The 57,671-nt window shown below is 75.0% G+C and carries 32 protein-coding genes (2 of these 32 cut by a window edge); 15 read left to right on the top strand and 17 right to left on the bottom strand.

What is annotated here, in order from left to right:
- From ACZ7FF_RS26370 to ACZ7FF_RS26360, 3 genes are all read right to left on the bottom strand, one after another.
- Positions 1-2,348, bottom strand: the 5' portion of a protein-coding gene (locus ACZ7FF_RS26370) for a SpoIIE family protein phosphatase (RefSeq protein ID WP_470814851.1). Its footprint begins 34 nt before the window's first position; only the first 2,348 of its 2,382 coding nucleotides appear in the window; the start codon lies at positions 2,346-2,348; its stop codon lies beyond the left edge, outside the window.
- Positions 2,349-2,678: 330 nt separating this feature from the next.
- The gene (locus tag ACZ7FF_RS26365; RefSeq protein WP_470814850.1) at positions 2,679-3,401 is read right to left on the bottom strand and encodes a 2OG-Fe(II) oxygenase; all 723 of its coding nucleotides are present in this window, start codon (positions 3,399-3,401) and stop codon (positions 2,679-2,681) included.
- Positions 3,402-3,424: 23 nt separating this feature from the next.
- Positions 3,425-3,934, bottom strand: coding sequence for a methylated-DNA--[protein]-cysteine S-methyltransferase (locus ACZ7FF_RS26360; protein WP_470814849.1), 510 nt, complete (start codon positions 3,932-3,934; stop codon positions 3,425-3,427).
- Positions 3,935-4,097: 163 nt separating this feature from the next.
- Between ACZ7FF_RS26360 and ACZ7FF_RS26355 the strand changes: the two genes are divergently transcribed.
- From ACZ7FF_RS26355 to ACZ7FF_RS26345, 3 genes are all read left to right on the top strand, one after another.
- Positions 4,098-4,340 (top strand): hypothetical protein, encoded by a 243-nt coding sequence (locus ACZ7FF_RS26355; protein ID WP_470814847.1) that lies wholly within the window; start codon positions 4,098-4,100, stop codon positions 4,338-4,340.
- A 3-nt stretch (positions 4,341-4,343) separates the two neighbouring features.
- A complete protein-coding gene (locus ACZ7FF_RS26350; protein ID WP_470814846.1) occupies positions 4,344-4,721 on the top strand; it encodes a toxin Doc in 378 nt (125 codons plus the stop codon).
- 488 nt (positions 4,722-5,209) lie between these two features.
- Entirely contained in the window at positions 5,210-6,979 is a 1,770-nt protein-coding gene (locus ACZ7FF_RS26345; protein WP_470814844.1) for an RICIN domain-containing protein, read from the top strand.
- Between the two features lie 188 nt (positions 6,980-7,167).
- Here the strand turns inward: ACZ7FF_RS26345 and ACZ7FF_RS26340 are convergent, their stop codons facing one another.
- Positions 7,168-8,337 carry a lactate 2-monooxygenase gene (locus ACZ7FF_RS26340; protein WP_470814842.1) on the bottom strand — a complete coding sequence of 390 codons (1,170 nt, stop codon included), beginning with the start codon at positions 8,335-8,337 and terminating at the stop codon, positions 7,168-7,170.
- Between the two features lie 410 nt (positions 8,338-8,747).
- Here ACZ7FF_RS26340 and ACZ7FF_RS26335 point away from each other — a divergent pair, with 410 nt between their 5' ends.
- Complete coding sequence (locus ACZ7FF_RS26335; protein WP_470814841.1) at positions 8,748-9,182, top strand: subtilase-type protease inhibitor; 435 nt, start codon at positions 8,748-8,750, stop codon at positions 9,180-9,182.
- Positions 9,183-9,396: 214 nt separating this feature from the next.
- On the opposite strand, the gene ACZ7FF_RS26330 is transcribed toward ACZ7FF_RS26335, so the two are convergent.
- The 5 genes from ACZ7FF_RS26330 to ACZ7FF_RS26310 form a co-directional block, all read right to left on the bottom strand.
- Positions 9,397-9,594 carry a CDGSH iron-sulfur domain-containing protein gene (locus ACZ7FF_RS26330; RefSeq protein ID WP_470814839.1) on the bottom strand — a complete coding sequence of 66 codons (198 nt, stop codon included), beginning with the start codon at positions 9,592-9,594 and terminating at the stop codon, positions 9,397-9,399.
- Entirely contained in the window at positions 9,575-10,249 is a 675-nt protein-coding gene (locus tag ACZ7FF_RS26325; protein WP_470814837.1) for a HemK2/MTQ2 family protein methyltransferase, read from the bottom strand. The genes ACZ7FF_RS26330 and ACZ7FF_RS26325 overlap by 20 nt, the downstream gene beginning before the upstream one ends.
- Positions 10,250-10,273: 24 nt before the next feature.
- Complete coding sequence (locus tag ACZ7FF_RS26320) at positions 10,274-11,263, bottom strand: iron-containing redox enzyme family protein (RefSeq protein ID WP_470814835.1); 990 nt, start codon at positions 11,261-11,263, stop codon at positions 10,274-10,276.
- Positions 11,264-11,312: 49 nt separating this feature from the next.
- Positions 11,313-11,480, bottom strand: coding sequence for a hypothetical protein (locus ACZ7FF_RS26315; protein WP_470814833.1), 168 nt, complete (start codon positions 11,478-11,480; stop codon positions 11,313-11,315).
- Positions 11,481-11,702: 222 nt separating this feature from the next.
- Complete coding sequence (locus ACZ7FF_RS26310) at positions 11,703-11,834, bottom strand: hypothetical protein (RefSeq protein ID WP_470814832.1); 132 nt, start codon at positions 11,832-11,834, stop codon at positions 11,703-11,705.
- A 132-nt stretch (positions 11,835-11,966) separates the two neighbouring features.
- On the opposite strand from ACZ7FF_RS26310, the gene ACZ7FF_RS26305 reads away from it, so the two are divergent.
- Both ACZ7FF_RS26305 and ACZ7FF_RS26300 read left to right on the top strand, forming a co-directional pair.
- Entirely contained in the window at positions 11,967-12,287 is a 321-nt protein-coding gene (locus tag ACZ7FF_RS26305; RefSeq protein ID WP_470814830.1) for an ArsR/SmtB family transcription factor, read from the top strand.
- A gap of 29 nt (positions 12,288-12,316) precedes the next feature.
- Positions 12,317-12,844, top strand: coding sequence for an SRPBCC family protein (locus ACZ7FF_RS26300; RefSeq protein ID WP_470814828.1), 528 nt, complete (start codon positions 12,317-12,319; stop codon positions 12,842-12,844).
- 4 nt (positions 12,845-12,848) lie between these two features.
- On the opposite strand, the gene ACZ7FF_RS26295 is transcribed toward ACZ7FF_RS26300, so the two are convergent.
- The gene (locus ACZ7FF_RS26295; protein WP_470814827.1) at positions 12,849-14,468 is read right to left on the bottom strand and encodes an FAD-dependent monooxygenase; all 1,620 of its coding nucleotides are present in this window, start codon (positions 14,466-14,468) and stop codon (positions 12,849-12,851) included.
- 210 nt (positions 14,469-14,678) lie between these two features.
- On the opposite strand from ACZ7FF_RS26295, the gene ACZ7FF_RS26290 reads away from it, so the two are divergent.
- Genes ACZ7FF_RS26290 through ACZ7FF_RS26280 form a run of 3 tightly spaced genes read left to right on the top strand, consistent with a single transcriptional unit; the run spans position 14,679 to position 17,231 of the window.
- Positions 14,679-15,533, top strand: a complete 855-nt coding sequence (locus ACZ7FF_RS26290; protein WP_470814825.1) for an SDR family NAD(P)-dependent oxidoreductase — start codon at positions 14,679-14,681, stop codon at positions 15,531-15,533.
- 6 nt (positions 15,534-15,539) lie between these two features.
- The gene (locus ACZ7FF_RS26285) at positions 15,540-16,469 is read left to right on the top strand and encodes a DMT family transporter (protein ID WP_470814824.1); all 930 of its coding nucleotides are present in this window, start codon (positions 15,540-15,542) and stop codon (positions 16,467-16,469) included.
- 12 nt (positions 16,470-16,481) lie between these two features.
- Positions 16,482-17,231 carry a polysaccharide deacetylase family protein gene (locus ACZ7FF_RS26280; protein WP_470814823.1) on the top strand — a complete coding sequence of 250 codons (750 nt, stop codon included), beginning with the start codon at positions 16,482-16,484 and terminating at the stop codon, positions 17,229-17,231.
- 31 nt (positions 17,232-17,262) lie between these two features.
- Here the strand turns inward: ACZ7FF_RS26280 and ACZ7FF_RS26275 are convergent, their stop codons facing one another.
- Entirely contained in the window at positions 17,263-18,375 is a 1,113-nt protein-coding gene (locus ACZ7FF_RS26275; RefSeq protein ID WP_470815069.1) for an MGDG synthase family glycosyltransferase, read from the bottom strand.
- A 245-nt stretch (positions 18,376-18,620) separates the two neighbouring features.
- Between ACZ7FF_RS26275 and ACZ7FF_RS26270 the strand changes: the two genes are divergently transcribed.
- Positions 18,621-19,439: a ribonuclease BN gene (locus ACZ7FF_RS26270; protein ID WP_470814822.1), complete on the top strand. Its 819-nt coding sequence runs from the start codon at positions 18,621-18,623 to the stop codon at positions 19,437-19,439.
- On the opposite strand, the gene ACZ7FF_RS26265 is transcribed toward ACZ7FF_RS26270, so the two are convergent.
- The 5 genes from ACZ7FF_RS26265 to ACZ7FF_RS26245 form a co-directional block, all read right to left on the bottom strand.
- Positions 19,436-22,252 (bottom strand): NHLP bacteriocin export ABC transporter permease/ATPase subunit, encoded by a 2,817-nt coding sequence (locus tag ACZ7FF_RS26265; protein ID WP_470814820.1) that lies wholly within the window; start codon positions 22,250-22,252, stop codon positions 19,436-19,438. The genes ACZ7FF_RS26270 and ACZ7FF_RS26265 overlap by 4 nt on opposite strands.
- 1 nt (position 22,253) lies before the next feature.
- Positions 22,254-24,488 (bottom strand): NHLP family bacteriocin export ABC transporter peptidase/permease/ATPase subunit, encoded by a 2,235-nt coding sequence (locus ACZ7FF_RS26260; RefSeq protein ID WP_470814818.1) that lies wholly within the window; start codon positions 24,486-24,488, stop codon positions 22,254-22,256.
- On the bottom strand, positions 24,485-25,291 hold the full coding sequence (locus tag ACZ7FF_RS26255; RefSeq protein ID WP_470814817.1) for a hypothetical protein: 807 nt from the start codon (positions 25,289-25,291) through the stop codon (positions 24,485-24,487). Before ACZ7FF_RS26255 ends, ACZ7FF_RS26260 begins: the two co-directional genes overlap by 4 nt.
- Before the next feature lie 101 nt (positions 25,292-25,392).
- The gene (locus ACZ7FF_RS26250) at positions 25,393-25,608 is read right to left on the bottom strand and encodes a type A2 lantipeptide (RefSeq protein WP_470814815.1); all 216 of its coding nucleotides are present in this window, start codon (positions 25,606-25,608) and stop codon (positions 25,393-25,395) included.
- A gap of 449 nt (positions 25,609-26,057) precedes the next feature.
- Positions 26,058-26,471, bottom strand: coding sequence for a PaaI family thioesterase (locus ACZ7FF_RS26245; protein WP_470814814.1), 414 nt, complete (start codon positions 26,469-26,471; stop codon positions 26,058-26,060).
- Between the two features lie 199 nt (positions 26,472-26,670).
- Here ACZ7FF_RS26245 and ACZ7FF_RS26240 point away from each other — a divergent pair, with 199 nt between their 5' ends.
- The gene (locus ACZ7FF_RS26240; protein WP_470815068.1) at positions 26,671-28,104 is read left to right on the top strand and encodes a S1 family peptidase; all 1,434 of its coding nucleotides are present in this window, start codon (positions 26,671-26,673) and stop codon (positions 28,102-28,104) included.
- Between the two features lie 96 nt (positions 28,105-28,200).
- Here the strand turns inward: ACZ7FF_RS26240 and ACZ7FF_RS26235 are convergent, their stop codons facing one another.
- Positions 28,201-30,348, bottom strand: a complete 2,148-nt coding sequence (locus ACZ7FF_RS26235; protein ID WP_470814812.1) for a SpoIIE family protein phosphatase — start codon at positions 30,346-30,348, stop codon at positions 28,201-28,203.
- Positions 30,349-31,474: 1,126 nt separating this feature from the next.
- On the opposite strand from ACZ7FF_RS26235, the gene ACZ7FF_RS26230 reads away from it, so the two are divergent.
- From ACZ7FF_RS26230 to ACZ7FF_RS26215, 4 genes are all read left to right on the top strand, one after another.
- A complete protein-coding gene (locus tag ACZ7FF_RS26230) occupies positions 31,475-32,683 on the top strand; it encodes a cytochrome P450 (protein WP_470814810.1) in 1,209 nt (402 codons plus the stop codon).
- 97 nt (positions 32,684-32,780) lie between these two features.
- Positions 32,781-34,130 carry a serine hydrolase domain-containing protein gene (locus ACZ7FF_RS26225; RefSeq protein ID WP_470814808.1) on the top strand — a complete coding sequence of 450 codons (1,350 nt, stop codon included), beginning with the start codon at positions 32,781-32,783 and terminating at the stop codon, positions 34,128-34,130.
- A gap of 193 nt (positions 34,131-34,323) precedes the next feature.
- The gene (locus tag ACZ7FF_RS26220) at positions 34,324-52,851 is read left to right on the top strand and encodes a non-ribosomal peptide synthetase (protein ID WP_470814807.1); all 18,528 of its coding nucleotides are present in this window, start codon (positions 34,324-34,326) and stop codon (positions 52,849-52,851) included.
- Positions 52,852-52,864: 13 nt separating this feature from the next.
- Positions 52,865-57,671, top strand: the start of a protein-coding gene (locus ACZ7FF_RS26215; RefSeq protein ID WP_470814806.1) for a non-ribosomal peptide synthase/polyketide synthase. Its footprint extends 15,332 nt past the window's final position; 4,807 of the gene's 20,139 nt are visible here — the first part of the coding sequence; its start codon is at positions 52,865-52,867; its stop codon lies off the right edge, out of view.

Here is a 57,671-nt window from a genome sequence, read left to right as displayed (position 1 = left end):
CAGATCGTCTTGCCCTCCGCGGTGTGGCGGCTGCCCCAGCGCTGGGTGAGCTGGGCGACCAGCAGCAGGCCCCGGCCGCCCTCGTCGAAGGTCTTGGCGCGGCGCAGGTGCGGCGCGGTGTGGTTGGTGTCGGACACCTCGCAGATCAGCGTGGTCGCGTCGTGGATCAGCCGCAGCCGGATCGGGCGGGCGCCGTACCGGATGGCGTTGGTGACCAGTTCGCTGACCACCAGCTCGGCCGTGAAGGCGGCCTCGCTCAGCCCCCAGGCGTCCAGCTGCTCCACGACCTGCTTGCGGATCGGCGCGACCAGCGCCGGGTCGGCGGGGATGTCCCAGGTCGCCACCTGCGAGGCGGGCAGGCCCTGGGTGCGGGCGAGCAGCAGGGCCACGTCGTCGGCGGCACCGCCCGGCGGCAGCAGGGTGTGCAGGATGCGGTCGCAGGACTTCTCCAGCGACTCCGGGTGCGCGCCGAGCGCCTGGAACAGCAGCTGCCGGCCGGTGTCCCCCTCCCGCTCCCGGGACTTCACCAGCCCGTCCGTGTACAGGGCGAGCACGCTGCCTTCGGCCAGGTCCACCTCGGTGGACTCGAAGGGCAGCCCGCCCAGGCCCAGCGGGGGACCGGCGGGCAGGTCGAGCTGGTGGGGCCGGCCGCCCGGCGGCAGCAGCACCGGTGGCGGATGCCCGGCGCGGGCCAGCGTGCAGCGCCGCGACACCGGGTCGTACACGGCGTACAGGCAGGTCGCCCCGACCTCGCCGGTGGTGCCGTCGCCTCCGGACTCCTCCGAGAGCCGGACCACCAGGTCGTCCAGGTGGGTGAGCAGCTCGTCCGGGGCCAGGTCGATGTCCGCGAGGGTGCGTACGGCGGTGCGCAGCCGGCCCATGGTGGCCGAGGCCTGGACGCCGTGCCCGACGACGTCCCCGACGACCATGGCGACCCGCAGCCCGGACAGCGGGATCACGTCGAACCAGTCGCCGCCCACCCCGGCCCGGGCGGCCGGCAGATACCGGGACGTGGCCTGCAGTGCGGCCGTGCGCGGCAGCGAGCGGGGCAGCAGGCTGCGCTGCAGGGCGAGCGCGGTCTCCCGCTCGCGCGAGTAGCGCCGGGCGTTGTCGATGCAGACGGCGGCACGGGTGGTGATCTCCTCGGCCAGCAGCCGGTCGTCGGGGGTGAAGCCGTCCGGGCGGCGGTGCCGGGTGAAGACCGCCACGCCGAGGGTGAGCCCGCGGGCCTGGATCGGCACCGACATCGTGGAGTGGATGCCGAACCTGCGCACCTGCTCGCCGCGCGCGGTGTTCCAGCTCAGCCAGGCCTCCATGTCGCCCCCGGCGACCGAGGTGATGATCGTGTGGCCCGCGGTCAGCGAGTCCGCCTGGGGGGAGCCGGCCGGGTACTCCTCGTTCTGCCCGGGCTCCCTCACCGCCTCCGGCACGCCGCTGTGCACCGAGACGTGGGCCGCCCGGCGCAGGGTGACCGGGGCCGTGACACGGGCCGGGGGCTCGGCGCCGTACTCCCGCGGGTCCAGCAGGTCGATGGTGACGAAGTCGGCGAGGGCGGGGACGCACACGTCCGCCAGTTCCTGTGCCGTGCGGGTGATGTCGAGGGTGGAGCCGATGCGCATGCTGGCCTCGTTGACCAGTTGCAGCCGCTCCCTGGCCCGGTGGCTGTCGGTGACGTCGAGCGCGGCCATGCTCACGCCCAGCACCCGGCCGTCGTGGCCGGTGACCGGCGCGAGGCGGGCGAGCCAGGCGTGCGCCCGGTCCTCGTCGCCCCTGCGCACGAAGGCCTGCATGTCCATCGGCCGCCCGGTGGTCAGCACGCGGAGCATGCCCTGTTCGAGCTCCTCGCTCTGCGGCCTGCCCTCGATCTCCGCGACCCTGAGCCCCCGCACGCGCTTCTCGGGCAGGCCGACCACCTCGGCCATGGCGTCGTTCATCCGGCACAGCCGCAGCCGGTCGTCGTAGACGGAGAGCGCGCACGGCGACTGGACCAGGCCCGCTTCGCCCAGGGGGTCCGCGTCGACGGCCGGCTCCGGGCCGGTCAGCGGGGTGATGACGAGCCAGCCCCCGGGGCGGCCCTCGTGCGCCGGACGGCGGTGGGCGAGGACCCACACCGACACCGTGCCGCCGTCCCGGTGGCGCAGGGTCACCGTGCCGTCCCAGCGGGTGCCCGTGGGTGTGACCGGAAGCGTGCCCCCGGCCAGCAGTTCTGTCACGGGACGGCCCACGACGGCGTCCGCGGGGTGGCCGAGCAGGCGTCGCGCGCCCTCGTTCCACTCCACCAGTGTTCCGTCGTCATCGATGACAGCCCGGGCCGTCGCCGCGTCGTCGAACGGATAGACCCGGCTCATCGTCGCCGCTCCCAAGCGCACACTCACAGTGAACAGGTGGCACCTCTCGTATACCAGCGTAGTGCTTCGTGCCCGGCCGTGGACCACGGCCCCCGGCTGGACGGCCGGTCGGTCGAACGCGGTCAAGGGAGAATTCCGGCCGATCTTGGATCGGAGGGAGTCGCGCCGTTCCGGACCCTTGACGATCGCGTGTATCAGCCCGTCAGTATCTGTTCGCCCACGATCAGTTGTGAGTGTTTCTGGGCCCTGGAGAAGGTGAGCCGGCACGACGGTGACCCGCCGGCCCTCCCAGGATCAGCGGGCTGGACTTCCGGGACCGCTCGCGCCGCGTCACGACGCCTCGTGGAACACCAGCCCCAGGGTGCGCCGCCGTCCGGACCGTACGGTGCTCACCCCGTGCCGCATCGCCCCGGCCGACCAGCCGCGGCGGGTGCGCACGGGGTGGTCCCGGGTCGTGAACACCAGCCCGTGGCCCTGCCGGAGCGCGGTCGCCGTGCCCCGGGACTGGGCGCGCGGCCGCTGCTCGACCATGAGGAACTCGCCGCCCGAGTAGTCGTCGCCGTACGCGTCCAGGGCGATCACCACCTGCAGCGGGAAGACGAGTTCGCCGAACACGTCCCGATGCAGGGCGTTCCAGTCGCCCAGGCCGTAGCTGAGCAGGATCTGCGACGACCGGTCCTGGCCCGCGGCGTGGCAGCGCGCCACCCACTCCTCGAGCGTGTCGGGCCAGGGCGCCGGGCGGTCCAGCCGGGCCGCCCAGTCCCGGGCGACCGGCAGCAGCCGCGGGTAGAGCGCGGCGCGCAGCGCGGCCACCGGGGCGGGCAGGTCGTGCGTGAAGTAGCGGTACTCGCCCGAGCCGAACCGGTGCCGGGCCAGATCGACCGTGGTCCGGAACAGCTCCGGCTCGTCGTACAGGGCGGCCAGGCCGGCGCACTCGGCGGGCGTCAGCAGCGCTCCGGTGGACGCACAGCCGTGTTCGTCCAGCTCGGCCGCGAGCGCGGCCCAGTCCGTGCCGGCCACCCGGCGGCGGGCCTCGGCCCGGGTGAGCTCCATGACTCCTCCTCCGGGTCCCGTTCTCAGACCAGCGTCGGCTGCAGTGCGCCCTCGTGCGTGAGCAGCCACACCTTGCGCTCGACCCCGCCCGCGTACCCGCGCATCGACCCGTCCGCACCGACCACCCGGTGGCAGGGCCGCACGAGCAGCAGCGGGTTGGCGCCGAGCGCCCCGCCCACCGAGCGGATCTCGGCCCGGGGCACGCCCAGCCGCGCGGCCAGTTCGCCGTAGGTGGCCGTCGCGCCGTACGGGATGTGCTCCAGGGCCTGCCAGACCGTCCGCTGGAACGGTGTGCCCGTGGTGGCGAGCGGGAGGTCGAAGCGGGTCCGGCGGCCCGCGAAGTACGCGTCCAGTTGGCGGTGCGCCTCGGTGAACGGCCGGTCGTCGCGGTCCTCCGGGCGGACCTCGGGCGTGCCGCGCCGGCCCGGCGGGGACAGCGAGGTGAGGGTGAGGCCCCCGGGCGAGACCGACCCGGTCAGCAACAGGTCGCCGAGCGGGCTCGGGTGGACGGTGTGGACGGTTTCGCTGTTCATGGCTTCTCCTCCGGTTCGTTTCCGCGCTGTCGAGTCTGCTGCGCGGCGCGCCGTGGGACCGGCGGGAATCGGACATGGCCCTCGGGGTGCTCAGGTACCGCACTTGATGTGCTCTGACCTGTGGATATTTACGGTTGAGTACCCTCGCGGTACCGTGGGGTGCATGCCAGCTCTCAACGTGGAGTTCAGCGATCGGGAACTCGAGGACCTGCGGCAGATCGCCAAGGAGCGCGGTACGTCGATGAAGGCCCTCGTGCGCGAGGCCGCCGCCGCGGACATAGCCCGGCACCGGGCACTGCAGGAAGGCGCCGAGGCGTTCCGCAGCTTCTTCACCGCCCACGCCGAGGAGTTCGCGGCCGCCTTCCCCGAGGACGAGCCGCCCATCGCCAAGGGCGAGGCCGCCTGAGCGATGTCCTCAGTCATTCACATCGACGTCCCGTGGCTGCTGCAGCGGCACGAGGAGGTCCTGCCCGACCAGCCCGCGGTCGACGACTTCTCGTCGCTGGTCGCCGCCGTCGCCCGGCACCGGGTGGACCCGCCCCGGCTCGGCGTGGACTCCGACCCCGCCTGGCGGGCCGCCGCCCTGCTGCACACCCTCGCGCTGCTCAAGCCGCTGCCCGCGGCCAACGCCCGCTTCGCCTGCGCCACCGCCGTGGCCTACATGTTCGTCAGCGGTGTCGGCATCGACCCGCCCTACGGCGCCCTCGTCGACCTCGCCCGCGACCTGATGTCCGGCAAGGCCGACGTCTACGGCGCGGCCGACCGGCTCCGCTCCTGGCAGATCTGAACCCACCGAGGCCGACGGGGGTTCGTCCTGACCCACCCGGCCGGCGGGGGAAGCCGCCGGGGCCGCCGGCCGAGGGCGGGAGGAACAGGGCCGGCGGCCGGTCGCGCGTGGGAGTGCCGCCGTCCCACGCGGGGCCTTCCGAGAGGGCCGATGCAAGTCCACTACCGGGCCCGGGGGTTCCGGGAGCGTGCGCGGCCGGCCGGCGTGTGCGCACGCTTCACACGGGGCGCCCGGAAAACCGAAAGCCGCGGCACGCGACCTGGCTCTCGCCGCTATTTCTGACTTTCTTTCAAAGCTCTTGTTGTCGTACGGGCGTCTTGTTGCCCGTGTGGAAGTTGTGCCAGGGTTGAAACGCCCGTGCGGGGGGTAAATTCCGAGGCTTTTGCGACAGTTGCGACGCCGGGACCGACCGGGCGCAGGTGCATTCCCGCTCCCCGTGCGCGCCCAGAGGTACGCACCGACGCACCACGTATCGAAGGAATCCGCTCGTGCCCACCCCCCACCCCCCTCGTCCCCCCTTTCCGCCGCCCGGCGGGGAGCCGGGGGAATCCGACGAGTCGCTCGCCGGCCCGCTGCGCGCCGGCTCCGACACCGAGGCCTCCCGGTCCGCCGCCCTCCTGATGACCCGCCACTGGCATCCGGCCCAGGACTACGCGGTCATCTGCCTGGCCGGATCAGGGACCCTCGCCCACATGGTCACCGCCACCGCCTTCCACCAGGTCCTCGGCCGGCTCGCCCTCGGCGAACCCGCGGACGCGCTCCGGCCACGCCTGCTGGCGGCCGTCCGGGACACGGTGCTGAACTGGTCCGGCACGGATCGGATCACCGCTGTCCTGCCCGCACTCGGGAAACCCGCCGGGGGCCGCGGAATGCGGGCCGCGAAGTCCCTGATACCCGAGAACCGCGTCCTCTCCGAGCGCTCTTTCCACGGCCTTCCGCGGCTGGAACAGGCGCTGTTGTGGCACACCGAGGTCGAGGCGGAAGCGATGGACGTCCCCGCCGGGCTGCTCGGTATGGACATCCGGAGTGCGACGGCCGCCCTGGAACAGGCTCGGGAGAAATTCCGGGAGGGCCTGGTGCGCGCCCACCGGGAACTCGCGCCGGGCAAGGACTGCCGCTATTACAACCGCCTGCTGGACGTGCCGATCCGCCGCGGCGGCGCGCTGCTGCCCGACGTCCAGGAACACCTGGCCGGGTGCGTGTACTGCCGGCACGCGGCCGAGCAACTGGGCAACGCCGACGCGGCGTCGGGCGTGCTGCTCGCCGAGGCCGTGCTCGGCTGGGGCGCGCGCCGCTACCTCGACTCCCGCCCCGGCCGCCGCGGTCCGGGTCCCGCCGCCCGCACCCGTGACACCTCCCGGCGCTCCGGCGGGCACCGGCGCGGCGGCGGGTCCGGGCTGTTCGCCCGTGTGGTGCTGCCCGGTGCCCGGCGGAGCACCGAAGACGAACCCGGCGGCCACCGGATATCCGACACCGGATCCGGGGCGCCGGCCCGCATCTTCCTGCCCGGGCACCGCGAGGGCGGGCCGGCCGAGTCGCTCGCGGCGACCGGCCGCCGCGCGCCCGGCACCGCCTGGTCCTCGCGGACGCTGCTCACCGGCGTCGGCGTGGCCTCGGCGGGACTGCTCGCCACCGTCCTCGCGATCAGCGTCTGGCCCCACGGCGGCGACGGCACCGACCCGGTGGCCTCCACCAGCGCCGCCCCGGGCACCGACAGTTCGTCGCCGCCCGCCTCCGCCTCCGCCACCGCACCCGGCACCGCGGCCCTGCCCGCGGCGGGCCGCCCCGCGCGGCTGCGCAACGCGGGCGCCGGCCTGTGCCTGGACATCAAGGGCACCCCCAGGGCCGGCGCGGGCGCGGTCCTGGCCGTGTGCTCCTCGGCGGCCACCCAGCGGTGGACGTACGACCCCGACGGACTGCTGCGCAGCGCCGCCGACTCGGGGCTGTGCCTGGACTCGCACGCCGACGCGGGGGTGGTGATCCTCGGCACCTGCGCCGACGCGGGGTCCGGGCGCGGCGACGACGTGCGCTACGACCTCACCGTGCAGGGGGAGTTGCTGCCCCGCTGGGACCGCACCCTCGCCGTCGCCACCGCGGGCGAGGCCGCCGGTGCCGACCTGGCCGTCAAGGTCCGGGACGGATCCGCCGGCCAGCGCTGGCTGTCCGACACGCCGTCGGCCGGCTCCGGTTCGCTGTCGATCGCCGGTACCGGCGGGGCGTCGGCGCGCCCGGCGCGGCTGTCCCGCGGGACCAGCTAGGGCCTGTCTGACCATTCGCGTCGTCGCCCGAAGGGCGGCCGCGCGGCGAGAGTGCGTGCATGGCGTCGCGCGGCAGACGGGAATCGTCAGACAGGCCCTAGTGCCGCGACCGGAAGGGTTCGACGGGTCCAGGCCCTTCCGGGGGACCTTTCCGGTCTCGGCACCGGCCGGGACCGGCCCGGCGGCGCTCAGACGGGGTCCTCGACGAGGTCGGCCGCCGTGACCGTCGCCGGGCCGGTGTGCCCGGACAGGGCGAGCGTCAGGTCGAGTTCCGCGAGCACGCAGCGGACGACGTGCTCCACGCCCGCCTGCCCGTCCAGGCCCAGCCCGTAGACGTAGGGCCGTCCCAGGAGCACCGCCCGCGCGCCGAGCGCGAGTGCCTTGAACACGTCGTCGCCGGTGCGCACTCCGCTGTCGAACAGCACCGTGAGCCGGTCGCCGACCGCGGCCGCGACCCGGGGCAGCGCGTCGGCCGCCGCGACCGAACCCGCCACCTGCCGGCCGCCGTGGTTGGACACCACCACGCCGTCCATCCCGGCGTCGGCGGCGAACCGGGCGTCGTCCGGGTGCAGGACGCCCTTGAGGACGATCGGGCCGTCCCAGTGCTCGCGCAGGAAACCGAGGTCCGGCCAGGTGTGTCCGGGATCCCCGAACATGCCGAGAAAGTGCAGCACGGCCGCGTTCGGGTCCTCGTGCGGCGGCTTGGCGAGACCTGCCCGGAACGCCGGGTCGGTGAAGTAGTTGGCGGTGCCCACCCCGTGCAGGAACGGCAGGTACGCCTGGTCCAGATCGCGCGGCCGCCACGCCAGCAGCGGCGTGTCCAGCGTGACCACCAGCACCGAGAACCCGGCCGCCCGCGCCCGGCCGAGGAAACTCCGGGTCACCTCGCGGTCCTTGCCCCAGTACAGCTGGAACCAGCGCTCGGCGTCCCCCATCGCCTCCGCCACCTGCTCCATCGGCGTGCTGGACGCCGACGACAGGACGTACGGCACGCCCTGGGCGGCGGCGGCCCGCGCGGCGGCGGACTCCGCGTCCGGGTGCATGATCGACAGCACGCCGACCGGGGCCAGGGCGAGCGGCGCCGGCAGCGGCCGCCCGAGCACCTCGGTGGACAGGTCGCGCTCACCGACGTCCCGCAGCATGCGCGGCACGATCCGGCGCCGGGCGAGGGCCGCCCGGTTGGCGAGCGCGGTGCTGCCGTCACCCGCGCTGCCCGCCACATAGCCGACCGGGCCGGGACCGAGCCGGTGCTCGGCCAGCTCCTCCAGCCGGGTCAGGTCGGTCGGGAGCCGGGGCACGGCGCCCGTCATCCCGTTCAGATAGATCTCGTACTGGAAGTCCGCCCAGTGCTTCGCCATCCGTCGCTCCCGCCTTCGTCGCCGAGTCCGCGTGCAGCGCCGACGATACTGACGGGTAGGCGGCGGCCCCGGCGGTGGGTGGCGGAGCCCGCCCCGAGTGATCATCCGGTGAACACGGGGAGTCATGGGCGGGCCGGGCGGTGGCTGAGCCGGAATGTTTCAGGACGATTAACGAAGCGCTGATTTTCGGCCATCCGGCCGGTCCCGGGGCCCGTACACCGCTCAGTTCCTGGGTAACGGCGTTCGATTTCCGTGACTTCACGCCACTGATTCAACACGAAAGGTTACTGAAACCCATGGGTTCGATGTGAGTTTCGGCGGTGGACTCGGCAGAGTGGCGCTCGCCGCTCCGGTGCCCGACCGGATCCGGAGCCGGCAACTCTGTCTGTACAAGCGGAAGGATGCACACAATGCGGAACACCGCGCGCTGGGCAGCGGCCATCGGCCTGACGGCCGCCGCCGTTTGCGGACCCCTGACCGGGGCCGCCGTCGCTGCACCGGGCGCCGCCCCGTCGTCGCTGTACGCCCCCTCGGCGCTGGTGATGACCACCGGCCACGGCAACGACGCGGCCACGGCGACCCCGGAGCGCGCCGTCACCCTCAGCTGCGCCCCCGCGGCCTCCGGCACCCACCCTGCCGCGGAGCAGGCCTGTGCCGAGATGCGCGGCATCGGCGGCGACCTGACCGCGCTGAAGCCGAGCCAGGACGTGTGGTGCAACAAGCTGTACGACCCCGTCGTGGTCACCGTCCAGGGTGTCTGGCAGGGCAAGCGCGTCTCCTTTGAGCAAACCTTCGGTAACGCGTGCATGAGGGACGCCGTCGGCGGAACCCTGTTCGCGTTCTAAAAGGACCGGGATCGCACGGATCTCCGTGAACGCCGGATCAGGCCTGCAACTGGGGAGTGCGGCCCCCTGGGAGCGGGGAACCTGCGATCTCGCACCGGGACCGGACGGGCGGAGTGGGGCCGCCCGCCGGCTTCCGGGCACACAGCCGCTCCCCGGATCGGCCCGTGGGGGGCCGTCCGGGGAGCGGCGAGAAACAACCGGTTTCAACCGGTGCTCAAGCCCTTCGCCGATGGCTCGTGTCACACCACGGGTAACGGCGACTGCGGCGGCACATGCACAGAGCGACACGGAACCGGTCCGACGAGACCGTCGTACCGTCCTCCAGTTCGATCTCCACGGGGCCCTCCACGAGCAGCGGCCCCCGTCGCGGCATCGTGATCCTGCGGGCCCGGTCAGCGGACTCGTTCGGCACGGATGACCACCAACTCCTCCTTGTCGTCGGACGGTCCGAGCAGCCCGCGCCGGCGCAGCCACTCCTGACGGGAGCGCAGCACCGGCCCGAAGGCGATCCACCGCCGCCGGACCACCGTGGCCTTCAGCCCCGCCCCCCGCAGCAGCTCCAGGGTGCGCTCGGGTCCGCTCAGCGCGGACTGCACGAGCAGCAGCACCCCTCCGGACCGCAGCAGCGTGGGTGCGCCCCGGCAGATCCGGTCCAGCAGGAGCCGCCCGTCGTGCCCCGCGTCCCAGGCCCGGGACCGGCCGCGCGGACCGCGCCCGGCGTGCGGGGCCGGCACATAGGGTGGGTTCGCCAGGATCACGTCGTACGCGCGTCCGTCGGCCGGGCCGAAGAGGTTGCCACGCCGGATGCGCACCGGCAGCCGGGTCAGCCACGCGTTCAGCCGGGCCGTCCACACCGCGCGCCGGGACACGTCCACCGCCGTCACCTCGGCGCCCCGCCGGGCCGCGGCCAGCGCGAGCGCCCCGCTCCCGGTGCCCACGTCCAGTACCCGCGCCCGGGGCCGGGGAGCCTCCTCGTGGAGGACCTCGGTCAGCAGCGCGGTGTCGTCCTGCGGGGCGTACACGCCCGGAAGTACCAAGAAGATCACGGGTACCGAGTACCCGGGCATTCAGGATGTATGGGAAATTTCGTCTTACATGGGCGTCCGGAGGGACGATCGCCCGGCGCGCCAGTCGGCGAGCACCCGCCGGGCCAGCCGGTCCTCCAGGTACTCCGTCGCGTCGATGCCGAAGGCGACGTCCGCCGCCAACTCCGGCTCCTCGTCGAGCAGTCCACCGATCACGTCGTGCCGGACCACCTGCTCGTGCACGGCGTCCGCCTCGACGTGCTCGTCGTAGAAGTACTCCGCGGCGGCTCCCGCGCCGGTGCGGCGCATCGCCTCGGCGAGCCGGCGCGAGCCGGGCGACGAGGTGATCTCCACCTCGGCGAAGTGGCCCACGAGGGCGCCGCGCAGCCCGCGGTGCAGCCCGAACAGGGACATCAGGTTGACCACGGCCAGCATCTGCGCGGGGGCGGCGCCGAGATAGCGGCCGTACGCGGTGTCGAGGCCCAGGTCCCGCATCAGGTCGGCGAACAGGCGGGCGTGGACGCGTTCGGCCCGGCCGCCGCCGAACTCGTCGTACTCCACGGCCGCCATCGCCGCCTTGGCCCGGCCCCACAGCCGCGGCAGCACCCAGGCGTGCGGGTCGGCCTCCTTCAGGTGGTACAGGGAGCGCTGGGCCGCGTACTCGCGCAGCTGCCACAACTCGCCCTCGGCGCACAGGAAGTGCGTGACTCCCGTGCCCTCGGCCGGTTCGACCAGGAGCGCGGCCAGCGCGTCGTCCAGGCTGTCGTGGGCCGGCGTGTCGGCGCGCAGCGCGGAAAGGAAACGCCGCTCCAGGGCGGCCCGCACGCGCAGCAGCCCGGGGTCCCACTCGGTCTCGGCGCCGACGCCCGCGAAGCCGCGGTAGTGCAGCTCGTAACACAGGTACAGGGCGAGTTGCAGATCGTCGCCGTACGGGTCGGCGCCTTCGGTGTCCGCGGGGCGGGGGAGCGGGCCCGTGCCGCGCAGATACGCGATGAGCGCGGTGGACAGGGGTCCCCGGGCGGGCGGCAGCTGGGGTCCTCGGGGCTGGTGGTTCATGGGGTCCGGGTACCCGCGCCCCCGCGGGTCAGTGCTGCCGCCCGGCCGGTCAGTCGCCCTCCGCCTGCGCCTGCGCGTCGGTGTTCGGGGTGATGGCGTCCCCGGCCTCGCCGCCGCCCCGCCCTTCGTCGTCGCGCTTCCCGGCCTCCTCCACCTCGCGCAGCACCTCTTCCAGGGCCGTCTCGGGCGGTTTCCCGTGGTCGTCCGCTCCGGTCATGACGTCTCCTTCCCGCGCCGTCCTCCTGATCCGCTACGAGTTGCCCGGCGAAGCCGTCCCAAGCGTCCCGGCGGACGCGCCGGGACGTCGCGACCGGTGGTCCGCGCCGGGCCGGCATCCCGGCCCGTGTGCCCGTGTGCCCGTGGGAGTGGATGAACGGCCTGGTCGGACGCGGGTCTGTCGACGGCGGCCCCCCCGGGCTGCTGGTGCCGTGCGCGGCGCTCACATGTGGACGACCGGCGCGGCGCCCGCGTCCTGCCGCGGCGCGCCGGGCCGGTAGCACAGGAAGGCGATCACCGCGCCCGCGCGCGTGAGGGTGCGCGCGTGAGGGTCGAGCGCGCGTGGAGGGTGCACGTAAACGAAACTGTTTCGTACTTATTGAGGTCATGCCACCTCAAGCGAAACGGCAACGTTTCGCTGGGGTTGATGGCGATGCGCGGTGCATATTCCTTGACGGGCATATAACCCCGAAGGCATATTGGCTGCATGTCCGACGACGCGCTCTGGGCCGCCCTCGCCGATCCCCACCGGCGGGCCATCGTCGCCCTCCTGCTGGAGCGCCCCCGGCCCGTCGGGGAGATCGTGGAGGCCTGCGGGCTGAGCCAGCCGAGCACGTCCAAGCACCTGAAGGTGCTCCGGGAGGCGGGCCTGGTCCGGGTCAGGCAGGATGCGCAGCGCCGCGTCTACGCCCTGGACCCGGCGCCCATCGCCGCCCTGGACGCCTGGCTCGAGCCCTACCGCACCCGCTGGAACCGCAGCCTCGACGCCCTGGGCCGCCGTCTCGACGAGACGTCGGACGACAGCTGAAGACCCCCATCGCGAAGGACCGGAGCGCCATGTCCGTCGATCTCACCGGCATCTACCTCACCCTCGACGACGGCCGCCCCGCCGTCCGCTTCAGCCGCACCTACGACCACCCCGTCGACCGCGTCTGGCACTTCGTGACCGACCCCGGAGAACTCGCCCGCTGGTTCCCCTCCCGCGCCGAGATGGACCTGCGCCCCGGCGGGACCATCCGCTTCAGCGGCGATCCGAACATGCCCGAGTCCACGGGCCGCGTGCTCGCCGTCGACCCGCCACGGCACCTGTCCTTCGCGTGGGGCGGCGACGAACTCCACTTCGACCTGGAACCCGCCGGCGAGGGCCGCACGCGCTTCACACTCACCGACGTCCTGGACGCCGCGGACACCGCCGCCCGCAACGGCGCGGGCTGGGAGGTGTGCCTGGCCGCCCTCGACGCCCGGGCGCGCGGCGAGGACTTCGAGGGCCCGCACGCCGGGGCCCACGCGCCCTGGAAGGAGTTCTACGACGGCTACGTCGGCGCCGGTGTGCCCTCGGGCGCTCCCGTGCCCGGCCTGGACTGACCGGTCAGCCGGCGAACACGCGGGCCAGGGCCGCCGACAGGGACGCGGGCCCGGCCGCGGCCACCCGCGCCCCGAGGTACCCGTCCGGGCGCACCAGGTACGCCGTGCCGCCCTCGCTCGCGTACCGCGCGCGGAACTCGCCGCGCCCGTCCACGAGCACCGGCAGGGGCAGCGGGCCCGGGTCCACGCCGTCCGGCAGCACGCAGTACACGGCGAGCCTGCCGTGGGCCCCGCGCCGTGCCGACTCGGCCAGTTCGGCGAAGCCCCGGGTGCCGTCGGCGGAGTCCGCGTGGAGCAGCAGGGCGTGGTCGTGTGCGCGCAGCACCTCGTGCAGGCGGAGGGGGAACGCGGCGATCGCGTCGCGCAGGCCGCCGCAGTCGGGGGCACGGTCGCCCGCCGCCGGGGCGGGTCCGAAGGCGCCGGTCCCGACCAGGGGGCTGTCCGGGTAGGCGATCAGCAGCTGCGCCTCGCGCAGCAGGGCGGTGCCGGGATCGTCGGGGTCGGCCCGCACGCCCTGGGACGCGTGCCGCAGGGTGCGGCCCACCACCTCCTCGCCGACCGGGCGGCGCTCCGCGTCGTAGCTCTCCAGCAGCTGGGGCCGACCGTGGCCGGCCACCGCGAGCACCAGCTTCCAGGCGAGGTTGGAGGCGTCCTGGACGCCGGTGTTCATGCCCTGGGCGCCGGTCGGCGGATGGATGTGCGCGGCGTCGCCGGCGACGAAGACCCGGCCCTCGCCGTAGCGGTCCACGATGCGGTGGCTGATGCGGAACACCGACGACCAGCGCGGCGCCGACGCCGTGGCCGGCCGTGGCGCCAGCCGGTCCAGCACCGCCTGCACGTGCTCCAGGCGCGGGGCGCGCTCCGGCTCCAGGCCGTGGGCCACCGGGTCACCGGCGCCGGACCGCGTCCCCCGCGACAGCTCGGGCGGTACCCGCATGGACAGGCGGTAGCGGCTCCTGCCCGGTAGCGGGATGCACACCAGCAGGTCGTCGACCTCGCCCTCGTCCGTGACGTGCATGGACCGCACGGCGTATCCGGCCGGCATGTCCCAGTCGACCTCGACGTCGGCGAGCATGTACTCCTCGGGCAGCGCCCCGCCCTCGAAGGACAGCCCCAGCCCCTTGCGCACCAGGCTGTGCGCGCCGTCGCACCCGACCAGGTACCGGGAGCGGATCTCCAGCTCCTCCCCGGAGCCGGTGCGCAGCCCGCTGGTGACGCCGTCGGCGTCCTGGGCGAAGGAGACCAGTTCCGTGCCGCGTTCGACGCGTCCGCCGAAGTCGGCCAGGCGCTCCTCGAGGATCCGCTCGGTGTCGTACTGCGGCAGGCACGCGAAGCCGTACGGCACCTCCGCCGGCAGCGTCAGGTCGATCCGCGCCTGCTCGGCACCGTTGACGTGGACCAGCTGGCCGCGCAGGGGCACCGCCGCGTCCGCCGCCGCGCGGGCCACGCCCATCCGCTCCCACAGCTCGAACGTCCTCGGCTGGATGCCGACGGCCTTGGCGTACGGCAACCGCTCCGGCAGCCGGTCGACCAGCCGGCAGCCGACGCCACGCCGGCGCAGTTCCAGTGCGGCGGTCAGGCCGACCGGGCCCGCCCCGGCGATCAGTACGTCGGTGTGCCGCATGCGCTCCTCCGGCCCGTCGCCCCACGGTCCCCTCATGATCGCCCCGGACGGCCCGCCGGGCGACTCGGGGCGCAGCGGCCCGTCCGCGGAGCGGCCCGGCGGGCCGCTCCGCGTGCGCGGTGTTTCAGCCTGTGGCGCCCTGGATACACCGCGAGGGTTCGGACCCGGAGTTCGCGAGCCCGCGCACACCGTCGCTGTGAGGTCGCCACCATGTCCCATGCCCCGTCCCCCGCAGGACCCTCGAACCGCGCACGGCCGGTGGCGAGTTCCGTCCCGGAGGCGGGCCCCGGCCCCCGGCCCGGCGACGACCGGGCGACGCGCGGCGGCACGGCCCTGGTGACGGGTGCCTCCTCCGGCATCGGCGCGGCCGTGGCCCGCCGGCTGGCCGCCGACGGCGGCTGGCGGATGGTGCTGAACGGCCGCGACGCCACCCGTTTGGAGCATGTGGCCGCCGAGATGTCGGCCGTGGCCGTGCCCGCGGACCTGACCCGGCCCGGCGCCGACGTCCGGCTGACCGAGGCGGTGCTCGAACACCTGGGCCGCGTCGACCTGATCGTGGCGGCAGCCGGGGTCGGCTGGGCCGGTGACTTCACCGGCATGCCCCGGGCCCGCATCGAGGAACTGGTCGGCATCGACCTGCTGGCCACCCTGCACCTGGTGCGCGGACTGCTGCCGCACATGGTCGCCGCCGGCTCCGGGCGCATCGTGCTGCTCGGCTCCGTCGCGGGCAGCGTGGGCGTGCGCGGGGAAGCGGTGTACTCCGCCACCAAGGCCGCCGTGGCCGCGTTCGCCGACGCGCTGCGCTACGAGCTGCGGGGCACCGGCGTGGGCGTCACCCATGTGGTCCCCGGCGTGGTCGACACGCCCTTCTTCGACCGGCGAGGCGTCCCGTACCGGCGGTCCTGGCCCAGGCCCGTGCCGCCCGAGCGGGTGGCGGACGCCGTGCTCGACGCGGTCCGGCGCGGCAAGGACGAGGTCTACGTCCCCGGCTGGCTCCGGTTCCCCGCCCGGGTGCGGGGGGCCGCGCCGGGGCTCTACCGGCGACTCGCCGCGCATTTCGGGTGAGCGGCCGTGATCACCCTGACGGTCGTGCTGGCGCTGTGCGCGGCGCTGTCGAACGCGTCCGCCTCGGTGCTGCAACGCAGGGCCGCCGCCGTGGTCGAGCCGGACCGGCACGAGGGCCGAGGACAGGCGGCGCCCCGATTCGGACGGCTGCTGCGGCGCCCGGACTGGCTCGTGGGCGTGGGCCTGCTCATGCTGTCCGCCGTGCTCCAGGGCTGGGCGCTGGCCGTGGGCAGCCTCTCCCTCGTCCAGCCCCTGCTCGCCGCGGAGCTGCTGTTCACGCTGGTGGTGGGCAGCCTCGTCTTCCGGCGCCGGCCCGACCGCCGCACCTGGCTGGCGTTCGGCGCCCTCGCCGTGGGGCTGGCGGTCTTCCTCGTGGCCGCCTCGCCGAAGCCGGGCCGCAGCGACGCGCCGGTCGGCGCCTGGCTCATGGCGGGCGGCGCCGCGTTCGGCGCGGTGGTGCTGCTCGTGCTGGCCGCCCGTCCGGCACGGGGCGCCTCCCGGGCCGCGCTGCTCGGCTTCGCCTCCGCGGTGTCCTTCGCCACCACCGCCTCCTTCCTCAAGGAGGCCGTCGGCCGGCTCGGACAGGGGCCGGACGTGATGTTCACGCACTGGTCGCCGTACGCCACCGCCGTCGCCGGGCTCGTCGCCTTCCTGCTGCTGCAGAGTGCGTTCCGTGCCGGTTCGCTGGCCGCCTCCCAGCCCGCGCTCACCCTCGGCGACGCGCTCACCAGCATCGCGCTCGGGTGGGCGCTGTTCGGGGAGTCCATCCAGCTGGGGCTGCGGGTGATCCCGGAGCTCGTGGGCGTCGCGCTGATCGGGGCCGGCAGCATCGGCCTGGCGAACGTCTCGTCCCTCGGCGGGGAGTGGGACACCCCGGCCGAGGAGGGTCCGGAGAACGGGAACGGCGCACAGCTACCGATGCGCCACGAACACTGAGGCAGGTCACCGATGTCAGCCACCTCCGCCCGCGTCCGGCGCGCCGCGGCCGTCCTGCTGCCCCTGGCCGTCGCCGGGGCCCACATCGGGCCGGCCGCCACCTGGCTCCCCGGCGTGCGACTGCCGTTGTTCCCCCGGCTCGCCGGCACCGGCCCCCGCCACCACGTCGCCCTGACCTTCGACGACGGCCCCGACCCGGCCGCCACGCCCCGCTTCCTGGACACCCTCGACCGGCTCGGCGTGCGGGCCACGTTCTTCGTCCTCGGGGAGCACGCGGTGCGCCATCCCGGGCTCGTCGAGGAGACCGCCCGGCGGGGACACGAGGTCGCGGTGCACGGCTGGACCCACGACCGGCCCTGGCGGCCCGCCGTCGCCCGGGAGACCGCGGGCGTCGCCCGGGCCGCCCGCGCGGTGCACGACATCACCGGTCACCGGCCGCAGTGGTACCGCCCGCCGTACGGCATCCTCACCTCGGGCCGCTGGCTGGCCGCCCGCCGGGCCGGGCTGCGGCCGGTGCTGTGGTCCGCCTGGGGCAAGGACTGGCGCGCCGACGCCACCGGGGAGTCCGTGCGCGCCCTGGTCGCCGCCGACCTGCGCGCGGGCGGCACGATCCTGCTGCACGACTCCGACCGCTGCTCCGCCCCGGACTGCTGGTACGCCACCCTCGACGCGCTGCCCGCCATCGTCACCGACTGCCGTGAGGCAGGCCTGACCGTCGGCCCCCTGCGCGACCATGGATCCCCTGCCCGGGACCGGAGCTGACCGGGGCACCCGCGCGCGGCCCCGGTGCGGGTCACGGCGTGGCCGGACCGGCGAGCTCCGCCACGGACGCCATCGGGTCGCGCCGGAAGAGGGCGCGGGCGGAGCCCGCCGCACGGGACCCCGTGACGGCGCCGAGGGCCGACAGCAGGGCGGGGGCATCCGGGGCGTACTCCACGAGGCCGAGGCCTGCCATCTGGCGCACCCCGTCGAGGCCGTGGCCGGGCAGCGGCCGGTACGCGACCACGGGGAGCCCGGCGGCGAGGGCCTGGACGGCGGTCTGGCCGGCCGCGTTGTCCAGCAGGGCGTGCGCGGCGGACAGCAGCCCGGGCATGTCGTCGACCCAGTCCAGGGCGAGCGCGCCCGGCACCCGGCCGAGCCGGTCCAGAAGCCGCCGGTTGCGGCCGCACAGCACCACCGGCAGATACCCGGCGCCGGCGAGCAGCCCGGCCGTGGCGGCCGGCCGGGAGGCCGCCCCCCAGGCGCCCGCGGACAGCAGCACCGGCGGCCTGCCGGGTGCCAGCCGGGCGAACCGCTCCCGCCACCGGGCGGCCCCGGGCCCCGGTGCGAGGAAGTCCGGCGCCACGACCGGACCGGTCGTCACGGCCGGCGTGCCGAGGCTTCGGCGCACCTCCCGCGCGGCCGTGTCCGTGAGGCACAGATAGCGGTCGTTGCCCGGGTGCAGCCACTGCCGGTGCACCGCGAAGTCCACCAGGAAGACCGCGCTCGGCACCCGCAGCCGCCCCCGGGACCTGAGATGGCCGGTCAGCTGCGCCGCGAGGTGGAAGACGGACACGATCACGTCGGCGCCGAGGCGGTCCGCGAGGCCGAGCAGCCGGTCCCCGGCGAGCCGGGCCAGCGGCACACCGCTGGGGCCCCGGCCGGGGCCGCCGCGCAGGAACGCGCCGTAGACGCCCGCGTACGCCCACGGGGCGTGCCGGACCGACGCCTGGTAGCAGCGGCGCAGTCCCGTCCCCAGCCCGTACGGCAGCAGGGTGAGGACGTCGACCACGAAGGGCTCGTGGCCGTACGACCCGGCGCGCCGGGCCAGTTCGGCCGCGACCGTGTCGTGGCCGGCGCCCATGCTCGCGCTCACGATCAGCGTCCGGCGGCGGCCGCCCGGCGGGACCTGCTCCCCGTGGGGCACCTCGGCAGAAGTACGCACGGGGTCCGATTCTCCGGTGCCGGCGCGGGCAAACCGCCGAACCGCCGGCCTGTGTCGCTCCTGCGTACCGCCCGGCGGGTGCCGGCCAACCCATGTGGCGGTCTCCTCGGTGGCGAGCCGCCCGGTCCGTGCCAGAGTGAATCCGAGGCATGCGGGCACCCCGGGTACCAGCACGGGGCGCCGTCGGCACCGGCGGCGGGCGTGCGGCGGCGAGCACGGGAGGAGCCGTGAGGCGGTTGCGGCGCGGCCTGCACCGCGCTTGGGAGTGGCTTCGGGTCCAGGCCCTGTTCGCGCACGGCCGCGAACTGGAGCTGATGCACCGGGCGATGGGCTTCGCCACCCTGGCGCTGGTGACCCTGGCCCCGCTGCTGATCGTGGTGGCCGCCGCCGATCCGCTGGTGCGCGGCGGCTTCGCCTCCTGGCTCACCGACGGCATGGGGCTGTCCGGCCGGTCCGCGCAGGCGCTCACCGACGTCATCAGCCCGCCCCGCAACGTCATCGGCACCACGAGTGTCTGGAGCGCGGTCCTGCTCGCCGTGTTCGGCGTGTCCTTCGGCGGCAGCGTGCAGAACGCCTACGAGCGCATCTGGGGCCTCGCGTCCGGCCCGTGGCACCGGGTGTGGCGGCAGGCGACCTGGCTGGTGGTGCTGACCGGGTACCTGTACCAGGAGGTGGCGACGAAGTCGGCGCTGCACGGGTACCAGCGGATCGTGCTGTCCACGGTGAGCGGCGTCGTCTTCTTCTGGTGGGGGCAGCGCTTCCTGCTGGGCAACCAGATCCGCTGGCGCGACCTGCTGCCCGGGGCCCTGGCCACCGTCATCGGACTGGCCGGCCTGCGGGCCTTCTCCTACCTCGTCTTCACCCCGCTCATCGTCACCAACGCCCTGAGCTACGGCGCCGTCGGCACCGTCCTCGTCGTCGAGTCCTGGCTCATCGGCGTCGGGTTCGTCATCTACGGCGGCGCCGTGTTCGGCCGCTGGTTCTGCGAGCACCACTGGACGCCGACCCACCACGACGAGCCGGACGACCGGCCGGAGACTCTCTAGGCCAGCTGCCGGCGCACCAGTTCGTGCAGCCGCCCCGAGGTGTCCGCGAGCAGGTCGGCCGGGGAGCCCTGCTGGACCACCTTGCCGTCCTCCATCACGATCACCCGGTCCGCGTCCAGCACCGTCGACAGCCGGTGGGCGATGACGATCCGGGTGGCGTTCAGCTTGCGGGTGCTCTCGATGACGATGCGCTGGGTGTCGTTGTCCAGGGCGCTGGTCGCCTCGTCGAAGAACACGATCCGCGGACGGCGGATCAGCGCCTGCGCGATCATCAGGCGCTGCCGCTGCCCGCCGGAGACCGCCCCGCTGCCCGAGACGATGGTGTGCAGGCCCATCGGCATCCGCTGGATGTCCTCCGCGAGTCCCGCCATCTCGGCCGCCGCCATCGCCTCCTCCGGCGTGTACGGCTCGGTGCCGCAGATGACGTCCAGGATGGAGCCGGTGAACGGCTGGGCGTGCTGCAGGACCACCCCGCACTGGCGGCGCACCGCCGACTGGTCGAGCGCCGCGAGGTCCTGGCCGTCGTACAGGACGCTGCCCGAGACCGGCCGGTCGAAGCCGATGAGCAGGCGCAGCAGGGTGGACTTGCCGCAGCCGCTCGGTCCGACGACCGCCACGAACTCGCCCGGTCGGACCGCGAAGGACACGTCGTCGAGGACGAGGGGGCCGTCGTCGGCGTACCGGAAGGACAGCCGGCGGGTCTCCAGCGCGCCGGAGAGCGGGCCCGGACGGGTGCTCGCGGTGCGGACCTCCGGGGTCGCGTCGAGCACCGGCCGGATCTCCTCGAACAGCGGCAGCGCGGCCACAGCCGAGACGAACGCGCCGGTCAGCTGGGTGACCGAGGTGAGCAGCATGGTCACCGAGGTGTTGAAGGTGAGGAAGTCCGCCGCCGACAGCGTGCCCTTCGCCGGGCCCGCCAGCAGCATGAACATCAGCAGCGTGCACACCGGCAGGTAGACCGCGCCGAGGACCGTGGTGAGGTTCTTGATCCGGCCGACCCTCTGCTGCAGTTCCCGGCTGCGGGCGAACTCCCGGGCCCAGGCCGCGTACGCGTAGTTCTCGGCCGCGGCCACCCGCAGCTTGGGCAGGCCGCGCAGGGTCTGGAAGGCCTGGTTGTTCAGCTTGTTGCCGAGCACCACCAGGCGCCGCTGCCAGCGCACCTGCCACAGTCCGAGCCCCAGGAACACGCCCGCGATGACGACGAGCATGCCGATCGCCGCGAGCGCCATCGGGACGCTGTACCACAGCAGCAGACCCAGGTTCATCGCGCCGACCGTCACCGACTGGGCGACCACCGGACCGACGCCCGCCAGCAGCCGGCGCATATGGCTGATCCCCATGGCGGCGCTGGCCAGCTCGCCGGTCGAGCGCTGGGTGAAGAAGCGTGTCGGCAGCCGGAGCAGCCGGTCCCAGACGGCCGGCTGGAGCGCCGCCTCGATCCGGCCCTCCAGCCGCAGGATGGACAGGTTCTCCAGCAGCGTGAAGGCCGCCGCCACCACCCCGGTGACCATCACCGCCAGGCACACCTGGACGATCAGGCCCACCTGCGCCCGCGGCACGTACTCGCCGAGCACCTTGCCCGTCGCGACCGGCACCAGCGCGCCGATCGCGACCGTCACCAGCCCCGCGAGGAGCAGACTGAGCAGGTCGCCGCGGGTGCCGCTCAGGCTGAACCGCAGCAGGCCCACCGGGCCCAGCCGCTTGTCGGGCAGTGGCCGGTAGAACATGACCGCGCGCGGCTCGAACTCCTCCGCGTTCGCCCGCTCGACCGGCGTCTCCCGGCCGGTGCCCGGGTGCACCGCCACATAGCCGCCGTGCCGCCACAGCAGGGCGACCGGGGCACCGGACAGCGCCCGGTGCCCGACCAGCGGGCCCACGTTCTCCCGCCACCAGCGGCCGTCCAGGCGGACGGCACGGGTACGCACCCGGGAGGCCAGCGCGACCCGCTCCACCGGGTCGAGCCGCTCGCTCTCGGTGCCGCTCTGCGCGGGCTCCGCCAGCGTGATCCCGGCCGCCTCGGCGACCAGTCGGCAGGCTGCGTGGGTGGCGTCGGCGTCGGCGGCCGTCGTCCGGCGGGCCGAGCGCTTGCCGATGGAGGCGAGCAGGGTCTGGTCCGCCTGGGCGCGCACGGCCTCGCCGGCCTTGATACCGGCGGCCGTACGCGTCTCGTGGGTGCGCTCCAGCTGCTCGATCCAGCGGTCGAGGGCGGTCAGCAGCCGGTACTGCTGGTCGACCATGCTCTGCCACAGCGCCGGGTCCATCAGCAGGTCGGCGGCGGCCTCCGCGCCGTACAGCGAGCCGTACTGCACGCTGCCGGGCGGCACCTGCATCCAGAACACGTCGTCGTCGGCGGGGGCCTGGGCCCTCTCCTCGGCCATCGGCGCCTGGAACAGGACGGACAGTCCCCGGCCGACGCCCAGCGCCAGCGCGTACTCCAGGGGGCTGGTCGTGGGCGGCACGTACTGCGGGTTGCCGTACTGGTCGTACGACCAGGTCTGGGTGTTGGCCGGCTGGTACAGCTCGCGCAGGCCGACGCGGTGCACCACGCAGTCCCGGACCGGGCGGGCCACCAGCGTGTGCTGGGGGCCCGACACCGGGCCGAGCAGCAGCGCGCCCGCCTCCAGCCGGCCCAGGTGGTGCCAGTGGCCCTGCTGGGCGGCGTCCACCGCGAACAGGTCCAGGGCGCCGGCCGCGACCAGCCACAGCACCTGCGGACCCTCCAGGTCCAGGCGGTTGGAGCCGGCGCAGTCGACCCGGGTGCCCAGCGAGCCGAGCGCGCCGAGTACCAGGTCGCCGTCGTGCACGGACGTCATCTCACCGCTCCCTGACCAGCGCCGCGTACGCGCCGCCGCGCGCCACCAGCTCCTCGTGCCGTCCGCGCTCGACCACCGTGCCGTGCTGCAGCACGACGATCTCGTCGCTGTCGCGGACCGTGCTCAGCCGGTGCGCGATCACCACGCAGGCGCAGCCGCGCCGGCGCAGGTTGTCCATCACGACCAGTTCCGTCTCGGCGTCCAGCGCGCTGGTCACCTCGTCCAGCACGAGGATGCTCGGCCCGCGCACCAGCGCCCGGGCGATCTCCAGGCGCTGGCGCTGGCCGCCGGAGAAGTTCCGCCCGTCCTGCTCGACCCGGCTGTGGACACCGCCGGGGCGGCGCGTCACCACGTCGTACAGGGCCGCGTCCTTCAGCGCCTCGACCACCGCCTCGTCGGGGATCGAGGGGTCCCACAGGGCGACGTTGTCGCGGACCGAGCCCTCGAACAGGAACACCTCCTGGTCGACGAAGGAGACGGAGGCGGCGAGCGCGCCCCGCGGGATGTCCTCCAGCCGGCGGCCGTCGATGCGGATCACCCCGTCCCAGGGCGCGTACAGTCCCGAGATCAGCCGGGACACGGTCGACTTGCCGCTGCCGGAGCCGCCCACCAGCGCCACCTGCTGCCCGGGGCCCACGGTGAGGTCGAAGCCGCTGAGCAGCGGCTTGTCCAGGGGGCTGTAGCCGAAGGTGACGTTCTCCAGTTCGACGTACCCGTGCAGCCGGCGGGTGGAGTCGCCCCCGCCGGGGCGTGCGTAGAGCGGGTCGGCCTGGAAGTTCTCGACGTCCTTCAGCCGGGCCACGTCGGCCGCGAAGTCCTGGATGCGGCCCGCCACGCCGTTGAGCCGGGTGAGCGGGGCGGTGAAGCGGGTGACCAGGGCCTGGAAGGCGACGAGCAGGCCCACCGAGATGTGCCCCTCGACCGCGCGCAGACCGCCGATCCACAGGATCAGCGCGCTGTTGAAGGTGGCCAGCGTCGGCGCGACCACGCCCAGCCAGGCGCTCGGCACGCCGAGGCGTTGCTGCTCCTCCAGCGTGGCGGCGTGCTGCCCGGCCCACTTGCGGAAGTAGCCGTCCTCGCCGCCGGTCGCCTTCATCGTCTCGATCAGCTGCAGCCCGGTGTACGACGTGTTGGTGAGCCGCGCGGTGTCCGCGCGCAGCTTCGCCGTCCGGGTCGCGCGCAGCCGTACGACCAGCCGCATCGCCACCACGTTCAGCAGGGCCACACCGATGCCGAGGAAGGTCAGTTGCGGGTCGTAGGTGTAGAGGAGCACCGCGTACAGCACGACGACGATCGCGTCGACGCCGGCCGCGGCGAGGTCCCGGGCCAGGGTCTCCGCCACCTGGTCGTTGGACTGCAGGCGCTGCACCAGGTCGGCGGGGGAGCGCTGGGCGAAGAACGTCACCGGCAGGCGCAGCAGATGGCGCAGGAAGCGGGCGCTGGAGAGGGTGGAGGAGATGATCCGGCCGTGCAGCAGGTTGGCCTGCTGGAGCCAGGTCAGCGCCAGGGTGAGCAGCACACAGGTGGCCATCGAGGCGAACAGCACGCCCAGCAGCGAGGTCTGCCCGCCGATGAGGAACATGTCGATGTAGGTGCGGCTGAGCGCCGGCACGGCCGCGCCGACCGCGACGAGCAGCAGGCTGGCCAGCACCGCGGCGGGCAGGGTGCCGGCGGTGCCGCGCAGCCGGGCCGGCATCGCCCCGAGCACGCCGGGCCTGCGCCCTCCCCTGGTGAAGTCCTCGCCGGGCTCCAGCACCAGCACGACACCGGTGAAGCTGCCGTCGAACTCCTCCATGGGAACGAAACGGCGGCCCTTGGCGGGGTCGTTGATGTGGACGCCCCGCCGGCCGAAGCGGCGGCCCATGCCGTCGTAGACGACGTAGTGGTTGAACTCCCAGAAGAGGATGGCCGGGGCGCGCACCTCGGCGAGGGCCGCCAGGTCCATCTGCATGCCCTTGGCCGTCAGGCCGTAACCGCGCGCCGCCTTCAGCAGGTTGCTGGCGCGCGAGCCGTCCCGGGAGACACCGCAGGCGATGCGCAGCTCCTCCAGCGGGACGTGCCGGCCGTAGTGGCCGAGGACCATGGCCAGGGAGGCGGCGCCGCACTCGACGGCCTCCATCTGGAGGACGGTGGGGGTACGGACGGTGCCGGTACGGGACTTGGGGACCGGGCGCCGGGTGGGGGCGGCCCGTCTGCGGCCACGGGTCTGCCGGGCGTCGCCGGTCTGAACGGTCACGGGAGCAGCCAATCGACGGGGTGCTGGTCGGCCAGCCTGATCGAACCGGAGGCGAGGGTCATGGAGTCGAGCCGGAAGGGCGGCCCGTCGGCGGTGGACCACCGGTAGCCGCTCCTCGTGTCCTTCGCGCGGTCCAGTTCGACCAGCACGGCCACCGGGCGGCCCTGACGGGTGAACTGCTCGCCGAGCTGGCTGTCGCCGAGGAACGCGGCGATCGACTGGGCGGACTGCGCGGCGCGGTCCACGGACTTCACCCGGCCGCGCAGCACGCCGTACCGCTGCGCGGGGACCGAGGACACGGTGAGGTCGACGGAGGCGTCCGCGGGGATGGCGGCGGCGTTCTCGGCGGGGACGTACACGGTCGCGTACAGCGGGTCCGAGGCGTGGGCGGCCTTCTCCACCGCGGCCACGTTCGCACCGGTCTGGATGATCTGGCCGATGGTGGCGGCGAGCGTGGTGACACGGCCCGCGGCCACGGTACGGACCACCGAATCGCCCTGCGCGGTACGGACCTTGAGGACCGGGGCGTTCGCGGGCAGCTGCGCGCCCTGCCGGGCGAGGACCGCCGTCACCTGCCCCGCCACGGGGCTCTGCAGCAGGTAACTGCCCTGCCCGTGGGTGAGGATGGCCTGCGCGCTCACCGTGGAGGCGACCGAACCGGTCACCGCCCAGACGGAGGCCGCCGCCATCACGACGACGGTGACGCCCAGCGCGAGCCAGCCCTGCGGACGGGCGAGACGCACCGGGAGGTCCAGCTCCTCCGGTGACTGGAGCTTGGCGAGGGCCTGGTGGCGGAACTGCACGGAACTTCCCTCACCTGTGGGGGAGACGCGGGTGTTTCAGGGCATCCGAGAGTCCCGGAGCCGAGTGACGGCTCCGGGACTTCCGATGCGACGAGGCGCGATCAGAGACCGGCGACCAGGCCGGAAACCGGGGCCACGTTCAGGCCGGTGACACCCTCGACCGTGCCGACGGCGGTGTCGACCAGGCCGGAAACCGGGGCGAGGCCGTTGACGGCACCGGTCACGGTGTTGAGGGCGTTCACGGAAAGACCGCCGGAAACGCTGTCCAGCTCGGCGTCCGAGATCTCGACGGTCTCGACCTGGGGGGTGGAGTTCATGATGGAACTTCCCTTCATATGGATATTCACAAGGGGAGAGCGGCCCCCCTCTGGGGTCAGACGGACGGCCGCGGCCGCGGAGCGCCGGGCACCGTCTCCGGGCCCGTCGGACCCCCGCGGTGCGATGGATCAAAGCACGCACGAGGGGCGCGCTTCCAATCAACCAGTGCTCTCACCAGGCAACTTGGTTCATGGAGGGGTTCATCCGTGCAGGTGTGCGCACGCGGTGTCGGCGACTCCTTCACATGCCGCACGGCATCGCCGCGTACCAGGGCTTGCCTGCCCGTCGGCGAATCCGGCACTCCGCGCCAATGGCGTGCCGGGGGCGCGCGGATGTGCAGATCCGCTGACGGCGGTGACTTGGTTGAGTATTCAATGTGCAGATTCCCTGAAGCAGGGATTCCGGTACGTGTCGACAGCTGACCGTTACCGGCCGGTAGCCGAGCGTGTCAGCCCAGGATCGCGTAGACCGTGCTCGCCCGAGCCGCGAGCGCGCCCGAGTCCGCGTCGCTCAGCGTGACGTCCGCGAAGGCCATCCGCCGGCCCAGTTTCGTCAGGACCGCTTCGATCAGGACATCCGAGCCCGTCACCGCCCGCTGGAACGACGTCGACTGCTGCACCGTCGTCATCGGCACGAAGGCGCCGCGCGCGGCCGACACCGCGATCACCGTCGCCGTGTCGGCCGCCGCCATCAGCGCCTGACCCGAAAGACCCCCGCCCTCCCGCGCCAGCCGGTCCGACCAGGGCAGACGCAGGACCGCGCGATCCTCGCCCACCGACTCGACGGTCAGCCCGAGATCGAGCACCCAGGGGGCGAAGTTGGCGGAGAGGATCTTGTCGGCTTCGGTGCTGGTCATCGTCATACGGGGGATTGTTCCCGACCCCCTCGCGCGGCACGCGGAGCGTGGCCGATTCCCCCCGCCGCCAAGGCGGTTGGCAAACGGAATTGAACACACCGTGCGGCCGGTGCGTACAAACGGCCATCCAGGCGCCCCGATCAGAACTGCCCATGAGTGGCAGACCCCCGTCCCCAGGAGGTCGAGAAGTTTGAGTCACAAGCGAATGCCCAAGCGCAAAGCCGCGATAGCGGTGGGCGGTGTCGCGGCGCTCGGAGCGGCGGCCCTCCTGCTGCCCAACGCGAACGCCTCGCAGGACAAGAACCAGATGCAGGCCGCCACCGGCGGCGCGCAGACCCTGAAGGCCAAGGACGCCTCGGAACTCGCCGGCCGGCTGCAGAAGGCACTGGGCGACGCCATCGCCGGCTCCTACTACGACAGCGGCAAGAAGCAGCTGGTCGTCAACGTGGTCAGCGGCGACAACAACGTCATCGTGCAGGCGAAGAAGGCGGGCGCGGCCGTCCGCAAGGTGAACAACAGCACCGCCGACCTCAAGGCCGCGGCGAAGACCCTGAAGGCCAAGGCGACCATCCCCGGCACCTCGTGGGCCATCGACCCGCGCACCGACAAGGTCCAGGTCAGCGCCGACAGCTCCGTCACCGGCGCCAAGTGGGACAGACTGCAGTCGACGGTGCGCGGCCTCGGCTCCGGCATGGCCACCCTGAAGAAGTCCGCCGGCAGCTTCAAGACCCTCGTCTCGGGCGGCGACGCCATCTTCGCCCAGGTGCAGGGCGGCGGCGTCCGCTGCTCCCTCGGCTTCAACGTCACCGCCTCCGACGGCAGCCCGGCCTTCCTGACGGCCGGTCACTGTGGGGTCGCCGCCAAGGACTGGTCCGACTCCCAGAACGGGCAGCCCGTCGCCACCGTCGACCAGGCCAAGTTCCCGGGCAACGACTTCTCCCTCGTCAAGTACAACGACCCCGCCACCAAGCCGCCGAGCGAGGTCAACGTCGGCAACGGCCAGACCGTCAACATCACCCAGGCCGCCGACGCCACGGTCGGCGAGACCGTGTTCCGGATGGGGTCCACCACCGGTCTGCACAACGGCCAGGTGACCGGCCTCGACGCCACGGTGAACTTCCAGAGCGAGACGAACCCCGGCGGCGTCGACACCGTCAACGGCCTCATCCAGACCAACGTCTGCGCCGAGGCCGGCGACAGCGGCGGCTCGCTGTTCACCCAGGACGGCAGCGCCGTGGGCCTGACCTCCGGCGGCAGCGGCGACTGCACCAACGGCGGCGAGACGTTCTTCCAGCCGGTCACCGCGGCCCTCCAGGCCACCGGCGCCACCCTCGGCGCCGGCGGCGGCAATGCCGGCGACAACGGCAACGGCAACGGTGCGGGCAACGCCGGGAACAACGGCAACGGCAACGGCGCCGGCGACCAGTCGGGCTCCGCCGCCCCGTCGGCCTCGGCGGGCGACCAGGCGGGCGCCGGTGACCAGTCCGGTGCCGGTGACCAGTCCGGTGCCGGCAGCGCAGACCCGTCGGCCTCGGCCGGCGACCAGTCCGGCAGCGGCTCGGCGACCGACCCCGCCGGCGACGGCTCGGCCGGCGACGGCTCGGCCGGCGACGGCTCCTCCCTCACGTCCACCGGCTGAGCCGGGCCCCCGAACCCCTGCCCGCCTCACCGCGGTTCCGGTGGGCAGGGACGGTCCGGCCCTCCGGCGGGAGGGCCGGACCGCGGCATGTGCGCGTCAGCCGCCGTTCGCCCGCAGCAGCAGCACCGCCACGTCGTCCGCCCGCTGCGCGGCCGCCGCGCTGTGCCGGACGACCTCGTCCGCGAGGCTCTCCAGCGGCCGGTCGCCCGCCTCCGCGAGCAGCGCGCCCAGATCGACCAGCGCGTCCTCGATGTCGACGCCGGGCGTCTCCACCAGGCCGTCGGTGTACAGCACCAGGACCGAGCCGGGCACCAGGCAGACCTCGGTGGTCGGATACACCGCCGACGCGTCGATGCCCAGCAGCGGACCCCCGGCCAGGTCCAGCACCCGCACCCGCCCGTCCGGCCGCCTCAGCAGCGGCGGCGGATGCCCCGCCCGCGCCATCACGGCCCGCCCGCCCGCCGGATCGAGGCGCAGATACAGACAGCTGGCGAACAGGTCCGTGCCGAGGTCGATCAGCAGCCGGTTGGTGCTGCTCATGACCTCGTGCGGGTCCTGCCCCACCGTGGTGTACGCGCGGACCCCGGTACGGATCTGGCCCATCAGCCCGGCCGCCGTCACGTTGTGCCCCTGGACGTCCCCGATCACGGCCGCCGGCAGCGGACGGGCCGGCACCAGGTCGTAGAAGTCACCGCCGATCTCCATGCCGTGAGTGGCCGGCAGATAGCGGGCGGCCGCCTCGATGCCCGGCAGCCGCGCCAGCGAGTGCGGCAGCAGTGCCTGCTGCAGCCCGTGCGCCAGCCGGTGCTTGGCGTCGTAGAGCTGGGCCCGTTCCAGGGCCTGCGCGATCAGACCGCCGATCGAGGTCAGCACGGCCCGCTCGTCGGCGGGGAAGACATGCGGCTCGGCATAGGCCAGCACACAGGTGCCGACCGGCCGCCCGGACGCGATCAGCGGCAGGTACGCCCAGGCCGCGAAGCCGTCCGGGGTCACCTGCCGGTTCGGGTACAGCCGTTCCAGCTGCTCCTGGGTGTCGAAGAAGGCGGGCACCCCGGTGCCCAGCACGTGCGTGCCCGGCGTCCGCTCGCTCAGCGGCAGCCCGTCGAACCGCTCCACGACGTGGGCGTCAGGGTATCCGCGGTGCCCCAGCACATGCAGCCGCCCGCCCCCGGAGCCGAGGATCACCATCGCCTGGCTGCCCACCGCCGGGGCCACCTCGTCCCAGACCAGCTGCACCACGTCGTGCACGCCCACCGCCTCGGTCAGCGCCCCCGCGAGGCTCAGCACCTGGGAGATCGTCACCAGCCGCGACGGGCCCGGACCCGGCTGCGGGGCGTCCCGTGCCATGTCCGCCACCGCCCGGGCCCGGGTGACCCGCAGGCTCAGCCCGGTCCTGCTCGGATACAGCCGGAACGACAGCCACTCGCCCGGCGGCCGGATCGCCACGAACGACGTCGCCTCCTGGCTGATCAGCGCCGCCCGGTAACGGTCCTCGTACATCGGGTCGTTCAGCCAGTGGATGGCCACCCACGGCAGCGTGCCGAGCAGGTCGGGGACCGGGACCCCGAGCAGTTCGGCGGCCGCCGCGTTGGCGAAGGAGATCCGGCCGTGCAGGTCCAGCGCCATCAGCCCGTACGGCAGCCGGGACACCAGCCGGGCCGCCTCCACCGAGCCCAGCGCGTCCGCCCTGCCGGCCAGCGGCGCCTCGATCACGTCGGCCTCGCGCACCAGCCGCCGGCCCGCCTCGGCATCCCGCTGCAGCCGCAGCGCCAGCCGCTCGCACGCAGCCGTCAGATGCAGCCGCTCCCCGCCGGAGAGCTCCGGCGGGTGCGACCCGGGGAAGGTCACGAACACCGCGCCGTGCACCCTGTTCGCCGTCGCCACGGGCAGCGCGGCCAGCGCGAAGGGGTACGGCAGCACCACCGCGATCCGCGGATACCGGCGCGCCATCTCCTCCTCGCCGCCCACCCAGACCAGCCGCCGCTCGCGCACCGCGTCCGCGACCGGCAGCGGCGCGCTCAGCCCCACCCGTTCCCACGGCGCCGCGAACGCCCGTGGCAGCCCCGCGTGCACGACCATCTCCAGCACCGGCTCATCGGGTCGGAGCAGGTACACCGCGCCCGAGTGGGCGTGCACCTCCTCCAGCATCGCGGCCAGCGCGACCGACAGCAGTGGCCGGCCGACCGCCGTCCCGGCGGCCGCCGGTGCCTGCTCCGGCGCCGGCCCGTCGGACACGCCGACCACCTCCTCGCAACGGCCGCGCGTCGCATCCCCGGGGATCGGGGCTCCCTCTCCAGGGATCAACACTCCCTCGCGGCGGCGCCCGGCGCACGGCGAGCGCCCCCACCGCGGGCCGTCGGTCCCCCGCGGGGATGCATACGGTTACCCCGTCCGCCCCGCCCCATGCCCGCACAGTGGAAGCGTGCGTGGCGTACATGTGGCTCATGTGCGCCCCCGCGCCTCCCGATGGCTGGATCTGTTCCCCCGCCCGGCACCGGTACCCGGCCCCCCGCCGTCCCGGGCGCGCGGGCACCACGGCGCCGTCCGGTCCGGGTGGCGGCGGCGCGGGGGACCGGTGCCGGCCCGGGCCCGCCGCGTCGCCCCGAGCCGGCTCCGCCGTGCCGCGCCCGCCCCACCGCCCGTCCGTCACCGCAGATCAGGAGCCGGGCCGAGGGCGGGGCCGAGCCGCGCGATCCGAGGCCGCCCGGCCGGGCGGCGGGCGCGGGCCGCACGACGGGCCGGGACACGGCGGGGGGATTTTCCGCGCACGCGGGTTTGCGGGTGGGGCGCCGGGGCACACGCCGGGGCGGGAATCCGGCGGAGACCTTTTCCGCCCGTACGATCCGCCCGCTTCGGCGGAACGGTGACGCAAATGGTTCGCCCCGGCACTCTCCGTTCAACTTGCGGGGGTTGCGATCGGGTGACCCACGGTGAAGACTGTGGCCGCGTTCCGTGGAAACGAAGGTGTGAATGGCGGCGCTCCCTGCCCATCGTGGGGCTGTGCGGTTCGGTGGCGTCTATTCCTCCGCTTCGTTTCGGGCGGCCGATTACAGGCCCGTCGTTTCACAGGGGGCCGGCACGATCCCGCGCGCCTTCGCGCGGGGGTATCGCCAAGGGGGAGACATGTCGGACTGGTCTGTGCGGGAACGGGCGGCGAGCCGCCGTTCCCGGCCACCGCACGTGCTGGGGCGGCCCCGCGTCCGGCCGCCGGCCGGCGGCCCGCCCCGCATGTCACCCGAACCCCACGCGCCCGTCCGGTCGTCCCGCCGGCCATGACCCGTTTCGAGCCCGGCGTGCCACGTTCCGCCGCCGGTTTCCGGCACCGACGACGGGTTCCCCGCGTGCCCGCGCGCCGCTACAAGGAGACAACGTGATCAGCAATCAACTGACGGGTGACCCGCTCCTGTCGGACGTCTTACCCGACCGCTGGCGGCGCTTACGCGAGACCGGACCCGTGCGGTACGACGAGGACCAGGGCGTGTGGCAGGTGCTGAGCCACGAGACCGTCGCCGCCGTGCTCGCCGATCCGGCCACGTACTCCTCCGACCTGACCGCCCTCACCCCCAGCCAGCCGGACTTCGACACCTTCCGGCAGGGCAACTTCGTGGGCATGGACCCACCGGAGCACCGCAAGCTCCGCACCCTCGTCAGCCAGGCGTTCACCCCCCGGGTGGTCCAGGGGCTCGGGCCCCGCATCGAGGCCGTGTGCGCCCGCCTGCTGGACGCCGTCGCGGACCAGGACCGGTTCGACCTGGTCGACGCCCTGGCCTATCCGCTGCCGATCATCGTGATCGCCGAACTGCTCGGCATCCCGGCCGGAGAACACCGGCTCTTCCAGGAGTGGGCGAGCGTCCTGTTCGGGGGCGACCAGCTCGGCGAGGCCCCGGACATGGCCGATCTGGAACGGGCCCTGGAGGCCATCGCCCCCACGGTGCGCGAGATGAACGGCTACATGCTGGAGCACATCCGGCACCGCCGCGCCCATCCCGGGGACGACCTGACCAGCGCGCTCATCGCCGCCGAGGTGGACGGCGAGCGCCTGCGGGACCAGGAGATGGTCGGGTTCGTCGCCCTGCTGCTGGTCGCCGGGCACATCACCACCACCGCGCTGCTCGGCAACGCGATCGTCACCTTCGACCGGCACCCCGGCACGGACGCCGCGCTGCGCGCCGATCCCGCCGCGATCCCCGACGCCGTCGAGGAGGTCCTGCGCTGGCTGCCCCCGTTTCCCGAGCTGGGGCGCCGCGTCGCGCGGCCGGTCGTCCTCGGCGGACACGAACTCCCGGCCGACACGATGCTCATGGTGCACCTCGGCGCCGCAAACCGGGACCCGGCCCGCTTCGCGGCGCCCGACGTCCTCGACGTGACCCGCCGTCCCAATCCCCATCTGACGTTCGGTCACGGCATCCACTTCTGCTTCGGCGCGCCGCTGGCGCGGCTGGAGGCACGGATCGCGCTGGGCATGCTGCATAAACGATTCCGCAGGCTGGCGGTGCCTTCCTACCGGGATGTCACCTTCCAGAATCCGGCCGTGATCATCGGCGTACGCCGGCTGCCCGTCGAGGTCAGCAGAGCGTAAGCGCGGCGCGCACGCGCCCCGGCCGGCCCCCGCACCGCTCGCGACGGGCCCGGCCGTCACCCGCACATGAGACCCACGCCACGGGAGTCCCCTTCTCATGCCGTACACCCCCATAGCCACGGCCCATTCCTGGACGCCGTCCCGGCTGCACCAGGAGGTGCAGGACCGCCTCGACGCCCTCGCCCGGACCCACCGGGTGCCCGGCGCCCAACTGGTCGTGGACACCGGCGCGGACGTCCTGACGGTGCACACCGGCACGGCCGACGCGGCCACCGGTGTCCCCTGCACCGCGGGCACGGCCGTGCCGCTCGGCTCGCTCACCAAGCCCTACACCGCCGCCGCCGTGCACATCCTCGCCGACGACGGCGACCTGGATCTGGACGAGCCGGCCGCCGGCCACCTGCCGGAGCTGCGGCACGTCCCCCAGGTGACGATCCGTCAACTCCTGGACCACACCAGCGGCCTGCCCACCGGGCCCGACTCCGACACCGCCGCCGCGACCACTCCGGGCCGCTATCTGGCGGCCGTCTGCACCGCCGAGGACGTCCTGTTCCCCGCGGGCACCGACTTCTCCTACTCCAACGCGGGCTATGTGGCCGCCGGACGCCTGGTGGAGACCGTGACCGGCATGTCCTGGCGGCAGGCGGTCGGCGCACTGCTCCTCGAACCCCTCGGCACCGCGCCCGCGTTCATCGGCGACCGGTGCCCCGCCCGCGCGGTGGCCGTCGGGCACGCCGTGAACACTGCCACCGGGCAACTGCGGCCCGCCGTGCAGACCCTGGCGCCGCTGGAGGCGCCGGCCGGTGCGCTGCTGGCGAGCGCGCAGGACCTGGCCGCCCTCGGCGGCGCCCTCGTCGGCCGCTCCGACGTCCTGCCGCCCGCCGTCGCCAAGGAGATGCGGCGCCCCGAACCCGCCGCCCGCCCGGGCGTCCTCGCCGACGGGTGGGGACCCGGACTCGCCCTGTACCGGCAGGGCGAACGCGTATGGTGCGGCCACGACGGCAACGCCCAGGGCACCTCCTGCCATCTTCGGGCCGATCCGGAGAGCGGCGTCGTGGTCGCCTTCACCGGCAACGCGGGCGGCGCCACCGCGCTGTGGCGCGACCTCGTCGCCGAACTCGCCCGCCTCACTGGGATCCGCGTGCCCGCCACCGTCCGCCCGTCGCGCCGCGGCGGCCCCGCCGCCTTGCCCGAATGCGCCGGCACCTACCGCAACGGCGGTACCACGTACCGCGTGGCGCCCGGACCCGACGGCGCACCGGCCCTCTCCGTCGACGGCGACCTGCCGCTCCCGCTGGTCTGCTACGCCGACCTGTCGTGCGACCTGCTCGACCCGGCCACCGGCCGCCCGGAGCCGGGCGGTCACTTCCACCGCGACCCCGCCACGGGCAGGATCGACCGGATGCAGATCTCCGGTCGCACGGCACGTCGTACCGACGACGGCTGAGCCGCACGGCGCTACCGGCCGGGCCCCCGGCCCGCACGGCCCCCGGCCGTGCGCCGCGGCCCGGACCGTCCTTCCGCACGCCTGTTCCCCGCCGCCCGCCGCGCCCTCGCCGGTGGTCCAGGGGCTGCCCGCGCCGATCGCGCCGACCGGTGCCGCCCGCGTCGCCTCGTCCCGCCTCCGAAGGACTTCTTTCATGACGGACCCGCTCGACACGCCCGCATCGGCGTCCTCCCTGCCGCAGGACGCCACCGGACGCGCTCACCCGACACTCGGTGAACTCTTCACCGTGTGGGTGGAGCGCACTCCGGACGCGCCGGCCCTCACCGACGGACGGCGGACCTGGACGTATCGCGAACTGGCGGCCCGCGCCGACCGGCTGGCCGGCCACCTCACGGCCCGGGGGGCGGGACCGGACCGGGTGGTCGCCCTGGTCCTGCCACGGTCCCTGGAGCTGATCGCGGCGGAACTCGCCGTCACCCGGGCCGGTGCCGCCTTCCTCTGCGTGGACCCGGCGTACCCCGCCGAGCGGCGGGCCCTGATGCTCGCCGACTCCGCGCCCGCGGTGACCCTGGACGACCTCCGGACGGTCCGCGACGTCATGGAGGACGAGGGCGCCGGGGACCGCGCGGCCACCGGGGAGCGGACCGGCGGTCCCGGCGCCGGCCACGCCGCCTACGTGATCTACACCTCCGGTTCCACCGGCACCCCCAAGGGCGTGACCGTCACACACCGCGGCATCGGCGGGTTCACCGCGGCCGCCGCCGAACGCTACGCCGTGGGCCCCGGCGACCGCGTGCTGCAGTTCTCCTCGCCCAGCTTCGACGCCTCGGTCCTGGAACTGTGCTCGTCCGTCCTGGCCGGTGCCACCCTCGTCGTACCGCCGGACGGCCCCTGGCTCGGCGACGAACTCGCCGCCGTCCTGGACGAGTTCCGGATCAGCCACGCCCTCATCCCGCCGGCCGCGCTGGCCACCCTCCCGGACCCCGCCACCGGCACCGCACGTCACCTGCGCACGCTCATCGTGGGCGCGGAGGCCTGCCCGGCCGCACTCGTCGACCGCTGGGCACCCGGCCGCCGCATGATCAACTCCTACGGCCCGACGGAAGCCACCATCGTCGCCACCTGGACCGGGCCGCTCGCCGCGGGCCGGGGCACACCCACCATCGGCGACGCCCTGCCGCACACCCGGGTCCACGTCCTCGACGCCGCGCTGCGGCCCGTACCGCCCGGCGCCGAGGGCGAGTTGTGCGTCGGCGGTGACGCCGTGGCCCGCGGCTACCTGGGCCGCCCGGGCCTCACAGCCGCCCGCTTCGTCGCGGATCCGTTCGGCGCGCCGGGGGAGCGCATGTACCGCACCGGGGACCGGGCGCGCCGGACCGCCGACGGGGAACTGGAGTTCCTCGGCAGACTCGACCGGCAGGTGAAGATCCGCGGGTTCCGCATCGAGCCCGGGGAGATCGAGGCCGCCCTGCGCGGGGCCGACGGTGTGGGCGACGCCGTGGTCGTCGTACGGGAGGACGAGCCGGGCAGGAAGCGCCTCGTCGGTTACGTCACCGCCGCCGGCCCCGGGGAGAGCCCCGATCCCGGCGCACTGCGCGGCGCCGCGGCCGCCGTGCTGCCCGCCCACATGGTGCCCTCGGCGGTACTCGTGCTGGACCGGATGCCGCTCACCGCACAGCACAAGATCGACCTGCGGGCGCTGCCGGCCCCCGAGCGCGCGCCCGCGGCCGGTCATGTGCCCCCGCGCGATCCGCAGGAGCGGGCCGTGGCCGCGATCTGGGCGGACGTACTGGGCGTGGCGCCGGTCGGCGCGACGGACGACTTCTTCGAGCTGGGCGGCGACTCGATCCTCGCCGCCCGCGTCCTGGCCCGGCTCCGGGAGGACCTGGGCGTCCGGCTGACCGTGCGGGACGTCTTCACCGCGCGCACCGTCGCCGCGCTGGCCCCGCTGCTGCGCGACCCGTCCGCCGTCGCGCCCGCCGAGCCGATCCCCGCCGCCCCGCGCGACGGGGCCCTGCCGCTGTCCAGCGCGCAGCGGCGGCTGTGGTTCCTCGACGACCTCACCGAGGGCGGCACCGAGTACAACACCGGCGTCGCCCTGCGGCTGCGCGGCCCGCTCGACACCGGCGCGCTGCGCCGCGCCCTGCTGCGGCTCGCCGCCCGCCACGACGCCCTGCGCACCACCTTCGCCACGGTCGACGGACAGGGCGTGCAGCGCCTGGCCCCCGAGCCGGTGCTGCCCCTGCGCACCGCCGACCTCGCCGACGTGCCCGCGCAGAACCGCGCCGAGGCGGCCGAGCGGCTGCTCACCGAGGAGCTGAGCCGCCCCCACGACCTGGCGGCCGGCCCCCTCACCCGGGCCCTGCTCGTCCGGCTGGCCGACGAGGAGCACCTGTTCCTGCTCGCCCAGCACCACATCGTCACCGACGGCTGGTCGGTGGGCCTGCTGACCCGGGAACTCGCCGTCCTCTACCGCGCGGAGGTCACCGGCGAGCCGGACGGCCTGCCCGAACCCGCCGTCCAGTACCCCGACTTCGCCGTCTGGGAGCAGCGGCAGCGGGCCACCGGCCGGGACGCCGAGGACCTCGCCTACTGGAGCCGGCACCTGTCGGGCGTCCAGCACCTGGAGCTGCCCACCGACCGGCCCCGCCCCGCGGTGCGCACCACCGCGGGCGCGGCGCACCGGCACCGGCTGCCCGCGGACCTGGTGACCCGGCTGCGCACCCTCGCCGCGGGCCGGGGCACGACGGTGTTCACCCTGTACGCCGGGGCCTCGGCACTGCTGTTCTCCCGGTACTCCGGCCAGCGGGACGTCGCCTTCGGCACCGTCACCAACGGGCGCGGCCGCCGCGACCTGGAGGACGTCGCGGGTTTCTTCGCCAACACCGTGGTGCTGCGCGGCGACGTGGACGAGAAGGCCACCGTCGACCGGTTCGTGGAGTCGATGCGGACGACGGTGCTGGACGCCTTCGCGCACGACGGCGTGCCGTTCGACCGGGTGGTCGAGGAACTCGCCCCGCCCCGCGACCCCAGCCGCACCCCGCTGGTGCAGGCCCTCGTCGTGCAGCAGACCGCATCCGCCGTGCCGCCCCGCGCCGGGGAACTGCGCCTGGACGAGCACCCGTTGCCGCGGCCGGCCGCCCGCTTCGACCTGGTCCTCGAGTTCCAGCCGGACGCCGGGGGCGGCTGCGCGCTGACCGTCGAGTACAACGCGGACCTGTTCGAACCGGCGACCGCGGCCCGGCTGGCCCGGCACCTGCACCGCCTGCTGGACGGCATGGCCGGGGGCCCGAGCCGTACCCTCGCCGAACTGCCCATGCTCTCCGAGGCGGAGCAGCACACCCTGGTCGACTCCTGGAACCCGCCCGCGCGCCCCACCCGCGAGCACGCGGACAGCACGCTGCCCGAGCTGTTCCGGGAGCAGGTGGCCCGCACCCCGGAGCGCACCGCGGTGATCTGCGGGTCCGTCCGGCTGGACTACGCCGAGGTCGACCGGCGTGCCGAACGTCTGGCCCGGCTGCTCGTCGCGCGCGGCGCGGGCCCCGAACGCCTGGTCGCGCTCTGCCTGCCGCGCTCCGCCGACCTGCCGCCCGTGCTGTGGGCGGTGCTGAAGGCCGGGGCGGCCTATCTGCCCGTCGACCCGGGCTACCCGGCCGAGCGCATCCGCTTCATGCTCGACGACGCCCGACCCGCGCTGGTCGTCGCCACCCGGGAGACCGCGTCCGCGCTGCCCGAGGGCTGCGCCCCGCTGATCCTGGAGGACTGCACGGAGCCCGCCGGGACCCCGGACAACGGGCTCGCCCCGGCCGCGAAGAGCCCCGCCGACCGGATCCCGCCGCTCGGCGCGGACCATCCCGCGTACGTCATCTACACCTCGGGCTCGACCGGACGCCCCAAGGGGGTGGTGGTCACGCACCGCGGTGTCGCCGCGCTGGCCGGCTGGGCGCGGGAGCGGTTCGGCGCCGACGGGCTGGCGCACGTGATCGCCTCGACCTCGCTGAACTTCGACGTGTCGGTCTTCGAGCTGCTGTGCCCACTGCTGGCCGGCGGCACCGTGGAAGTGGTCGACGACCTGCCCGCGCTCGCCGACACGCCCGGGCCCAGGCGGGCCGGACTCGTCAGCGGCGTGCCGTCCGTGATCGCCCGCCTGGTGGCGGGCGGCACCTCACCCGTGACCGCGGACCGGGTCGTCCTGGCCGGTGAGGCCCTGCCCGTCCAGACGGTGCACGACCTGCGCGCCGCCCTGCCCTCCTGCGAGATCGCCAACGTCTACGGTCCCACCGAGGCGACCGTGTACGCCACCGCCTGGCGGGCCGGCGACCGGCTCCCCGACCAGGCGCCACCGATCGGCAGCCCGGTGGCTCGCACCCGCGCCTATGTGCTGGACCGCGCCCTGCGTCCGCAACCGCCCGGCGTCACAGGAGAGTTGTACCTCGGCGGTGGCGGCCTGGCCCGCGGCTACCTCAACCGGCCGGCACTGACCGCCGCCCGCTTCGTCGCCGACCCGTTCGGCGCGCCGGGGGAGCGCATGTACCGCACCGGGGACCTGGTGCGCCGGCGCGCCGACGGCGTGCTGGAGTACGTCGGCCGGGCCGACCAGCAGGTCAAGGTCCGCGGCTTCCGCATCGAACTCGGCGAGGTGGAGGAGGCGTTGCGCCGCTGCCCCGGCGTCGCGGAGGCGGCGGCCGTCGCCACCGAGTCCGAGGGGCATCGGCGCCTGGCCGGCTACGTGGTCCCCGCCGCCGGTCAGCACGTGGAGCCCGAGGCGGTGCGCAGAGCGCTCGGCCGTACCCTGCCCGACTACATGGTGCCCGCGACCGTGCTGGTGCTGGACGCGCTGCCGCTCAGCCCCAACGGCAAGGTGGACCGGGGCCGTCTGCCCGCCCCGGCTCCCGCCGCCCGCACCGCCCACCGCGTCGCGCCGCGCACCCCCACCGAGCGCACCCTCGCCGCGATCTGGGCGGACGTGCTGCACGTGGAACGGGTCGGCGTCGACGACAACTTCTTCGAACTGGGCGGCGACTCGATCCTCAGCATCCAGGTGGTCGCCCGGGCCCGGCAGGAGGGCCTCACGGTGACCTCCCGCGACTTCTACCAGCACCAGACCGTCGCCGCCCTGGCCCGCGTCGCGGACGCCGCCGGAGGCCGGCGGCGGGCCGCGCCCGCCCCGGAGGCCGCCACCGGAACGGCGCCCCTGACGCCCATCCAGCACTGGCTGTTCGGCGCCGTCGCCGAACGCGCCGGCCACTTCGCCCAGGCGCTCTCGCTCGAACTGCCCGGCGACGTGGACACCGTGGCGCTCGAAGCCGCGCTCGGCGATCTGGCCGCCCACCACGACGCCCTGCGCTCCCGCTTCACGGCCGGCGCATGCGCCGACCCGGCCGACTGGCACATCGACACGCGGGGCTCCCGGGTCACCCTGGCCCGCCACACCGGCCCGGACACCGACACCCCCCACTTCGGCCCGTTCGACCTCGGCGAGGGGCCGCTGATCCGTGCCGTGCTGCACGACCGCGGCCCCGGCCTGCCCCCCGTCCTGCACCTGGCCGTGCACCACCTGGTCGTCGACGGGGTCTCCTGGCGGCTGCTGCTGGAGGACCTGGAGCACGCCTACCGGGCGCGCCGGGCCGGAGGCGACGGCACACCGGCGCTGCCCGCGAAGTCCTCGCCGCTGCGCCAGTGGGCCCGCCGGCTGCACGCGTACGCCGCCGGCGGCGGCTTCGACGACGAACGGGCGTACTGGGACCGGGCGGTTCCGGACACCGAGCCCGCCCTGCCCGCGGACCGGGCCGGCGCCAACACGTACGCCTCGCAGCGCGCGGTGACCGTCCGCCTGAGCCCCGAGGACACCTCGGTGCTGCTGCGCACCCTGCCCGACACCCACCGCACGCAGGCCAACGACGTGCTGCTCGGCGCCCTCGGCAGGGTGCTGTGCGCCTGGAGCGGCCGGGACCGGGTGGTCGTGGACGTCGAGGGCCACGGCCGGGAGGAACTCTTCCCCGACCTGGACACCAGCCGCACGGTCGGCTGGTTCACCACCCGGCACCCCGTCGCCCTCGCCGTCCCGCACGACGCCGGCTGGGACGCCGTGCTGAAGCAGGTCAAGGAGCAGCTGCGCGCCGTGCCCCGGCACGGCATCGGCCACGACGCGCTGCGCCACCTGGCCGGACCCGGGAAGGCACCGCGCACCCCGCACGCGCAGGTCGCCTTCAACTACCTGGGCCGCATGACCCCGCCGGACACGGCCGACGGCCTGTACCGCGGTACGTTCCGGCCGCTGGAACTGGACGCCGATCCGAACGCCCCGCGGCCGCACGCCCTGGAGGTGGTGGGCCGGCTCGACGACGACGCGCTGGAGTTCACCTGGTTCTACTCGGACCGGCTGCACCGGGAGGCCACCGTCACGGACCTGGCGGGGCGCTTCGCCGAGGCGCTCGCCGATCTCGCCCGCTACGCCGTCCGCCCGGGCGCAGCGGCCCGCACCCCCTCCGACTTCCCCCTCGCCGGGCTGGACCAGGCGGCCGTGGACCGCGTCGTGGGGGAGGACCCGGGCGCCGTCGAGGACGTGCTGCCGCTGACCCCGACCCAGGCCGGCATGCTCTTCCACGGCCTGTCCCAGGACGACCGCGGCGTCTACTTCCAGCAGCTCACGTTCGTGCTCGACGGCGTGCCCGACCCGGCCGCCCTCGCCGCCGCCTGGCAGCGGGTCACCGACCGCACCGAAGTGCTGCGCGGCCGGGCCGTCTGGCAGGACGTACCCGAGCCGCTGCTGGTGGTGCAGCGCCGGGCGGCCGTGCCGGTCACCCACCTCGACTGGCGGGAGCTGACCGCGGACGAGCGTCGCGACCGGCTGGACGACGTGCTCGCGCGCGACCGCGCGGCCGGCATCGACCTGACCGCGGCCCCGCTCCAGCGGCTGCTGCTCGCCCGCGTCTCCGACACCGCCGTGCGCGTGGTGTGGTCCTTCCACCACCTGCTGCTCGACGGCTGGAGCCTGTTCCAGGTCCTGTCGGACGTGTTCGCCTGCCACGCGGCCGACGGCGACGGCACCCTGCCCGACCGCCGCCCCTACCGGGACTACGTCTCCTGGCTGCGCGCCCGCGACCGGGACGAGGCCGAACGGCACTGGCGGCAACGGCTGTCCGGGCTGACCGAGCCCACCCCGCTGCCGTACGACCGCGAGCCGCGCGAGACGCACCGCGCCGAGTCCACGCGGTCGGTCCGCGCCACGGTGCCCGCCGCCACGACCCGCACGCTGGAGGAACTCGCACGCGCCTCGGGCCTGACCCTGAACACCCTGGTCCAGGGCGCCTGGGCGCTGCTGCTGGGCCGCCAGGCGGGCCGGGACGACGTGGTGTTCGGCACCACCGTCTCCGGACGGCCGCCCGAGCTGGCCGGCGCCGAGGCGATGACCGGCCTGTTCATCACCACCCTGCCCACCCGGACGGCCCTCCCGGCGGACGGCACCCTGCTCGACTGGCTGCGCGGGCTCCAGCAGGACCAGAGCGAGGACCGGCGCCACGACCACGTGCCGCTCACCCGGATCCGGACCTTCACCGAACTGCCCGAGCGGGCAGCCCTGTTCGACAGCATCGTCGTCTTCGAGAACTACCCCGTCGACGGCGACCTCGCCGCCGCCCACGGGCTGCGCCTGAGCGAACTGGACGGCGTCGAGACCACCAACTACCCGCTGAGCCTCGTCGCCTACCCGGGACCCGAGCTGACCCTGCGCCTGGGCTACGACCCCGAGCTGTTCGACGCGGCGACCGCCCGGCGCATGGCCGAGTACCTCACCGTCCTGCTGGACGGCATGGCACAGGGCGCCCAGCTCCCGCCCGCCCGCCTCACCCTGCTGACCCCCGCCCGGCGCGAACAGGTGCTGCACGACTGGAACGACACGGCCGCCCCGCTGCCCGAGACCTCGGTGGCCGGGCTCTTCGCCGCACAGGTGCGCCGCACCCCCGACGCCGTGGCCGTCGAGGCCGGCGCCGAGCGCGTCACCTACCGCGAACTCGATTACAGAGTCACCGAGTTGGCGGGCCGCCTGGCCGGGCACGGGGTGTGCGCCGAGCGGTCCGTGGGCGTGCTGATGGACCGCTCGACGGACCTGATCGTCGTCCAGCTGGCGCTCGTCCGCACCGGCGGGGTGTACGTGCCGCTGGACGGCCGCGCCCCGCTGGACCGGCTGCGCCGGACGCTCGCCGAGGCCGGGGCGGAGCTGCTGCTCACGGACGCCGCGTGGGAGGAGACCGCCAGGGAGGTGCTCCCCGGTGACGGCGCGGTGCTGCGCGCCGACGACCGGGGGCCCGGGCCGGACGTTCCCGAGCCCCGCGCGCCCCATCCCGACCAGGTGCAGTACCTGATGTTCACCTCCGGCTCCACCGGCACTCCGAAGGGTGTCGCGGTGCGCCAGCGGGACGTCGTCGCCCTCGCCCTGGACCGCGCGTTCACCGGCCACGACCGGGTCCTCGTGCACTCCCCGCACGCCTTCGACGCCTCCACCTACGAGGTGTGGGTGCCGCTGCTGCGCGGCGGCACGGCCGTCCTGGCCCCGCCCGCCGACCTGGACGCGGACCTGGTCCGGCGCGCCGTCACCGAGCAGGGGGTGACGTGCCTGTGGCTGACCGCGGGGCTGTTCCGGCTGCTCGCCCAGGAGGACCCCGGCTGCCTGAGCGGCGCCCGGGAGGTGTGGACCGGCGGTGAGGCCGTACCGGGCGCGGTCGTGCGCCGGGTCCTCGACGCCTGCCCCGCACTGACGGTCGTCGACGGCTACGGCCCCACGGAGACCACCACCTTCGCCACCCGGCGCGTCTTCCGCGCCGGTGACCCGCTGCCCGCCGTCCTGCCGATCGGGCGCCCGCTGGACAACACCCGCGTCTACGTCCTGGACCGCGCCCTCCAGCCCCAACCTCCCGGCGTTCCGGGAGAGTTGTACATCGCCGGCGCCGGGCTCGCCCGGGGCTACGCGGGCCGCCCCGGTGCCACCGCCGCCCGCTACGTCGCGGACCCCTTCGGGCCGCCCGGTGAGCGGATGTACCGCACCGGTGACCTCGTGCGCTGGAGCGCCGACGGTGAACTGCACTTCGTGGGCCGCGCCGACGACCAGATCAAGATCCGCGGCTTCCGCGTCGAACCCGCCGAGATCGAGGCCCGGCTCACCGCGCACCCGGACATCGCCGAGGCGGTCGTCTCCCTCTACCAGGAGGGCGGCCGCAAGCGCCTGGCCGCCCACCTCGTGCCGGCGCCCGGCGCCGTCGTACCGGCCGCCGCCGATCTGCGCGCCCGTCTGGCCGCCGACCTGCCCGACTACATGCTGCCCGGCGCGTTCGTCACGGTGCCGGAGCTGCCGCTGACCGCCAACGGCAAGGTCGACCGGCGCCGGCTGCCCGCCCCCGACTGGTCGGCGGGCGCGGACCACGCCTACCGCGCCCCGCGCACCGAGGCCGAACGCGTCCTCGCCGGCATCTGGGCGGAGCTGCTCGGCGTGGAACGGGTCGGTGCCGACGACAACTTCTTCATGCTGGGCGGCGACTCGATCCTCAGCATCCAGGTCGTCTCCCGGGCCCGGTCGGCCGGCCTCGGCCTCACCCCGCGCGACCTGTTCCGGCACCCCACCGTGGCCGCGCTGGCCGCGGCCACCGGCGCCGCCGCGCCCGTCGCCGGGACCGAACCGGTCCACGGCGAGGTGGGCCTCACCCCGATCCAGCACTGGTTCCTCGACCCGCGCCCGCCGCAGCCCGGCTTCTTCGACCAGTCCGTCCTCGTCGAGACGCCCGGCACCGTCGACCAGGCCGCCCTGCGCCACGCCCTCACCGCCCTGTGGAGCCACCACGACGCCCTGCGCTCCCGGTTCACCGTCGACGGCGACGGCACCTGGCGACAGTACGTCGGTGACGCGGGCGCACCCGTACCGGAGCTGCTCCAGGTCTGCGACCCCGCGACCGAGGAGCGCGCCACCGCCGGCGCCCACGCCGGGTTCCGGCCCGACACCGGGCCCCTGTTCACCGCCCGGCTGTTCACCACCGGCTCCGGGCCCGCCCGGCTGCTGCTGGTGGCGCACCACCTGGTGGTCGACGGGGTCTCCTGGCGCGTCCTGCTGGAGGACCTGGAGACCGCCTACCGGCAGGCCGCGGCGGGAGAGCCGGTGCGGCTGCCCGCCCGGACGACCTCCGTGCGGGAATGGGCCGGGCGGCTGCGCGAGCGCGCCGACACCGGCGGTTTCGCGGCGCAGCGCGCCCACTGGGCGGACACCGCCCGGCACTGCGCCCGTCCGCTCCCCGTGGACGGTGACGTCGACGGCCACGGCACCGCGGCCGACGTCCGCGAGGTGACCGTCCGGCTGGACCGGGAGACCACCGGCGACCTGCTGCGCAAGGTCCCCGGCGTCTACCGCACCCGCGTCGACGACGTGCTGCTGACCGCGCTGGGCCGGGTCCTCGCCGACTGGACCGGACACGACACCGTCGCCGTCGGCCTGGAGGGCCACGGCCGCGAGGACCAGCTGTTCGAGGACGTCGACCTGTCCCGCACGGTCGGCTGGTTCACCTCCCTGTACCCCGTCGCCCTCCACGTCCCGGCGGGCGACTGGGGGACCGCCCTGAAGTCGGTGAAGGAGCAGCTGCGGGCCGTACCAGACCGGGGTCTCGGCTACGGCGTGCTGCGCCACCTCGCCCGCGACGAAGCCCTCACCGGGGCACCGGCGCCCGCCATCAGCTTCAACTACCTGGGCCGCTTCGACTGGTCGGGCGAGGGCGGCACCCTGGTCGGCGCGGTCCCCGGCGGCCTCGGCGGCGCGGAGGCACCCGGCACCGAACGCCCCCACCTGCTGGACGTGGTGGCCCGGGTCGAGGACGACCGGCTGGCGATCAGCTGGTACCACAGCGCAGGCCGGCACCGCGAGGAGACCGTCACCGGGCTGGCCGAGGAGATGCTCCGTGCGCTCCGGGCCGTCGTCGCCCACTGCGCAAGTCCCGAGGCGGGCGGCCGCACCCCCTCGGACTTCCCCCTGGCCCGGCTGGACCAGGCGGCCGTGGACCGGATCGCCGGGAAGGGCCACGACGTCGAGGACGTCTACCCGCTGACCCCCATGCAGGCGGGCATGCTCTTCCACAGCCTGCTCGAACCCGACGGCGGCACCTACGTCAACCAGGTGCAGCTGGTGCTCGCCGGCGTCACCGACCCGGCCGCGCTCGCCGAGGCCTGGCAGCGCACCGCCGACGCCTGCCCGGTCCTGCGCACCCGGTTGGAGTGGCAGGACACCGCCGAGCCGCTGCAGGTCGTACGGCACCGGGCCGCCCTCCCCGTCACCCACCACGACTGGTCCGAACGGCCCGCCGACGAAGGGGAACGCGCCCTGGAGGAACTGCTCGCCGAGGACCGGGCGGCCGGCATCGACCTCGGTGCGGCGCCGCTGATGCGGCTGACCCTGATCCGGCTCACGCCGGACCGGGTGCGGCTCGTGTGGACCTTCCACCACGTCCTCCTCGACGGGTGGAGCGCGGCGCAGGTCTTCGACGAGGTGTGCGAGCGGTACGCCGCCCTGACCACCGGGCGGCGTCCGCGGGTGGCCGAACGGCAGCCCTTCGCCGCGTACCTGCGCTGGCTGGCCGGGCAGGACACCGGCCGGGCCGAGCGGTACTGGCGCGACCTGCTGGCCGGGTTCCGCGCCCCCACCGAACTGCCGAGGGACCGGCGGCCCGCCGAGGCCCACCGCAGCTCCTCGTCCGAGTCGGTGCGCGTCACCCTGGACGCCGGCGCCTCGGCGCGGCTGCGGGAGACCGCCCAGCGGGCGGGCCTGACGCTCAACACCGTCCTGCAGGGCGCCTGGGCGCTGCTGCTGTCCCGCTACGGCGGCGGCGAGGACGTGGTGTTCGGCACCACCGTCTCCGGCCGGCCGGCCGAACTGCCCGGCGTCACCTCGATGGTCGGCCTCTTCATCAACACCCTGCCCACCCGGGCCCGCGTCGAGGGACACCGGCCCCTGCTGGACTGGCTGCGCGAGCTGCAGTCCGCCCAGTCGGAGGCCCGGCGCCACGACTTCGTGTCGCTGGCCCAGGTGCAGTCGTGGAGCGAAGTGCCGGGCGGCACGGGCCTGTTCGACTCCATCGTCGTCTTCGAGAACTACCCCTTCGACGAGGGGGCGCTCGCCCGGCACGGCCTCGCCATGGAGCAGGAACGGGACCTGGAGCCGACCAACTACCCGCTCAGCGTGGTCGTCGCCCCCGGGGACACACTGGCCGTCAACCTCGACTACGACCCCGCCGCCTTCGACGCCACGACGGTGGCCGGGCTGGGCGAGAGCCTGCGGACGCTGCTGACGCAGATGGCCGCCGACCCGGACCGCCGCCTGGCCGACCTGGCCCTGCTGGACCCCGGCCGGGGCCGCGACCTCGTCGCCCGGTTCGGCGCAGCGGTGACACCGCTGCCGCGCCGAACCCTGCCCGAGGAGTTCCGGCGGCAGGCCGCCCGCACCCCCGGGGCCCCGGCCGTCCGCCACGGCGGGCGGTGCCTCACCTACCGGGAGCTGGACGAGCGCTCCAACCGGCTGGCCCGCCTGCTCGTCGCCGCCGGCGCGGGACCCGAGCGCTTCGTCGCCCTGTGCCTGCCCCGCACCGCCGACCTGGTCGTGGCCCTCCTGGCGGTCCTGAAGAGCGGCGCCGCCTATCTGCCGGTCGATCCCCGGTACCCGGCGGAGCGGGTCGCCCTCCTCTTCGACGACGTACGTCCCGACGCCGTGATCACGTGCGCGGAGACCGCCGGGCGGCTGCCCGAAGGGCCGTACACCCGGATCCTGCCCGACGACCCCGCTCTGTCCGCCGCCTCGCCGGACCCGGTCGGGGACGGCGAACGGCGCGGCACGCTGCTGCCGGACCACCCGGCCTACGTCATCCACACCTCCGGGTCCACCGGCCGCCCCAAGGGCGTGGTGGTGACCCACGCCTCCGTGGTCGCCCTGACCGACTGGGCCGCGGCCGAGTTCAGCGGCCGGGGACTCGAACACGTCGTCGCCTCCACCTCGCTGAACTTCGACGTGTCCGTCTTCGAGATCTTCTCTCCGCTCCTCGCCGGTGGCTGTGTGGAGGTGGTCCGCGACCTGCTGGCCCTGGCCGAGCGCGCGGAACCCTGGCGCGCCGGGCTGCTCAGCGCGGTCCCCTCGGCGCTGGGCAGGCTGCTGGCCGAGGACGCGGTGCACGTCACCGCGGACACCGTGGTCCTCGCGGGCGAGGGCCTGCCCGCCCGCACGGTCCGCCAGGTGCGCGCCGCGGTCCCCGGCTGCCAGGTGCGCAACATCTACGGCCCCACCGAGGCCACCGTCTACGCCACCGCCTTCACCTGCGACCCGGCCGACCCCGACCGCGACCCGCCGATCGGCCGGCCGCTGGGCGGCGCCCGCGCCCACGTCCTCGACGCCCGGATGCGTCCGGTGCCCGCCGGCGCGCCCGGCGAGCTGTTCCTCGCCGGGACCGGAGTGGCCCGCGGCTACCTGCGCCGGCCCGGCCTCACCGCGTCCCGCTTCCTGCCCGACCCCTTCGGCCCGCCCGGCAGCCGCATGTACCGCACCGGCGACCTGGTGCGCTGGACGGCCGACGGCGACCTCGTCTACCTCGGCCGCGGCGACGACCAGGTGAAGGTGCGCGGCTTCCGCATCGAACTCGGCGAGGTCGAGGCCGCGTTGGCCCGCCACCCGGCCGTGGCGGACGCGGCGGCCCGGGTGGTCGAGGAGGACGGCCACCGTCGGCTCGTCGGCTACGCGGTGCCCCGGGACACCGGGCTCCCGGACCCGGCCGAACTGCGCGCCTTCCTCTCCCGCACCCTTCCCGACCACCTGGTGCCCGCCCTCGTCGTACCGCTGGAGCGGCTGCCGCTCGGCGCCACCGGGAAGCTGGACCGGCGGGCGCTGCCCGCACCGGTGTGGACGGCCCCGGCCAGGGCCGGGAGCCGCCCGCCGCACACCGAGGCGGAGAAGACCCTCGCCGCGATCTGGTCCAGGACGCTCGGGGTGCCCGAACCCGGCGCCGACGACAACTACTTCGCGCTCGGGGGTGACTCCGTGCTCGGCATCCAGATCGTCTCCGCCGCCCGCCGGGCCGGTCTCGCGCTCACCCCCCGGCACCTGTTCACCCACCAGACGGTCGCGGAACTGGCGCGCGCCGCCGAGGAGTTGTCAGGACCGGTGACCGTCCCCGCCGAGCAGGGTCCGGTGACCGGCGACGCCCCGCTGACACCCGTACAGCACTGGCTGTTCGGCGCCCAGGGCGACCCGGCCCACTTCGCCCAGGCGGTCTCCTACGAGCTGGCGCGGGACACCGACGAGCCCCGGCTGCGGGCCGCCCTGGCCGCCGTGCTGGACCACCACGACGCGCTGCGGCTGCGCTTCGAACCGGCCGGCGGCTCGGCATGGCGGCAGCACGGGACGGCTCCCGGCGAGGCCCCGCACCTGGAGGTGCACCGCACGGCCGCCTCGCCCGAGCTCGCCGCCGCCCTCGCGGCCGGCTTCGACCTGGCCCGGGGCCCGCTGCTGCGGGCCGCGCTGTGCCGGCCGGAGGACGGCGGACGCCCGGTGCTGCTGCTGGCCGCGCACCACCTGGTCGTGGACGCCGTGTCCTGGCGGCTGATCCTGGAGGACCTGGACACCGCGTACCGCGCCCTGCACGCGGGCGAACGGCCGGGCCTGGGCGCCAAGACCACCTCGTTCCGGAGCTGGGCCCAGCGGCTCGCCGCGCACACCGCGGCCGGCGGCTTCGACGCCGAACTCGCCCACTGGAGCGGCCTCGACGCCGGCGCCCCCCTGCCCGCCGACCATCCGGGCGGCACCAACCGCGCCGCCGACGAGGAGACCGTGACCGTCGCCCTGGACGCCGAGGACACCCGCCGGCTGCTCCAGGACGTCCCGGACGCGTACCGCACCCGGATCAACGACGCGCTGCTGTACGCACTGGGCCGGGTCCTGGCCCGCTGGACCGGCCGGGACCGGGTGGCGGTCACCCTGGAGGGCCACGGCCGCGAGGAGCTCTTCGCGGACGTCGACCTCGCCCGGACCGTCGGCTGGTTCACCACGATGTACCCGGTGGTCCTGGACGTGCCCCGCGACGCGGACACCGGCACCGCGCTGAAGGCCGTCAAGGAGGACCTGCGCGCCGTACCGCACGGCGGCCTCGGCTACGGCGCCCTGCGGTACCTGCACCCCACGGCCGGCCCCGGCCTGCCGGACCTGCCGGAGATCTGCTTCAACTACCTCGGCCAGGAGGACCGGCACCCCGGCTCCGAGGGCGGCCTGCTGCACGCGCCGCACGACGGCCTGACCGGAGGCGCGGACCGCTCGGCCGACCGGCCCCACCTGCTCGACGTGCTGGCCCGGGTGACCGGTGGCGAGCTGCGGTTCACCTGGTCGTACTCCGGCGCGGTGCACCGGCGCGAGACGGTCGCCCGGCTGGCGGCCGAGCTGACCGGCGAACTGCGCGCGCTGGTACGGCACTGCGCCGAGCCCGGTGCCGGCGGCCGGACCCCCTCCGACTTCCCGCTGGCCCCCCTGGACCAGGCGGCCGTCGACCGGATCGCCGGCACCGGCGCGGACGTCGTGGACGTGTACCCGCTCACCCCCACGCAGACCGGCATGGTCGTGCACGGCCTGGACGACGCCGAACACGGCCTGTACGTCGAGCAGATCACGTGCGTGGTGGACGGGGCCCGCGATCCGCGGCTGCTGGCCGACGCCTGGCGGCACGTCGTGGACCGCACCCCCGTGCTGCGCACCTCCGTCGCCCTGGGCGACGCACCCGTGCCCCTGCAGATCGTCCACCGGGACGTCACCCTGCCGGTCACCGAACACGACTGGACCGCGCTGCCGCCGGAGCGCCGGGAGGCGGAACTGGAGCGGCTGCTCGCCGACGAGCGGGCGCGGGGCGTCCCCCTGGACCGCCCGCCGCTGCTGCGGCTCGCCCTGGTCCGGCTCGGCCCGGACGCGGTGCGCATGGTGTGGACCTTCCACCACGTCCTGCTGGACGGCTGGAGCGTCTTCCACGTCCTGTCCGACGTGCTGGCCGCGCATGCCGCCCTCACCCGGGGCGAGCCGCCCCGGCTGCCCGGCCGGGGGCCGTTCGCGGACTACGCCGCCTGGCTCGCGGGCCGCGACACCGACCGGGCCGAGGCGCACTGGCGCGCCGCCTTGGCGGACCTCTCCACCCCCACCCCGCTGCCCTACGACCGCAGGCCCGGCCCGGACGGCACGCCCCGCTCCGGCACCTGGCTGTCGCAGCGGCTCGGCACCGAGGCCACGGGCCGGCTCCGGCAGTTCGCGCGCCGGCACCACCTCACCCTCAACACCCTGGTGCAGGGCGCCTGGGCGCTGCTCCTCGCCCGCTGGAGCGGGGAGCACGAGGTGTGCTTCGGCACCACGGTCTCCGGGCGCCCCGCCGATCTGCCCGGCGCGGACACCATCACCGGCCTGTTCATCACCACCCTGCCCGCCCGCGTCGCCGTCGACGGCACCGCCCGCTGCGCCGACTGGCTGCGCGCGCTGCAGGAGGCCCGCGCCGAGGACCGCCGCCACGACCACGTGCCCCTGAACACCCTGCACGGCTTCAGCGAACTCCCCGCCGGGACACCGCTGTTCGACAGCCTCGTGGTGTTCGAGAACTATCCGGTCGGCGACGCGACCGCGGGCGCGCACGGCCTCACGCTCCGCGACCTGGACGCCCGGGAGGCCACCAACTACCCGCTCACCGTGGTCGTCTCACCCGGCGACGACCTCGCCGTGGAACTCGGCCACGACCCGCGGTACTTCGACGGGGACACCGCCGGATCGCTCGCCGGGCAGCTGCTGCACACCCTGCGCACCCTGGCCGTCTGCGACGGCACCGCCCGCCTGGACGACATCGACGTGCTGCCGCCCGGGCAGCGGTCCGGGCTGCTGCGCGGGCCCGTCCGCCCGGAACTCGCCCGGATCCCCGGGGCCACGCTCCCCGCGCTGGTCGAGACGGCCGCCGACCGGTGGCCGACCGCACCGGCGCTGGAGGAGTCCGGGCGGCTGCTGACCTTCGCCGAGGCGGAGGCCGCGGCCAACCGGCTCGCCCACCGGCTCATCGCCCGGGGCGCCGGACCGGGGAGCCTCGTCGCGCTCCTCCTGCCGCGCTCGGCCGACATGGTGCTCGCGCAGCTGGCGGTGGCCAAGTCGGGCGCCGCGTTCCTGCCCGTGGACCCCGCCTACCCGGAGGAGCGGATCGCGCTCATGCTCCGCGACGCGGCCCCCGCCCTCACCCTCGACGCCAAGGAGATCGCCGGTCTGCTCGCCGCACCGCCCGACGAGGTGCCCGGCCACCGGCCCACCGACACCGACCGCGGCCGCCCGATCGACCTGGACGACCCGGCGTACGTCATCTACACCTCCGGCTCCACCGGCACCCCCAAGGGCGTCGTCGTCACCCACCGGGGTCTCGCCGCCTTCTCCGCCGCCGAGGCCGCCCACTACCAAGTGGCCCCGGGAGACCGGGTGCTGGCCTTCGCGACACCGAGCTTCGACGCCTCCGTGCTGGAGCTGTGCATGTCCCTGCCGCACGGCGCCCGCCTGGTCGTCCCGCCGCCCGGCCCGCTGCTGGGCGCCCCGCTCGCCGAGACGCTGCGCGCCGGGCGCGTGACCCACACCCTGCTGCCGCCCGCCGCGCTGGCCACCGTGCCGCCGGACGTGCCCGGCACCCTGCCGGACCTGAAGACCCTGATCGTCGGCGCCGACGCCTGCGGTGCCGACCTGGTCGCCCGCTGGGCCCCGCACCACCGGATGGTCAACTCCTACGGGCCGACCGAGGCCACCGTCGTGGCCACCTGGTCCGCACCGCTGGCACCGGACGGCAGCGCACCGCCCATCGGCCGGCCGCTGCCCGCCACCGGCGCCTACCTCCTCGACGCCCGGCTGCGGCCGGTCCCGCACGGAGTCACCGGCGAACTCTGGCTGAGCGGACCGGCGTTGGCGCGCGGCTACCTCGGCAGGCCCGGCCCGACCGCGGCCCGCTTCGTGGCCGACCCGTTCGGGCCGCCCGGCACGCGGATGTACCGCACCGGCGACCTGGGCCGCCGCGACTCCCGCGGCGAGCTGCACTACCTGGGGCGCACCGACCACCAGCTCAAGCTGCGCGGCCACCGCATCGAGGCGGGCGAGGTCGAGGCGGCCCTGGTGCGCCATCCGGCCGTGCTGGACGCCGTGGTGACCGTACGGGAGGACCAGCCGGGACTGCCGCGGCTGGTCGCCCATCTGCTCACGGCACCCGGCGCCGAGCCGCCCTCCACCGCCGAACTGCGGGCGCTGGCCGCCCGCCGGCTGCCCGCTCCGATGGTCCCCTCGGCGTTCGTGGCCCTGGAACGCTTCCCGCTCACGGAGAACGGCAAGACCGACCGGGCCGCCCTGCCCGCCCCGGCACCGGAGGAGAAGCGGGAACGGCCCGAGCGGGTGGCACCCCGCACGCCCACCGAGGAGGCCCTCGCCGCCATCTGGGAGGAGACCCTCCAGACGCCCGTGGGCGTCGAGGACGACTACTTCCTCCTGGGCGGCGACTCCATGCGGGCCCTGCTCATCGCCTCCCGGGCGGGCGAGGCGTTCGGCGTCGCGCTCACCCCGCGCGACGTCCTGGTCGGCCGCACCGTCGCCGCCCTGGCGGAACTGGTGGAGGAGCAGGTGCTCAGCGAACTCGAAGACGCCGCGTACGGCGGCCACGACCACGACGAACGGTGAGGACCCGACGACCATGACGTCTTCGAACCCCTCGAACCCCGGCGGTTCCCCGCGGCCCTCCAGGCGGGACCGGGCACAGGCGCTGCCCGAGGACCTGCGGGAGGCGCTGCGCCGCCGGCTGGCCGGACGGACCGGCGCGGACCCGGGAGCGGCTCGCGGCATCCCGCGTGCCGACCGCGACCGGCCGCTGCCGCTGTCCTTCGCCCAGCAGCGCCTGTGGTTCCTGGACCGGCTGCGGCCCGGCGACGCCCGCTACAACAGCGCCGTCGCGGTACGGCTCACCGGCACACCGGACCTGAGCGCGCTGGAAGCGGCCCTGGCGGCCGTCGTGGCCCGTCACGAGGCGCTGCGCACCACGTTCGAGGAGAGCGACGGCCGGCCGGTGCAGACCGTGCACCCGGCCGGTCCGGTGCCCCTGACCGTGCTGGAGCCGGACGACGTCGACGCCGCCCTGCTGCGGGAGTACTCCCGCCCCTTCGACCTGCGCCGCGGGCCGCTGGTGCGTGCCACGCTGCTCCGGGAGCCGGCGGCCTCGTGCGTCCTGCTGCTGACGGCGCATCACATCGTCACCGACGGCTGGTCGATGGGGCTCGTCCTCGACGAACTGTGCACGGCCTACGACGCCCTCGCCCGGGGCGCCGCACCGGACCTGCCCGCGGTGCCCGCGCAGTACCCGGACTTCGCCGCATGGCAGCGCGAGCAGCTCTCCGGCGCCCGCCTGGAGCGCCATCTCACCTACTGGCGCGAGCAGTTGACCGGCGCGGTGGCCCCGGAGCTGCCCCTGGACCGGCCGCGGCGCGGCGAGGAGGCCGGCGCGGGCGCCGTCCACACCTTCACCGTCCCCGCCGCGCTCACCGCCCGGCTGCGGGACCTGGCGAGAGAGCAGGGCACCACCCTGTTCACCGCCCTGGTCGCGGCGGCCCAGGCCCTGCTGGCCCGCTGGTCCGGCCAGGACGACATCAGCGTCGGCTCCCTGACTCCCGGCCGGTCCCGCACAGAGCTGGAACGGGCCGTCGGCTTCTTCGTCAACACGATCGTGCTGCGCACCCCGGTGCGGGCGTCCGGCTCCTTCCGCACCCTGCTGGCGCGGGTGGCCGGCACCGTCAACGACGCCTTCGCACACGGCGACACGCCGTTCGAGCGGATCGTGGAGACGGTGGGCGCGAGCCGCGAGGCGGGCCGCAACCCGCTGTTCGACGTGATGGTCCTGCTCCACCCCGCCCCGCCGGTCGCGACCGCCCCGCACGGCCTGGCCGCGACACCGGTAGCCGTGCCCCGGCAGGCGGCCACCTTCGACCTGAGCGTGGAGTTCGTCCCCGACGGGGACGGCCTCACCGGCCTGCTGGAGTACCGCACCGACCTGTTCGAGCCGGCGACGGCCGAGCGCATGGCCGGACAGCTGCTGCGGCTGCTGGAGGGCGTCGCCGGCGAACCGGACCGGCCGCTCGGCACCCTGCCCCTGCTGTCCGAGCGGGAGGTGCGGCAGGTCACGAGCGACTGGAACGCCACCGGGCGTCCGGTCGAGGACACCACCTACCCCGAGATCTTCCAGCGCCGGGCGGCCCGGACCCCCGGCGCGCTCGCACTGGTCGCGGGCGCCGAACGCCTCGACTACGGCACCCTCAACGCCCGCGCCAACCGGCTCGCCCACCACCTCGTCGCCCGCGGCGCCGGCCCCGAACGGCTGGTCGCACTGCGGCTGCCGCGCACCGCGGACATGATCGTGGCCGTCCTCGCCGTATGGAAGTCGGGCGCCGCCTACCTGCCCCTGGACCCGGCCCTGCCCGAGGAGCGCGTCAAGCGCCTCCTCGCGGACGCCCGCCCGGCGCTGGTCCTGGACGAGGCCGCACTGCGGGAGGTGCCCGACGACTCCCCGGACACCGACCCCACCGACGCCGACCGCCGTGCCCCGCTGCACCCCCAGCACACCGCCTACGTCATCTTCACCTCCGGCTCCACCGGCCGCCCCAAGGGCGTCGCCGTCTCCCACCGCTCGGCGGTCCACCTGCTGGCCGCCCACCGCTCGGGCTTCGTCGCCGACGCCGGAGGCGGCCCGCTGCGCGTCGCCCTCACCGCGTCCTTCTCCTTCGACACCTCCCTGGAGGGCGTGCTGCTGATGGCCGACGGCCACCCGCTGCACCTGGTGGACGAGGTGACCCGGATGGACCCGGCGGCCCTCGTCGAGTACGTCGTCGAGCACCGCGTGGACTTCCTCGACGTGACCCCCTCGTACCTGCGGCAGCTGCTGCCCGCCGGACTGCTCACCGACCCGCGCCACCACCCGCGGGTGCTGATGCTCGGCGGCGAGGCGGTCGGCCCCGCCCTCTGGCGCGAGCTGGCCGCGCACCCGGACGTCGCCGCCCACAACTTCTACGGCCCCACCGAGTGCACGGTCGACGCGCTGTCCTGCCGCATCGAGGGCAGGGACCGCCCGCTGGTGGGCCGCCCCCTGCCGAACGTACGGGCCTACGTCCTCGACGACCGGCTCCGGCCGGTGCCGCCCGGTGTCGGCGGTGAGCTGTACCTGGCGGGCGAGCAGCTGGCCCGCGGCTACACCGGCCGGCCCGGCCTGACCGCGGCGCGGTTCCTGCCCGACCCGTTCGGACCGGCCGGCACCCGCATGTACCGCACCGGCGACCTGGCCCGCTGGACGGCCGACGGGCGCCTGGACTACCTCGGCCGCGCCGACGACCAGGTCAAGGTGCGCGGCCACCGCATCGAACCCGGTGAGATCGAGGCGGCCCTGCTCGACCTGCCCGGGATCGGCGCGGCCGCGGTCACCGCCGTGCCCGACCCGCACGGCCACACCCGCCTGGCCGCCCACGTCGTCCCCGCGCCCGGCGCGCCCCGACCCGCCCCGGCCGAACTGCGGGCGGCCCTGCGGTCCGTGCTGCCCGACCACATGGTGCCGTCCTCCTTCACCGCGCTCGACGCGCTGCCGCTCACCACCAGCGGCAAGCTGGACCGCCGCGCCCTGCCCGCACCGGACTTCGAAGGCGCCGACCGGGAGCGGGAGTTCGTCGCGCCGCGCACACCCGCCGAGGAGACGCTCGCGGCCATCTGGGCCGAGGTGCTCGGTGTGCCCCGGGTGGGTGTCACCGACAACTTCTTCGAGCTCGGCGGCGACTCGATCCTGAGCATCCAGGCCGTCTCCCGGGCCCGCGCCGCGGGCCTGCGCCTCGCCTCGCAGGACGTCTTCCGCCACCAGACGGTCGCCGACCTGGCCGCCGCCTCGGCCCGCCGCACGGCCCCGGTGCCCGCACCCCGGCGACCGCGGGACGAGGGACCCGCACCGCTCACGCCCGTGCAGGAGTGGTTCCTCGCCACGCACGGCCCGCTGCGCCACTTCAGCATGTCGATGCTGCTCGGCCTGCCGCACGACCTCGACGAGCGTGCGCTGGAGCGGGCGCTCGAGGCCCTCGTCGTCCGGCACCCCGCGCTGCGCACCCGTTTCACCCGCGGCGCGGACACCTGGCGGCAGCAGCCGGCGCCGGTGTCCACCGGCGGGCTGCTCGTCCGGGCCGCCCCGGGTGCCACGCCGGCCGAGACCGCCGACGCCGCCCGCGCGACCCTGGACCCGGGCACCGGAGAGCTGCTGCGCGCCGTCCTGCTGCCGGGCGGCGACCACCCGCGACTGTTCCTGACGGTGCATCACCTGGCGGTCGACAGCGTCTCGTGGCGCGTCCTGCTCGCCGACCTGGAACACGCCTATCGCGACGCCGTCACCGGCGGGGACATCCGACTGGAGGGCGAACAGAGCCCGTTCACCGAGTGGTCCCGCGCGCTGGCCGAGCGGGTACGGGCGGGCGCCCTGGACGACGACCTGCCGTACTGGACGGCCGAGACCGCCCGGCCGCGCACCCCGCTGCCCGTGGACCTGCCCGGCACCCCGCTCGCCGGCTCCGTGCGCACCGTGCGCGGCCGCGTCGACCGCGCCACCACCGACGCCCTGCTGCGGCAGGTGCCCGGCGTCTACCGCACCCAGGTCAACGACGTGCTGCTGAGCGCGCTGAGCCGGGTGCTCGCCGACTGGACGGGCGCCGAGCGGGTGACCGTCGCCCTGGAGGGGCACGGCCGCGAGGAGGACCTCGTGGCGGGCGCCGACCTGGCCCGCACGGTCGGCTGGTTCACCACCCAGTACCCGGTCACCCTCACCCCGGCGGCCCCGTCGGACTGGGGCGCCACGCTCAAGGCGGTCAAGGAGCAGTTGCGGGCCGTGCCCCGCAGGGGACTGAGCTACCAGGCGCTGGCCCACCTCGGCTCGCCCCGGCCGGAGGCCGCCGCCCTGCGCGGACTGCCGCTGCCCGACGTCTGCTTCACCTACCACGGCCAGTGGGAGACCTCCGCGGGCCGGGACTTCGCCCCCGTCGCCGACGCACCCGGCCGGGACACGGATCCCGGCGAGCCCCTGGACCACCTGCTGGACGTCTCCGCCGCGGTGACCGACGGCGAACTGGAGATCACCTGGCACTACAGCGACCAGGTGCACCACGCCGGGACGGTGCGCGCGCTGGCCGACGCGATGGTCCGGGCGCTCGCCGCCATCACCGAGCACTGCGCCCGCCCCGACGCCGGCGGGCGGACCCCCTCCGACTTCCCCCTCGCCCGTCTGGACCAGCCGACGCTGGACCGGCTCGTCGGCGACGGACGGGACGTCGAGGACCTGCTCCCGCTCACCCCGCTCCAGGAGGGCATGCTCTTCCACCGTCTGGTCGGCGGACCGGACGACGTGTACGTCGACCAGGCCGCGCTGCTGCTGGACGGCGTGACCGACCCCGACGCCCTGGCCCTGGCCTGGCAGCGGGTCACCGACCGCACAC

The sequence above is a fragment of the Streptomyces sp. NPDC037126 genome (genome assembly GCF_055605965.1).
This window is presented reverse-complemented; position numbering and strand designations above follow the sequence as displayed.

Coding starts and splice junctions, on each gene's coding strand:
- ACZ7FF_RS26240 (WP_470815068.1), top strand. CDS start 26,671: ATGCCCAAGCGCAAAGCCGCGATAGCGGTGGGCGGTGTCGCGGCGCTC.
- ACZ7FF_RS26325 (WP_470814837.1), bottom strand. CDS start 10,249: ATGCCCGGGTACTCGGTACCCGTGATCTTCTTGGTACTTCCGGGCGTG.
- ACZ7FF_RS26245 (WP_470814814.1), bottom strand. CDS start 26,471: ATGACGATGACCAGCACCGAAGCCGACAAGATCCTCTCCGCCAACTTC.
- ACZ7FF_RS26290 (WP_470814825.1), top strand. CDS start 14,679: ATGTCCCATGCCCCGTCCCCCGCAGGACCCTCGAACCGCGCACGGCCG.
- ACZ7FF_RS26350 (WP_470814846.1), top strand. CDS start 4,344: ATGTCCTCAGTCATTCACATCGACGTCCCGTGGCTGCTGCAGCGGCAC.
- ACZ7FF_RS26305 (WP_470814830.1), top strand. CDS start 11,967: ATGTCCGACGACGCGCTCTGGGCCGCCCTCGCCGATCCCCACCGGCGG.
- ACZ7FF_RS26365 (WP_470814850.1), bottom strand. CDS start 3,401: ATGGAGCTCACCCGGGCCGAGGCCCGCCGCCGGGTGGCCGGCACGGAC.
- ACZ7FF_RS26225 (WP_470814808.1), top strand. CDS start 32,781: ATGCCGTACACCCCCATAGCCACGGCCCATTCCTGGACGCCGTCCCGG.
- ACZ7FF_RS26320 (WP_470814835.1), bottom strand. CDS start 11,263: ATGAACCACCAGCCCCGAGGACCCCAGCTGCCGCCCGCCCGGGGACCC.
- ACZ7FF_RS26250 (WP_470814815.1), bottom strand. CDS start 25,608: ATGAACTCCACCCCCCAGGTCGAGACCGTCGAGATCTCGGACGCCGAG.
- ACZ7FF_RS26355 (WP_470814847.1), top strand. CDS start 4,098: ATGCCAGCTCTCAACGTGGAGTTCAGCGATCGGGAACTCGAGGACCTG.
- ACZ7FF_RS26340 (WP_470814842.1), bottom strand. CDS start 8,337: ATGGCGAAGCACTGGGCGGACTTCCAGTACGAGATCTATCTGAACGGG.
- ACZ7FF_RS26300 (WP_470814828.1), top strand. CDS start 12,317: ATGTCCGTCGATCTCACCGGCATCTACCTCACCCTCGACGACGGCCGC.
- ACZ7FF_RS26280 (WP_470814823.1), top strand. CDS start 16,482: ATGTCAGCCACCTCCGCCCGCGTCCGGCGCGCCGCGGCCGTCCTGCTG.
- ACZ7FF_RS26335 (WP_470814841.1), top strand. CDS start 8,748: ATGCGGAACACCGCGCGCTGGGCAGCGGCCATCGGCCTGACGGCCGCC.
- ACZ7FF_RS26265 (WP_470814820.1), bottom strand. CDS start 22,252: ATGACGTCCGTGCACGACGGCGACCTGGTACTCGGCGCGCTCGGCTCG.
- ACZ7FF_RS26315 (WP_470814833.1), bottom strand. CDS start 11,480: ATGACCGGAGCGGACGACCACGGGAAACCGCCCGAGACGGCCCTGGAA.
- ACZ7FF_RS26360 (WP_470814849.1), bottom strand. CDS start 3,934: ATGAACAGCGAAACCGTCCACACCGTCCACCCGAGCCCGCTCGGCGAC.
- ACZ7FF_RS26295 (WP_470814827.1), bottom strand. CDS start 14,468: ATGCGGCACACCGACGTACTGATCGCCGGGGCGGGCCCGGTCGGCCTG.
- ACZ7FF_RS26220 (WP_470814807.1), top strand. CDS start 34,324: ATGACGGACCCGCTCGACACGCCCGCATCGGCGTCCTCCCTGCCGCAG.